Below are 56862 nucleotides of genomic sequence, written 5' to 3'. Positions count from 1 at the left end.
ACATCTAATGCTACTTATTTGCACCTGTGTATTTAACGCATTCCTACACGTGCAGCGGGAGATTTCCCACAACGGGCAAAGAATTGTTACAGCAGGTCCGTTCCTCCTTTCCCTGACCAACGGTTAGGCTTCCTTCTGTGACGCCGGGCCCCTCTGACGGCTTGCCAGCCGCCATGTCGGAGTCACGTTTTATCAACGACAGAAGGAGGGGCTCATGGCAGCTCTACATGCATTTCTCACCGCCGACTTCCTCGGCACCGCCACCTGGTTGTGGCTTGCCTTCCTCACAATCGTCCTCGCCCTGCTGATCTTCGACCTCGGCGTGCTGCACCGTGACCAGCACGAAATCGAGATGCGTGAAAGCCTGCTGCTCTACGGCGGCTACTTCAGCGTCGGCGTGCTGTTCGGCGTCTGGGTGTGGTTCGAGCTGGGTGCGCAGAGCGCCCTGGAGTTCTACACCGGCTTCCTGGTCGAGCAGTCGTTGTCCATGGACAACGTCTTCGTCATGGCCATGATCTTCGGCTTCTTCGCCATCCCCCGCCGCTACCAGCACCGCGTGCTGTTCTGGGGCATCCTCGGCGTGGTGGTGCTGCGCGCCATCATGATCGGCCTGGGCAGCGCCCTGGTGAAGGAATTCGACTGGATCCTCTATGTGTTCGGCGCCTTCCTGCTGTTCACCGGTGTGAAGATGCTCTTCTCGAAACAGGAAGCTCACCCGGACCTGGCCAACAACCCGGTGCTGAAGTTCGTCCGCCGCCACATCCGCGTGACCGACGACCTGCACGGCTCGCACTTCTTCGTGCGCCTGAAGCAGGCCGGCGAGAGCAAGGCCCTGCTCTACGCCACCCCGCTGTTCCTGGCTCTGGTACTGATCGAGCTGGCTGACCTGGTGTTCGCGGTGGACAGCGTTCCGGCGATCTTCGCCATCACCCAGGACCCGTTCATCGTCTACACCTCGAACATCTTCGCCATCCTCGGCCTGCGTGCCCTGTACTTCGCCCTGGCGGCGCTGATGCACCGCTTCGTCTACCTGAAGTACGCCCTGGCCCTGGTGCTGATCTTCATCGGCGGCAAGATTTTCCTGCATGGCTTCATCGGCAAGATTCCCCCGCTGCTGTCCCTTGGCGTAACCTTCGGTCTACTTGCCGGTGGTGTGCTGCTGTCGCTGCTGAAGACCCGCGACCGTCCGGCCCAACGTACGGGAGACCTGGAGAAACATGGATGAAGTCCTTATCGAGCCTTTCGAGAAGAGCGGCCGGACCTACTGGCGGGTACGCCTGGGGCATCGCACCCTGACCTTTCAGGAAGAGCTGGCCGCCCGCGCCTTCGCCGCCCAGCTGCACCTGCGGATGGGCTGGTGGAAGGCCAGGAACCCGGTGCCCGAGAAGGACTAGGCGGCCATTGCGCAGGTGGGAGCGAATTCACTCGCGATTGAAATCGCTCCCACAGCAAGGCGAAACAAAAAAGGCCCGCAATGCGGGCCTTTTTCATGGGTGGCGATCACTGACCGCTGCGCAGCATCTCCTTCGGAACGTATTTGCCGATCTCGTACTTGCCGATGGCTGCGCGGTGCACTTCGTCCGGGCCGTCGGCCAGGCGCAGGGTGCGCTGCATGGCGTACATGTAGGCCAGCGGGAAGTCGTTGGAAACGCCAGCGCCGCCGTGGATCTGGATGGCACGGTCGATCACCCGCAGGGCGACGTTGGGTGCCACGACCTTGATCTGGGCGATTTCGCTCTTGGCCACCTTGTTGCCGACGGTGTCCATCATGTAGGCCGCCTTCAGGGTCAGCAGGCGTGCCATGTCGATCTCCATGCGCGAGTCGGCGATCTTGTCGACGTTACCACCCAGACGAGCCAGCGGACGACCAAAGGCGGTACGGCTGACGGCGCGCTTGCACATCAGTTCCAGGGCGCGCTCGGCCATGCCGATGGAGCGCATGCAGTGGTGGATACGGCCCGGGCCGAGGCGACCCTGGGCGATCTCGAAGCCACGGCCCTCGCCGAGCAGCACGTTCTCGTAGGGCACACGCACGTTCTCGAACACCACTTCGGCGTGGCCGTGGGGGGCGTCGTCATAGCCGAATACCGGCAGCGGACGCAGGATCTTCACGCCGGGTGCGTCGGTGGGCACCAGGATCATCGAGTGCTGCTGGTGGCGCGGCGCGTCCGGGTTGGACAGGCCCATGAAGATCATCACCTTGCAGCGCGGGTCGCAGGCGCCGGAGGTCCACCACTTGCGGCCGTTGATGACCCACTCGTCACCCTGGCGCACGGCGCGGGCTTCCATGTTGGTGGCATCGGAAGACGCCACGCCCGGCTCGGTCATGGCGAAGGCCGAGCGGATCTCGCCGCGCAGCAGCGGTTCCAGCCACTGGCGCTTCTGCTCTTCGTTGCCATAGCGCACCAGTACTTCCATGTTGCCGGTGTCCGGCGCGGAGCAGTTGAACGGCTCCGGACCCAGCAGGGAACGGCCCATGATCTCGGCCAGCGGCGCGTATTCCATGTTGGTCAGGCCGGCGCCCAGCTCGGATTCCGGCAGGAACAGGTTCCACAGCCCTTCCGCCTTCGCCTTGGCCTTCAGCTCTTCCATGATCGCGGTGGGCTGCCAGCGGTCGCCCTCGGCAACCTGCTGCTCGAATACCGGCTCGGCCGGGTAGACATAGGCGTCCATGAATGCGGTGACACGTTCACGCAGTTCCTGGACCTTCGGGGAATAGGCGAAATCCATGCGGGGCTACCTTTTTGCGGGGCTGTTAGTGAGGTCTGGTAAGGATGCTAGAACAGGGCGTAAGATTTCCCTAGTCTATTTTCGGCATCTATGAACATTCATCACCGATATATGATCCGCTGATAAAAACAACTTTCAGGAGCACGTCCGGCATGAATCTGAACAAGGTAGACCTCAACCTCTTCATCGTCTTCGACGCCATCTATACCGAGGCCAACCTGACCCGCGCCGGCCAGATCGTCGGCATTACCCAGCCTGCCGTCTCCAACGCCCTCGCCCGCCTGCGCGAGACCTTCAACGATCCGCTGTTCGTGCGTACCGCCCAGGGCATGGTGCCCACGCCCATGGCGCAGAACATCATCGGGCCGGTGCGCAACGCCCTGCAGCTGCTGCGGGTTTCGGTACAGGAAAGCCGCACCTTCAATCCGGCGCAGGCGAACAAGACCTACCGCATCAGCATGACCGACCTCACCGAAACGGTGATCCTGCCGCCGCTGTTCCAGCGCCTGCGCCGCCTGGCGCCGACCGTGCAGATCGAGAGTTTCCTGGCCAAGCGCCGCGAAACCACCAAGGAGCTGGCCGCCGGCCGCCTGGACTTCGCCGTGGATGCCCCGCTCAACACCGACCCGCAGGTGCGCCACGTCAAGCTGTTGGAAGACCGCTACGTCTGCGCCATGCGTCGTGGACACCCATTGGCCAAGGACAAGATCACCCTGGACGAATACCTGTCGCTGTCCCACATCCACATCTCCAGCCGCCGCAGCGGCCTGGGCTATGTGGACCTGTCGCTGGGCAAGATGGGCATCCAGCGCAAGGTGACCCTGCGCTCGCAGCACTATCTGATGGCATCCACCGTATTGCACGGCACCGACCTCGCCATCACCGTTCCAGAACGCTTCGCCCGCCGCCAGGACCTGCATTACGTGGACCTGCCGGTGCACGACGTTCCTGCCCTGGAAACCCACCTTTACTGGCACGAAAGCACCGACCAGGACCCGGCCAACCGCTGGATGCGCGAGCAGATCATCGAGATCTGCCAGCAAGTGATGGCGCAGGAGCAGAAGGAGCGGGCGTGATTTCTACGGAATGATCGCCATCCCGATGTTGTGGGAACGATTTCAATCGCGATTGCAGTCCGAAGGGCTAGCTTGCCACCCATCAAGGGCCGCTACTCAGCCCACTCGCGAATGAATTCGCTCCCACAGTGAATCTGCATCCACAGACTACATTCCGACTACCGCCCGAACACCGGCTTCCTCTTCTCGATGAAGGCCCCCATGCCTTCCTTCTGATCCGGCGTGGCGAACACCGCCTGGAACATCCGCCGCTCAAAGCGCAGCCCCTCGCCCAGCGATCCGTCATCCACCCGATTCACGCACTCCTTGAGCATCATCACCGCCGTGCGCGACTGCCCGGCGATGCGGCTGGCGCTGTCCATGGCTTCCTCCAGCAATTCGGCGGCGGGCACTACCCGCGCCACCACACCGCAACGCTCGGCCTCGGTGGCATCCATGCTGCGTCCGCTCAGGAGCATTTCCATGGCCTTGGCGCGGCCGACAAGCCGGGTCAGGCGCTGGACGCCGCCCGCACCCGGAATCACCCCCAGCTTCACTTCCGGCAGGCCGAAGCGTGCCGTGTCGGCAGCGATGATGAAGTCGCACATCAGCGCCAGTTCGAAACCGCCGCCCAGGGCGTGGCCGGCCACGGCGGCTATGATCGGCTTGCGCCGCTGCGCCACGCGGTCCCAGCGGCCGAGGAAGTCGTCCAGATAGGTGCCGGGGAAGCACAGCGGCGCCATTTCCTTCACATCGGCGCCGGCGGCGAAGGCCTTGGCGGAGCCAGTGATCAGCACGCAGCCGATGGCAGCGTCCCGCTCGAATCCGTCGAGTACCTGGTTCAGCTCATCGATGAGCTGGGTGTTGATGGCGTTCAGGGCTTCGGGGCGATTGAGGGTGACCAGGCCGACAGCGCCGGCCTGCTCCACCAGCAGGGTCTGGTAGGTCATGGAGAATTCCTTCAAATGGGATGGGCAGGCCTGCGGCCTGCAATCGCGATTGAAATCGCTCCCACGAGGGTCGCCATTACCTCGGCTGTGGGAGCGAATTCATTCGCGAAAAATCAGAGGCTGCGGGCAATCACCATCCGCTGCACATCCGAGGTGCCTTCATAGATCTGGCACACCCGCACGTCACGGTAGATGCGCTCCACCGGGAAGTCCTTCAGGTAGCCGTAGCCGCCGAGGGTCTGGATGGCCGCCGAACAGACCTTCTCGGCCATTTCCGAGGCGAACAGCTTGGCCATGGACGCCTCGGTCAGGCAGGGCATGCCGGCCTCGCGCAGGCTGGCGGCGTGGTGAACCATCTGCCGCGCCACGGCGATCCGGGTCGCCATGTCGGCCAGGCGGAAAGACACTGCCTGGTGCTCGATGATCGGCTTGCCGAAGGTCTTGCGCTCGTGGGCGTAGTCCCGCGCCGCCTCGAAGGCCGCGCGGGCCATGCCGACGGACTGCGCGGCGATGCCGATGCGCCCGCCCTCCAGGTTGGACAGGGCGATGCGGTAGCCATCGCCCTCCTCACCCAGACGCAGGGACGCCGAGATACGCACATCATCCAGTTGGATCTGGCAGGTATCGGAGGCGTGCTGGCCGAGCTTGTCCTCCACCCGCACCACCTGATAGCCGGGGGTATCGGTGGGCACGATGAAGGCGCTGATGCCCTTCTTGCCGGCCTGCGGATCAGTCACGGCGAAGACGATCACCATTCCCGCATGGCTGCCCGAGGTGATGAACTGCTTGGCACCGTTCAATACGTAGTGGTCGCCGTCGCGGCGGGCGCGGGTGCGCAGGTCGCTGGCATCCGATCCGGCCTGGGGTTCAGTGAGGGCGAAGGCGCCGATCATCTCACCCGTGGCCAGCGGACGCAGGAAGCGCTCCTTCTGCTCCTGGCTGCCGTACTTGAGGATGGGCATGCAGCCCACCGAATTGTGCACGCTCATGATGGTGGAGCAGGCGCCGTCGCCGGCGGCGATCTCTTCCAGCGCCATGGCATAGGCCAGGTGGCCGGTGGCCGCACCGCCCCATTCTTCCGGCACCAGCATGCCGAGGAAGCCCAGCTGCGCCATCTCGCGGATGGCCTCGGCGGGGAAGCGATGTTCGCGGTCCCAGTCAGCGGCGAAAGGCTTCAGGCGCTCCTGGGCGAACTGCCGCGCCATGTCGCGGATCTGGATTTCGTCTTCGTTCGGGATCATCGCCCAGCCCTCACTTGATGAGTTCGATAGCGACAGCAGTGGCCTCGCCGCCACCGATGCACACCGACGCCACGCCACGCTTCAGGTCGTACTGGGACAGCGCATTGAGCAGGGTCACCAGCACCCGCGCGCCGGAGGCGCCGATGGGGTGGCCCAGGGCGCAGGCGCCGCCGTGGACGTTGATCCTGTCGTGGGAGATGTCCAGGTCACGCATGGCGACCATGGGCACCACAGCGAAGGCTTCGTTCACTTCGAACAGGTCCACCTCGCCCAGGCTCCAGCCGGTGCGGGCCAGCAGGCGCTGGATGGAACCCACCGGTGCAGTGGTGAAGAGGTTCGGCGCCTGGGCGAAGGAGGCATGGCCGGCAATCTGGGCCAGCGGCTTCAGGCCGCGCTTTTCCGCTTCCTCCAGACGCATCAGTAGCAGGGATGCCGCGCCGTCGGAAATGGAACTGGAGTTGGCCGCGGTGACGGTGCCGCCCTCGCGGAACGCCGGCTTGAGGGTGGGAATCTTCTCCAGGCGCGCCTTCGGTGGCTGCTCGTCCTGGCTGATGGTCACCACCTCGCGGCCGGATTTCGCCTCCACGGGAACGATCTCGGCAGCGAAGCGGCCGTCGGCCATGGCTTTCTGCGCGCGGGTCAGGGAGGCAATGGCGAAAGCGTCCTGCTGCTCGCGGGTGAAGCCATAGGCCTGGGCACAATCCTCGGCGAAGGTGCCCATCAGGCGGCCCTTGTCGTAGGCGTCTTCCAGGCCGTCGAGGAACATGTGGTCCAGCACCTTGCCGTGGCCCATGCGGTAGCCGGAACGGGCGCGCTCCAGCAGGTAGGGCGCGTTGGACATGCTCTCCATGCCCCCGGCCAGGACCACATCGGCACTGCCGGCACGCAGCAGGTCATGGGCGAGCATTACGGTCTTCATGCCCGAGCCGCACATCTTGTTCACCGTGGAGCAGACCACGCCCTGGGGCAGGCCCGCGCCGAGTGCGGACTGGCGCGCCGGAGCCTGGCCCTGGCCGGCCTGCAGCACGCAGCCCATGATGACCTCGTCCACGGCGTCGCCCGGAACGCCCGCGCGTTCCAGCACGGCACGGTTGGCGGCCGCACCCAGTTGCGCGGCGGTCATGTCCTTGAAGTCGCCGAGGAAGCCGCCCATGGCGGTACGGGCAGCACTGACGATAACGATGGAATCCTTGTTCATGGCGTCCTCCTTACTTTGCGGCCATACGGATAGCGCCATCGAGGCGAATCACTTCGCCATTGAGCATGGCGTTCTCGACGATGTGGCGGACCAGAGCGGCGTACTCGGCCGGACGGCCAAGGCGCGGCGGGAAGGGCACGGCAGCACCGAGGGAGTCACGCACTTCCTGGGGCATGCCGGCCATCATCGGGGTTTCGAAGATGCCGGGGGCAATGCACATCACGCGGATGCCGTGGCGTGCCAGTTCGCGGGCAACAGGCAGGGTCATGCCAACCACACCGCTCTTGGAAGCGGAATAAGCGGCTTGGCCGATCTGGCCGTCGAAGGCCGCGACCGAGGCGGTGTTGATGATCACCCCGCGCTCGCCCTCTTCGTTGGGCTGCCCCTGGGACATGGCCTCGGCGGCCAGTCGCAGCATGTTGAAGCTGCCGACCAGGTTGATGCTGATGGTGCGGGCGAAGCTGTCCAGGCCGTGGGCGCCGTTGCGGCCGATGACCTTCTCGGCCGGCGCGACGCCAGCGCAATTGACCAGCCCGTGCAGGCCGCCAAAGATTTCTACTGCGGCGGACACGGCAGCGCGGGCGTCTTCTTCACGGGTGATGTCGGCTTTCACGAAGCGGGCATTGGCGCCCAGTTCTTCGGCGCGGGCGTTGCCGGCTTCGGCGTTGATGTCCACCAGCACCACCTTGCCGCCCTGCCCCACCAGTTCGCGGGCCGTGGCCAGGCCAAGGCCGGAACTGCCGCCGGTCACCAGGAAAACGGAATTCTCGATACGCACGGTTGTACTCCTTCGGATCAGTGAGCGGCGGCCGCCTGGGCCTTGGCGATCTCCTGGTTACGCAGGAGGAAACGCTGGATCTTGCCGCTCGGGGTCTTGGGCAATTCCGCGACGAACTCGATTTCGCGCGGATAGGAATGGGCGGAAAGGCGCTTGCGCACGTACTGCTGCAGTGCTTCGGCCAGTTCGGGGTTGGCGCTGTGGCCGCCATGCAGCACCACGAAGGCCTTGACCAGTTCGGTACGCTCCGGGTCGGGCTTGCCGATCACTGCGGCTTCGATTACCGCCGGATGCTCGATCAGCGCGCTCTCCACATCGAAGGGGCCGACGCGGTAGCCGGAGGTGGTGATCACATCGTCGGCGCGACCGACGAAGCTGATGCTGCCGTCCTCGTTCAGTTCCACGGTGTCACCACTCAGATAGTAGTCACCGACGAAGGCCTTGGTGGCCATGCCCTGATAACCGGGGAACCAGAACAGCGGCGAGCGCGGCATGTCCAGGGCGAGGATGCCGGGCTGGCCGGCGGGCAGCTCGCGGTGCTGTTCGTCCAGCACCACCACGCGATGGCCGGGCATGGCGAAGCCGGCAGCGCCCAGGCGCACCGGGTGCTCCAGCGCATGGTGGTTGCACAGCACCATGCCCAGTTCGGTCTGCCCGTAGTGGTCGTGGATGGTGCAGCCAAGGCCCTCGCCGAACCAGCGGATGACCTCCGGGGTCAGGGGCTCGCCGGCACTACTGACGGCGCGCAGGTTGCCCTTGATGGCGGCCTCCACCTCGTCCCGGGCGGCCAGTAGCAGGCGGTAGGCGGTGGGCGAGCCGGCCAGGTTGGTGATGCCGTATTCGCGGATGATGCGGCAGGTGCTCTCCACCGTGAAACCGCCCTCGTAGAAGGTGGTGGCATGGCCCATGGCGAGCGGACCGGTCACGGCGTAGTACAGGCCGTAGGCCCAGCCCGGATCAGCCAGGTTCCAGAACTTGTCGTCCGGGCGCAGGTCGACCGCGTCACGCATGTAGCTGACGAAGGCGACTATGGCCTTCAGCGGCACGGCCAGCGGCTTGGCAAGACCCGTGGTGCCCGAGGTGAACATCAGCAGGAAGGGATCGGAGGCCTTGCGCAGCACCGGCTCGAATCGGTCCGGCTGGCGCTCCAGCTCGGCCCAGAAGTCATCACCCACCGTCAGCACCGGCGGCACCCCTTCCACTTCATCCAGCTTGCTGCGGTTGGTGAGGTCGGTGACTACCAGTTTCGAACCGGCGCCCTGCACCCGGTGCTCAATGGCCTTGGGCCCGAAGGCGGTGAACAGCGGCTGGTAGACGGCACCGGCACGCCAGGTGCCGAGGATGGTGATCAACAGTTCCGGGGTACGCGGGAGCATGCCCGAGACGCAATCGCCGGGCTTGACGCCACGGGCTTGCAGCAGGTTGGCAAAGCGCGCCGACGCGTCCTTGAGCTGGGCGAAGGTCCAGGTGGCCTGCTCGCCATTGCGCCCCTCCCAGACCAGCGCGACGCGGCCTGGCTCGACATGGCGGTCGCAGCATTCGACACAGGCGTTCAGGGCATCGAGATTGCCCGCCAGGGTGGTGGACGCGGCGCTGGCGTAGTCGAACTCGTGGGCAGCGGTGAAGTAGTCGCGCATCGGGTGGACTCCCAGGTTGTTTTTGTTGGAGTACCGGGATGGTCGCGCCAGGGGCCCGTGGCGGCAATGTCGAAAGGCATCAACCTGGGTGAGCGGAATTGACAGGGGGATTGGGAGCGCAGGACGGTGCCCTGCTTTCGCGAATGAACTGGCTCCCACGCCGGGCTCTGCCGCGCTGGTGGATGCAAAGCGCGACATTCACCCTACGCGCGGAACTGATCCATCAGCCCCTGCTGGTGGTTGGCCAGGCGGTTCAGCGCCTGGCTGACCTGGGCCGACTCCTCGGCCTGGCCGGAAAGGGATTCGGTGACGTCGCGGATCGCCGCCACGTTGCGGTTGATCTCCTCGGCCACCGCGCTCTGTTCCTCGGCGGCAGACGCGATCTGCAGGTTCATGTCGGTGATCACCGTCACCGCCTCGCCGATGCGCTGCAGCGCCGCCACCGCCTGTTCCACCTGCTCGACGCTGCCCTGCGCCTGGCGGTGGCTGCTGTGCATCGAGCCGACCACTTCGCGGGTGCCGTGCTGCAGGCCCTCGATCACCTGGCGGATTTCCTCCACCGAATCCTGGGTGCGCTTGGCCAGGTTGCGCACCTCGTCGGCCACCACCGCGAAGCCGCGCCCGGCCTCGCCGGCCCGCGCGGCCTCGATGGCGGCATTGAGCGCCAGCAGGTTGGTCTGTTCGGCGATGGCGCGGATCACTTCCAGCACCGAGCCGATCTGCTCGCTGCTGTTGGCCAGGGCCTGCACTTCTTCCATGGCCGCGCTCATTTCGCTGGCCAGTTGCTCGATGGCGCTGGTGGTCTTGCCGATCACGCCGAGGCCTTCCCGGGTGGCATGGTCGGCGCCGCGGGCGGCTTCGGCGGCCTGGGCGGCGCTGCGGGCGACGTCCTGGGCGGTGGCGCTCATCTCGTTGGAGGCGGTGGCCACCTGGTCGACTTCGCGGTACTGCTGCTGCATGCCGGCGCTGGTCTGGCTGGCGATGGCGGCGGACTGGTCGGCGGTGCCGCGGGCGTCCTGCACCGAGCGCTTCACGTCGGCGATGATCGGCTGCAGCTTGTCGAGGAAACGGTTGAACCAGCCGGCCAGCTCGCCCAGCTCGTCCTGGCGGGCGTAGTCCAGGCGCCGGGTGAGGTCGCCCTCGCCGCTGGCGATGTCACGGAGCATGTGCGCCACGCCCTGGATCGGCCGGGTCACGCCGCGGGCGGTGAGCCACACCAGCAGCAGGCCGGCGATGGCGGCGGCAACGCCGAACAGCAGCTCCAGCCAGGTGCCCTGGGCGTTGCGCGCATCCAGGTCCTGTTGCAGTTCAAGGGCCGGAGCCAGCAGAGTCTGCATGGGCACGTCGAGGAGCACGGCCCAGGGCTTGGATTCCGGAATCGGCTGCAGCGGCGCGAGCACCTGCAAGTGGTCATCGGCCTGCTGCTCGTGGGCCTTGCCCTCGCGTTGCAGGCCGAGCAGCGTATTGGCTTCATTCGGGTAGGCCTTGGCCAATCCCTGGCCCAGCAGACCGGCGTCTTCGCTATGGCCGGCGAGCAGGCCCGCCGGGCTGAGGATGCTGATGGCGCCCTGGCCGTCATACAACCCCTGGCTGCCGGCACTGGCCAGCTGCTGCAGATTGCTCAGGCTGATATCCATGCCGACCACCGCGAGCATCCTGCCGTCCTCGATCACCGGGAAGGTCAGCGTGGTGATCAGGGTCTTCTGGCCCGAGGCGTCGTCGAAGTACGGGTCAAGCAGGCAGGGCTTCAGGGTCTGTTTCGGGCAGTTGAACCAGGTGTTGAACGGGCTGCCGTCGAGCATGGGCGTGGCGTCGCTGATCATCGCTTCGGTGGGCGCCAGGCTGCTGAGCTGGCCACCACGCTGCGCCCAGTAGGCAGAGAAGCGGCCCGCCTCGTTGCTGCCAAGTTCAGTGCGATTGGCGTAGAGCGCGTCGTTGCCGTCCAATGCGTTCGGCTCGAACACCAGGTAGAGGCTGAGCAGCTGCGGGTTGGCCTGCAGGGCTTCCTTCACCTGCTGATTCAGGTCGTCGCGCAGCGCCTGGCTGTCCAGTTGCAGTTTCTGCGCCTGGCGCTTCTGCAGCAGCACCTGGCGGGAGAAGTTGAGGCCGTCCTGGTAGGACGAGAGGAAGTAGCGCTGGATGGTCAGCGCCTGCACCTTGCCCTCCCCTTCCATGCGCTCGCGAGCCGAGGTCTCCAGCATCTGAGCACTGTTCGCCTTGACCAGTTCGGTGCCGGCGCCCATGCGGTAGAGCGAAATACCGATCAGCACGGCGACGATGGCCAGCAGGCAGAGGCCCGCCAGCAAGGTGATCTTCCACTGGATGGAAAGTCGGTTGAGGGGCATGGAAAGGGTCCTGTGTGTTTCTGGTCGGCAATTGGGTGCAGGCATCGGCCGCCCTGTCATACAGCGGCGGAAAGGCGCCTCAACTTGAATCCGGATGAATCAAGGCGCGGTATTGCCCGGGCGTTGAGCCGGTCCATTTCTTGAATGCCTTGTAGAAGGCGCTGGTGTCTGCAAAGCCCAGCTCGAAGGCCAGCTCGGTGAAGTTGCCTTCCCCGTTGTCCAGTCGGGCGATGGCCAGGTCGCGCCGGACCTGGTCCTTCAGCCCCTGGTAGGACTGCCCTTCCAGGGACAGCTTGCGGCGCAGGGTGGACGGCGCCATGTAGAAGTGGCTGGACAGCGCTTCCACGTCGGGCCAGCGCTCGGGGCGGATGCTGCGCAGGTAGGCGCGGATGCGCGCCGCGAGGCTTTGCGGATCGCGATAACGTACCAGGATGTTCGCCGGCAAGCCGGCGAGGAAACGCTTGAGGTCACGCGGCGTGCGCCGAACCGGCAGCTCCAGGCAGTCGGCATTGAACAGCAGTCGGCTCTGGGGACGGGAGAAGCGCAGATTGGTGCTGAACATCACCCGGTAGTCCTCGATGTAGTCCGGCACTGCGCAGCGCAGGTCGACGCCGAGGATGGGAATGCGCCGCCCGGCCAGCCAGCACATCAGGCCGTGGATCATCAGCCACAGGGTGAAGTAGCTGAAGGCCCTGCATTGCTGCTCCTCGGGTTCATCCAACGTAATTTCAGCAAGACCGCCCCGACGCTCCAGGCGCGGCGAAAGGCCGTCGAAGACCAGTTCGAGGAATCGCAGGGACAGCTCCAGGGCCGCCCCCACGGTGGGCTCCTTCGCCGCCGCGCGAGTCATGTAGGCGAAGCTGCCGGACTTCATCCGCCGCGGGTTCATGCCGAAGAACTCGTCGTCCATGGTCCGCGCGATGAGCAGCCACAGCTGCCCGTAGAGCTGCGACGACACGCGTCCATAGGGCTTGGCCAGCAGCTCGACGGGAATGCCGCTCTGGCTCAGCAGGTCGGAATCGTCAAAGCCCCGCTGGCGGAGTTCCAGCAGGGCTTCGTGGACCAGGCGGACGGAGATGGTGCCTTTCTCGGCGGACGTGCCTGTCATGGGCTCCCTTGGGGCAGGTGCGAAGAAGCGAACATTGTAGGGGGCTATACCTGTGGGGGCGAAGAATGCCCCTGTCTTCCGGCCCTACCGAATCGCCGTCACCTTGTCGTCCTTCGGCGGGGTCAGCTCCTCGATGCTGATCTCGCGCATGCGGAACTTCTGGATCTTGCCGGTCACCGTCATCGGGAAGGCATCCACGAAGCGGAAGAAACGCGGCACCTTGAAGTGGGCAATGCGTTCCTTGGCCCAGGCGCGCAGTTCCTCTTCAGAGGCGGTGTGGCCGGGGTGGAACTTGATCCAGGCGACGATCTCCTCGCCGTACTTGCTGCAGGGAATGCCGATCACCTGCACGTCGGCCACTGCCGGATGGGTGAAGAAGAACTCTTCCAGCTCGCGCGGATAAATGTTCTCGCCGCCGCGAATGATCATGTCCTTGCTGCGACCCACGATGCAGACGTAGCCGTTCTCGTCCATGGACGCGAGGTCGCCGGTGTGCATCCAGCGGCCGGGGTCGATGGAGTCGGTGGTCGCCTGCGGGTTGTTCCAGTAGCCCAGCATCACGCTGTAGCCACGGGTACAGAGTTCGCCGATGGTACCGCGCGGGACGATCCTGCCCTCGGCGTCGACGATCTTGCTCTCCAGGTGCGGCTGGGTGCGGCCGACCGTGGTCACGCGCAGTTCCAGCTCATCGTCCGGGCCGGTCTGCAGGGACACCGGGCTGGTCTCGGTCATGCCGTAGGCGATCTGCACCTCGCTCATGTGCATCTCGTTGATCACCCGGCGCATCACTTCGATCGGGCAGGTGGCGCCGGCCATGATGCCGGTGCGCAGGCTCGACAGGTCGAACTCGCCGCGCTGCGGGTGATCCAGTTCGGCAATGAACATGGTGGGCACGCCGTAGAGGGCGGTGGCCTTCTCCTCGGACACGGCACGCAGGGTGGTCAGCGGGTCGAAGGCGTCGCCCGGGTAGATCATGGTGGCGCCGTGGGTCACGCAGCCCAGGTTGCCCATCACCATGCCGAAGCAGTGGTACAGCGGCACCGGGATCACCAGGCGATCCTGCTCGGTCAGGCCCAGGCTCTCGCCGACCATGTAGCCGTTGTTGAGGATGTTGTAGTGACTGAGGGTGGCGCCCTTGGGGAAGCCGGTGGTGCCGGAGGTGTACTGGATGTTGATCGGATCGTCGAACTGCAGGCTGGCCTGGCGCTCGGCCAGGGCTTCGACGCTCACTTCCCCTGCCCGCTGCTGCAATTCGGCCCAGGGCAGGAACGCCGCCGGCGGGTTGGTGGCCAGGCTGACCACGCCACGCAGTTCCGGCAGGCGCTCGCAGTTCAGTCTGCCCGGTTCCGCTGCGGCCAGCTCAGGCACCAGGCCGAGGAACATGGCGTGGTAGTCGGAGGTCTTGAAAGCGTCGGCGCAGATCACCCAGCGGCAGCCGGATTGCTTGAGCGCATATTCCAGTTCGCTGCTGCGGTAGGCCGGATTGATGTTGACCAGGATGGCGCCGATCTTGGCGCTGGCGAACTGGGTGATGCACCACTCGGCGCAGTTGGGCGCCCAGATACCCAGTCGGTCGCCGCTGTTCAGGCCCAGGGCGAGCAAGGCACGGGCGTGACGCTCCACCGCTTCGGCCAGTTCCTTCCAGCTGTAGCGCAGGCCCTGGTGCCTGACTACCAGCGCCTCGCGCTCGGGAAACTTGGCAACCGTGGCATCGAATGCCGCGCCTATGGTCATGGCGAGCAGGTCCTTGTCCTGCCGCCCCCGGGTGTAGCTCTGGTGATTCATGGCTTTCCCTTCTTGTCTTTGTGCTGGGATCGACGCTGATCAACTGGCCTCGACTACGGCAGAGAGGCCTGGTACGTAATTGGGCTTTATTTACCTTTACGTAAACGGAAAGGTAAATAAAGCCTGTTTTCCTGTCTAGTGACCCATTGGTCGGATATGGGTTCGCCCCATCGGCGGCAATCCCGATCTGTGGGAGCGAATTCATTCGCGAATGAATTCGCTCCCACACGTTTTGTGCCCTTACCGGATGAACACCTGCGTCGTGGTAATCGCCATATCGCCACCCGGCAGTTTGATGTTCTTCACCTTCTCCAGGCTGTCCGGATCGAACACCGCGATGTCGTTGAAGGTGCCGGCCAGGTAGAGCTTGCTGCCCTTGGTGTTGAAGGCGACGCAGTAGTAGGTGTGCTCCAGGTTCGCGGCCTTGATCAGCTTCTGCTCCCTGATGTCGTACTTCGCCAGACGGTTGAGCACGCCGAACATCTGGTTCGGGTCCTTCGGCGAGCGCAGGCCGGTGAAGTACAGCTCGGTCAGCGGCGCGAAGTCCTGGACCGTGGGTTTGCCGGTCTTCAGGTCGATGCTGACATAGCCATAGATGAAGTCGGCGGTGGCCAGGTCCTGCTTCTCATCCTTGAACTTGGCCGTCGTATAAAGCATCGAGAACTCGTGGTTCGGCGTCTGGTGCGGCCAGAAATACAACACGTCCGGGGCACTGTAGTTCGGGCGCTGCCAGTTGCGGCCGGGTACCGCCACCTCGTACTTGCCGGTCTGCACGTCCATCTTGTAGATGTCCGGCCCGGCGACGAACAGGCTGCCGTCATCGGCGGCGCGCATCAGGTAGACCTGGCGCGGCATCGGGAAGCTGCGCACCGGCTTGGCGTCAAGGCCATCGCTGGTGCGGAACACTTCCAGGCGCGGCTGCTTGACCACGTAATGGTCGCTCATCACCTGGGTCGGATTGACCGTGGTGTAGAGCTCCTTGCCGTCCGGGCTCAGGGCGAAGGAGAACATCGAACGCACCTTCTCCCCCGGATTGCGCGACAGCTTGGCGTGGAACACCGTCTTGCAGTCGTCCAGGTCGACGCCGTAGAGGTCGCCGAAGTGGTTGTTGAGGATGAAGGCAGTCTTGTTGTCCGGCGCCATCATCGCGGTGCCGGGACCGAAGGCGTCTGGCAGGCGACAGGTCTTGTACAGGCTGTCGCTGGCCAGATCGACCACGTGCAGGTTGTTCGGATAGTTGGTTGCGATCATGTATTCATGACCGGCCTTCAGCGCCGGACCGGCTGCATCAGCGGCCCAGGCATTGGTGCCCAGTGCGAAGCCGGCGACGGCGGTCGCCAGGCTGGCGATGGCTTTGAGTTTCATGCGGTGTCCCCTCTTGTTCTTGTCGCCGGTCATTTGTCTTTCGGGAATACGGTGCCGAGGTTGCGCCAGTCTTCTGCGGAGTTGGACGCCTGGGCGTTCCAGTCCTGGTAAGTGCTCATCATGTCGGGCACCTGGGCCGGCCACCAGCAAGGGTCGGAGCAGCCATAGAGGTCGGCTTCCATCGGCTGGCACAGCGAGCTCACCCCGCCGAAGGCATCCACTTCCCAGCCCGGGTCGGTGGTGGCGGTGCATCCGGCCACCGCACTCATGGCCATGACTTCCTCGATGCGATCTTCGGCTGCGGCTTTTTCGAGCATTTGCGCTTTGTTGTTGAGCGGCTTCAGATGTTTCATGTCAGTGCGCCTTCCGCGGAGAGATGTAGCTGCTGATGAAAGCCGGGTTGACGGCCATGATGCGGCTGTAGACTTCGATGCCGAAGTCCACCCAGTCGCGCATCAGCTCGCAGTAGTGATAGGTCGGGTGAGTGGGGTCGCCGTAGCGGGCGTAGCTCTCGTGGTAGCAGCCGCCGGAGCACAGGTTGCGGATGCGGCAGGTGTCGCAGCCGGTGCCGGAGCGATCCAGGCGCTGGGAGAGGAAGTCGTTCAGTTCGACCTGTTTCACCCCGCTGTGCACGTTGCCGAAGGTCGGCATGCTGGAACCGGTGAAACGGTGGCAGAGGTTCAGCTCGCCCTTGTGATCCACCGCCAGCATCTTCAGGCCGGCCCCGCAGGGCAGCGCCTTCTTGTGGCCTTCATGGATATCGGTGATCAGCTGGTGAAGGTTGGAGAAACCGATGTTGCGGTGCTCCAGGGCCGCCTCCAGGTAGCGACGGCCGAGCGCCTTCATGTTGGCGAAGACTTCCACCAACTCTTCGCTGGTGAGGTTGTAGTTCGCCATGTCGCCCGAGGTGACCGGGGCGAAGCCCACCTCGGCGAAACCCAGCTCGTTGAACAGGTGGTTCCAGATGGTCTCGACATCGGTGATGCCACGGGTCAGGGTCACCCGCGCGCCCACCGGGCGGCTGCGGTAGCGCGACAGCAGCAGGTCCACCTTGCGCCGGACCACGTCATAGGTGCCCTGCCCGCCCACGGTGATGCGATTGCGGTCGTGCACCGTCTTCGGCCCGTCGATGCTGATCGACAGCCCGAAGCGATGCTTGTTGAGGTAGTCGATGATCTCTTCGGTGAGCAGCGTTGCGTTGGTGGTCATGATGAACTCCACCTGCTTGCCAGCATCACTGAAGCGACGCTCGCAATAGTCCACCATGTGCTCGATCAGCGGACGGTTGGACAGCGGCTCGCCACCGAAGAACACCACGCTGTAGCGCTCTTCATCGGGCGATTCGCGCAGCAGCATCTCCACCGAGGCTTCGGCGGTTTCCGCGCCCATCTTCTTGCCGGCCGAAGGCTTGTCCAGGTCTTCCTTGTAGCAGTAGGTGCAGCTCAGGTTGCAGCCGGTGTTGACGTTCAGCACCACGGTGTTGAGCGCCGTGCGCTCCACCTTGCTGATGCCGATTTCCGGTGTCAGCGGCGAACCGTCGCTGACCACTTCCAGCGCGATCAGCTCGCGCAAGGTTTCATTGATGTCCTGCCCGGCGAAACGCCCGGCCAGGCGCTGCACCAGGTCTTCGGACGAGCAGCTCTGCTGACGCAGGGCGTCGATGATGCCGCCGGTAACCTCATCGGCGGCGAACAGAGAACTGCTCGGGATATGGAACAGCATGCGGTCGGCATCCACTCGCACTTCGTGCAGGTTGCGTTCGACCAGATTCAAGATTGCGCCCATGGCGACCTCCCGGAATTCATCCCAATCGTCGTTGCGAATCCGGGCGGGGCAGCCCCGCCCGAGCCGATACCGCTTACGGGATCGGCGGGTTGTTCCAGCGTTGCACGGTGACGATCAGGTGCCCTTCGCCCTTCTGACCGCCCTCTTCCAGCTGGGCGATCACCTTCAGGTTGCCGGCGTTGTTGGTCATCATCTTGCGTTCCGGGTTGGGGCCGGCGTCACCAGGGATGAACACGCCATCCTTCTGCATCACACCGGCGAACTTCACGTCCTCATCGTCCTTGGCACGCTCGTCGAAAGGCTCCACCGACCACTTCGCCGGCAGGTAGCCAATGCGATAGGGCTGGCCGTCGGCACCCTTGCCCCAGGCTTCCGCTTCGAAGCGGCCCTGCACCTTGGGTGTGGAGCCGCCGTTATCGCCGACACGGGCGATGGAGAACGCGGGCACTACCCTCACCTCGGCAATGTCCTTGTACACCGCGAGGTCGACACCCTTGAGTTCGCCAAGCGCGACGCTGCGCACACCGGGTGCGGCATCGGCGGCAGCCTTGACCTTGACGCGAACCAGCTTGGGAGTGACTTCCAGCACTTTCACCACCTCGACGCCGGCGCCGAGGTCAGGAGTGCCCTTCAGACCGCTGCCGACCAGGGTCAACTCGGTTTCGCTACCCGCCTTGATGAAGGCGGGCTGTATGGCCAGCAACTTGGCGTTGCCGTCTTTGGCGGCGCTGAAGTCCAGGCCACGCTCGTCATGCTCGGCCTCGAACATGCGGCCCTTCATCTCGCCGTTCAGGGCAGCGAACACCTGGCGCAGGTTGGTCTCGCCGACCTTCACATTGCCGCGCCATTCGTAGCCGTTGTAGAGAATGGCCGAGCCGCTGCCGTTGAACGGCGTGCCGTCGGCGTACTGGCCCTTCACCTCGACCTTGAAGGTGTCACCGGCATCGGCGGTTACGGTCATCACGCCGCGCACATCACCCTTGGCGAGCATGTGGCCGCTGAAGCTCCACTGCCCCGGCAAGGCATCGGCCTTGGGTCTGGCCTTCTGCCAGTCGGCCCAGGCCTGGTTCTCCAGCGGGAAGCGCTTGGCCAGCTCCGGCACCATTTCCTTGAGGGCGAGTTCCAGCCAGTCGCGGTCGCGGGACTGGGCCTGGTATTCGAGAGACGGCCACTGGCCGAGGTGGAAGTTGACCAGGTGTTCCCACTCCTTGGCGGGACGGCGCTGCAGGGCGACGCGGGCGCCGGAGTGGCAACGGCCGCACATCTGGCTGAGCTGGTCGTCGAACTGCTCGACGGTATTCAGGCGACGCTCCATGGCATAGCGCACGCCATCGGTCTCGCCAGGGGCCAGGCCCTGCTTGTCGGCCAGGTATTTGACCAGGGTGCGGCGGTCGTCGTCGCTGATCTGGAGGCCATGCATCACCTGCATGCGCGCAATGCTCATCAGCCAGCCTTCAGGCGTCTTGCGCTGATGGCTGATGCGGCTATAGGAATCGTTGCCCTCGGGGATGTGGCAACCCATGCATTTGGACTTGAGGAGGGCTGGACCCTCCTCGGCTGCATGGGCCTGGGCGAACATCAGGGACGCCATGGCCAGTGCCAGGGTGCCCGCGTGCTGCCGGAGTCGAGTCGTCTTCAAGGTCAGACCTCCACGGTGTTGTTCTTATGATTTGCACCCCACGGCGGAGCGGGTGCAGTTGTCACGGCAAATACATAATGTGTGCCATGCCAATGAAAGTCCTTTTATAACAACGCTTTAGCCGCAAAACACTGGCTTGGCGGGGATGCTGATGGCGGGGCCCGGCGTCTAATTTCGCGACAGACTGTTCCACGCTGAGACTGCGCCCTGCAGCATCCGGTAAAGGTAGACAGTGCGACTGTTCCAGGCTCGTCTCAGCGAGTCTCAAAGTGCAACAGCGAGCAGTTCGACGGCGACCTGAAACAACCTGAGTAATTCTTTTAAATCAATGCCTTAACAGACTTTTACGGCCTTGGCATGGGGGTTGCGAAAGCCGGGTACAACTTCAATGAACAGAGGCTTCCCCCATGCTCGCTGACCTGCCCGTCCTCCCTCAGACCAACGCCTTCCTCAACCGCAAGCTGAAGATGCTGATCGGCGCCGAATGGCAGGACGCCGCCAGCGGCAACACCATGAGCTTCCGCAATCCGGCCAGCGGCGAGATCCTCGGCGAGGTGCCCTCCGCCAGTGCCGAAGACGTCGACCGCGCGGTGCAGGCCGCCCGCCGGACCTTCGACGATTCCGCCTGGAGCCGCATGCGTCCGCGCGAACGGCAGAACCTGCTGTGGCGCCTGGCTGACCTGATGGAGCGCGATGCCCGGGAACTGGCCGAGCTCGAATGCCTGAACAACGGCAAGAGCGCCGCCGTGGCCCAGGTCATGGACGTGCAGTTGGCCATCGACTTCCTCCGCTACATGGCCGGCTGGGCCACCAAGATCGAAGGGAGCACCGTCGACCCGTCGCTGCCGCTGATGCCCAACGACCAGTTCCACGGCTACATCCGCCGCGAAGCCGTCGGCGTGGTGGGCGCCATCGTCGCCTGGAACTTCCCGCTGCTGCTGGCCTGCTGGAAGCTCGGCCCGGCGCTCGCCACCGGCTGCACCGTGGTGCTCAAACCCGCCGACGAAACCCCGCTGACCGCCCTCAAGCTGGCCGAACTGGTGCTGGAAGCCGGCTACCCGGCCGGAGTCTTCAACGTGGTCACCGGCACCGGCCTCAACGCCGGCGTCGCCCTCACCCGCCACCCGGGTGTCGACAAGCTGACCTTCACCGGCTCCACCGAAGTCGGCAAGCAGATCGGCAAGGCGGCCATGGACAACATGACCCGCGTGACCCTGGAACTCGGCGGCAAGTCGCCGACCATCGTCCTGCCCGACGCCAACCTGCAGGAGGCCGCCGCCGGCGCCGCCACCGCGATCTTCTTCAACCAGGGCCAGGTCTGCTGCGCCGGCTCGCGCCTCTACGTGCACCGCAAGCACTTCGACAACGTGATCGCCGACATCGCCGGCATCGCCAACGGCATGAAGCTCGGCAACGGCCTCGACCCGAGCGTGCAGATGGGCCCGCTGATCTCCGCCAAGCAGCAGGACCGCGTCACCGGCTACATCAACCTCGGCCGCGAACTGGGCGCCACCATCGCCTGTGGCGGCGAAGGCTTCGGCCCCGGCTACTTCGTCAAGCCGACGGTGATCGTCGACGTCGACCAGCAGCACCGCCTGGTGCAGGAAGAAATCTTCGGCCCGGTGCTGGTGGCGATGCCCTTCGACGATGTCGACGAGGTGGTGCGCATGGCCAACGACAACCCCTATGGCCTGGGCGCCAGCATCTGGTCCAACGACCTTGCGGCGGTGCACCGCATGGTGCCGCGCATCAAGTCCGGCTCGGTCTGGGTCAACTGCCACAGCGCCCTCGACCCGGCCCTGCCCTTCGGCGGCTACAAGCTCTCCGGCGTCGGCCGCGAGATGGGCGCGGCGGCCATCGAGCACTACACCGAGCTGAAGTCGGTGCTGATCAAGCTCTGAGGCCCGGCCCTGCGGGTGGATGGGAAGAGCGCCATCCACCCTTGAGCCGGAGCATATGCAGGGTGGGCTTCAGCCCACCATCGCTACACCCTTGACCCTCAAGTAGCTACAGGGTGTTCACTCCCACGCATTCCCCTTGCATGGATGAACGCCCCGTGAAACCCGCCCTTCGCAGCGCCATCGACCAGGCCTTCCTGCAGGCCGACCAGGCCCTTGCCATCCGCGATCCACAACTGGCCTGGCCCTGGCTGGAGCGCGCCCACATCCTCACCCAGCGCATGCCCTTGCTTCACACCCGCAGCCATTGGCTGATGCTGCTGGCCGGTTGGCAACAAGGGGATTACCGGGAAGTACTCGGCCAGGCAATGCGCATGCCGGCCGCCCTGCTCTTCTCGCGCATCTGGGTGCCGCTGGGCAACAGCGGCCGCGCCAGGATCAGCGCCTTCCAGCCAATGCCCCTGTCCGAGGAAATGCGCCAGCTCCTCGACTGAAACCTCAGGCCGAATCGTTCACCCCCCTGCTTCGAAACCTGCCTGCCGAGGATTGCTGCGAGGTCCATCCGAAGTCCCCCACCTGGAGCCGTCCAGACTCATGGCCGCCGCTGCGCTGCCGGGCTGATGCGCCCAGCCCCCACCAAGGGCACGGAACAGATCGACCAGGGCGATCTGCCGCTCGGTGCTGGTCTCGATGAGCGCCAGTTCGTTGAGGAAGTCGCTGCGCTGGGCATCCAGGTACCGCAGATGGCTGTCCACGCCGCCCTCATAGCGGGCCTTGGCCAGCTTCAGGGTTTCCGCGCTGGTGTTGGCCAGGGCACGCCGCGCGACCTCTTCACGACGCAGCGTGTCGGTGGCCGCCAGAGCGTCGGCCACCTCGCGGAACGCTGTCTGGATGCTGCCTTCATATTCAGCCACGGCGGCGTCCTTGCGAACTTCGGCCAGGTCCAGGTTGGCGCTGTTGCGTCCGGCATCGAACAGCGGCAGCGACAAGTTCGGCACGAAGCTCCAGGACCGCGAACCGCCACCGAACAGACCGGACATTTCCGCGCTGGAGGTGCCGAAGCTGCCGGTCAGGCTGATGCGCGGGAAGAACGCCGCGCGCGCCGCGCCAATATCGGCATTGCGCGCTTTCAGGCGGCGTTCGGCGGCGAGGATGTCCGGGCGCCGCTCGATCAGGTCGGATGAGGTGCCGGGGGCAATGTCCTGGATCAGCCGCAGTTCGTCCCGTGAGACCGCCGGAAGCTCTTTCGCGGCGTCCTGCGTACCGAGCAGCAGCACCAGGGCGTTGAACGCCTGCTGCTTCTGCCGCTGGTTCCGCTCCAGCTCGGCGCGGGACTGTTCCACCAGTCCCAGCGCCTCCTGGTAGTCCAGCGCGGTGGCAGCGCCAGCGGCTCGGCGCTGCTCGATCAGCACGAAAGAGTCCTCGCGGCTGGCCAGGGTGCGATGGGTCAGTTCCAGGCGCCGCTGGGCGCCGTCGTAGGTCAGGTAGGCCTGGCTGACTTCGGCGACCAGCGCGATCTGCGCACTTCGGCCCGCTTCCTCAGTGGCGAGGTACTGCTCCAGCGCCGAGTCGGTCAGGCTCTTCACCCGGCCGAACAGGTCCAGCTCGTACTCGGGCAGCGAAAGCCCGACCTGGTAGCTGCTGGTGACGTCCGAGACACCTTCGCTGGCCAGGTCCGCCGGCACCCGCTGGCGATTGCCCGAAGCGCCGGCGCTGAGCCCCGGCACCCGGTCGGCGCGCTGGATGCGGTACTGCGCGCGAGCCTGCTGGATATCCAGCAGCGTCTGGCGCAGGGAACGGTTGTTGTCGAGCGCGATCCCCACCAGACGGCGCAGCTCGGCGTCGGTGATGAAGGCCTGCCAGTCGAGGCCGCCGACCTCGGCGCCGGACTGACTGCTGTCGGTGCTCCAGGCCTGGGGAACGGGCGATGCGGGGCGCTCGTAGGTCGGGGCCATGGAACAGCCGCCGAGGGCCAGGGCAAACACCAGCGCCGAGACGGTAAAGACGGATTTGCGCATGGCGATCACTCCAGGGCCTGGGTCGGTTGTTCAACGGGAGTGGGTTTGCTCCGCAGCAGCGACAGCACCCAGACGAAGCAGATGGGCACGAAGATCACCCCCAGCAACGTGGCGCCGAGCATGCCGCCGATCACGCCGGTGCCGATGGCGCGCTGGCTGGCCGCGCCTGCGCCGGTGGCCAGGGCCAGCGGCACCACGCCGAGGATGAAGGCCAGGGAGGTCATCACGATGGGGCGGAAGCGCAGGCGCGCGGCCTCGATGGCAGCTTCGCGCAGGCCGCGTCCCTGCTCCCGGAGCTCCTTGGCGAACTCGACGATGAGGATCGCGTTCTTCGCCGCCAGGCCGATGATGGTGATCAGGCCGACCTTGAAGTACACGTCATTGGGCATGCCGGCGACGATCACCGCCAGCACCGCACCCAGCGCACCGATAGGCACGATCAGCATCACCGTCAGCGGGATCGACCAGCTCTCGTACAACGCCACCAGCACCAGGAACACCACCAGGATGGCCAGCGCGAACAGCTGCGATGCCTGGCCGCTGGCCACCTTCTCCTGATAGGACAGGCCGGTCCACTCGTAGCTGATGCCCGCCGGCAGCTGGGCGGCCAGGCGCTCCATCTCGGCCATGGCTTCACCCGTGCTCACGCCGTACATGGCATCACCGGAAATGCGGATGGAGGGGTAGCCGTTGTAACGCACGATCTGCACCGGCCCCTCTTCCCAGTGGGTGCTGACGAAGGCACTCAGCGGCACCAGTTCACCACCGGTGTTGGGCACATAGAGCTTGAGCACGCTGTCCGGGGTCATCCGTGCACCCTGCTCCGCCTGCACCACCACGCGCTGCTGGCGACCACCGTTGGTGAAGTCGTTGATCACCGCCGAACCGAAGGCGGTGGACAGCGCACTGTTGATCGACTCGAAGCTCACGCCGAGGGTGCGCGCCTTGTCGCGATCGATCTCAAGCCGCAGCTGCGGGGCTTCCGCCAGGCCTTCCATCATCGCGTAGAGGATCTTCGGGTTGCCGTTGGCCTGGCCAAGCAGTTGGTCGCGAGCGGCCAGCAAGGCTTCGCGTCCCAGCCCTCCGCGGTCCTGCAGGCGCAGGGCGAAGCCGCCAGAGTTACCCAGGCCGTCGATGGGCGGCGGCGTCACCGCCATGATGGAGCCGTCGCTGGGTACAGCGAAGTGCTCGTTCACTGCCATGGCCTCCGCCTCGGCGGACTGGTCCGCGCCACGCAGGGACCAATCCTTGAAGGTTGGGAAGGCCAGTGCGGCGTTCTCGCCCATGCCGGAGAAGCTGAAGCCCGTCACCAGGAACGAGTTCTGGATCGCCTCGCGAGATTGCAGGAAGGCCTCCAGCTCCCGGGCGGTGGCGTCGGTGCGCGCGCGGGTCGCGCCGGGCGGCAGCTGGACGTCGACGATGTTGTAACCCTGGTCTTCCACCGGCACGAACGACTCCGGCAGACGCAGGTAGAAGTAGCCCAGCAGCGCAACGATACCGACGTACACCAGCATGAAGCGCCCGGCACGCTGCACCAGGCCGTTGTTCAGCACCGTGTAGCGTTCGGTCAGGCGGTCGAAGGCGCGGTTGAAGGCGCCGAAGAATCCGCGCTTCTCGTGGTGACCATGGGGAATCGGCTTGAGCAGCGTGGCGCACAGCGCCGGGGTGAAGGTCAGCGCGAGGAAGCCGGAGAACAGGATCGACACCGCCAGCGACAGCGAGAACTGCTGGTAGATCACCCCCACGGAACCGGCCATGAAGGCCAGCGGCAGGAACACCGCCGAGAGCACCAGGGTGATACCGATGATGGCGCCGGAGACCTGGCCCATGGCCTTGACCGTGGCGGCCGCCGGGGGCAGCCCCTCCTCGGCCATGATCCGCTCGACGTTCTCCACCACCACGATGGCGTCGTCCACCAGGATGCCGATGGCCAGCACCATGCCGAACATGGTCATCATGTTCACCGAAAAGCCCAGCAGGTACATCACCGCCAGCGTACCCAGCAGGCACACCGGCACCACGATGGACGGAATCAGCGTATAGCGGACGTTCTGCAGGAACAGGAACATCACCAGGAACACCAGCACCATGGCTTCGAGCAGCGTGTGGATCACCTTCTCGATGGCCACGTCGACGAAGCGCGAAGTGTCGTAGGGCACCGAGTACTCGACGTCCGCGGGGAAGTTCACCGACAGCTCGGCCAGGCGCTGCTTGACCGCTTCGGCGGTCTGGATGGCGTTGGCACCGGGGGAAAGCTGGATGGCTCCCGCCACCGCTGGCTTGCCGTTCAGGCGCGAGGTGAAGTTGTAGCTTTCGCTGCCGATTTCCAGTCGCGCGACGTCGGCGAGCTTCACCGTGGAGCCGTCGGCATTGGCACGCAGCACGATGCGGCCGAACTCCTCCGGGCTGTCCAGGGTGCCTTTCACTGCCAGGGTCGCGGTCAGTTCCTGCTCGGTGCTGCCCGGCGAGCTGCCGAAGCTGCCGGCTGGCACCTGGACGTTCTGCCCGGCGATGGCGGCGCTTACGTCATCGATGGACAGCCCGTAGCCGACCAGCTTCTGCGGGTCGATCCACACGCGCATGGCGGCTTCGGACGAGAAGAACTGCAGCTTGCCGACGCCGGGCACGCGGCGCAGCTCGTTGTTGATGTTGCGCGCGGCAAAGTCGCCCAGCGCCGTGGTGTCGGCGTGCTCGGCGCCTTCCTTGTAGTTCAGCGCATAGATCAGCAGGAAGCCGGCGCTGGTCTGCTCCACCTGGAGCCCCTGGCTGAGCACGGCCTGCGGCATGCGCGCCTCGGCTTTCTTCAGGCGGTTCTGCACGTCCACCTGGGCCAGCTGCGGGTCGGTGCCAGGCTGGAAGGTGACCACCACTTCGGCGATGCCGTTGGAGTTGTTGGTGGACTCGAAATAGAGCAGGCCCTTGGCGCCGTTGAGCGACTCCTCGATGACGCTGGTGACCGATTCCACCAGGACCTTCGCCGAGGCGCCCGGATAGGTGGCGGTGACCGAGATCTGCGGCGGTGCCACGTTGGGATACTGCGCCACCGGCAGCAGCGGGATGACCAGCAGGCCGGCCAGGGAAATGAACAGCGCCACCACCCAGGCAAAGTTGGGGCGTTTGATGAAGAACAGAGACATTGTGAATTCCTCGCGGCGAAGCCGACCTTATTGGCGCGACACCTGCTGGTCCTGCGCCTGCTGCGGCGCGACCCTGGCACCGGGCTGCAGTCCGGCGAGGCCTCCGACTATGACCTGGTCGCCCCCCTTCAGCCCTTCACTGATCTGCCAGCGCGCGCCCTGCATGACGCCGGTTTTCACGGCGCGCACTTCGGCACGGCTGTCCTCGCCGACCACCAGCACCAGGGCACCGCCGTCGGCGGTACGCTGCACAGCGCGCTGCGGTACCAGGGTGGCCCGATCGTCCATGCCCTGGGGGGCCTGCACGCGCACATACATGCCCGGAAGCAGGACGCCGTCCGGGTTGGCGAACTTGCCGCGCAGGGAAACCTGGCCCGTGCCCGGGTCCACCGCCACGTCGGTGAACATCAGCGAACCCTTGCTCTCGTATTCGGTGCCCTCGACGCGAATGGAAAGCGCGCTGCTGTCGCCCGCGGAAAGATTTCCGGCTTTCAGCGCTTCACGCAGGCGCAAGGCGTCCGTCGCCGACTGAGTGAAATCGACATACACGGGGTCCAGTTGCTGGATGCGCGCCATCAGGGTGGCGTCGCCCTGCCCCACCAGCGCGCCCTCGGTCACCAGCGCGCGACCGATGCGCCCGGAAATCGGTGCCTTGACCGAGGCATAACCCAGATTCAGACGCGCGGTTTCGAGGTCAGCCTGGGCCGTGCGGGTCGTCGCCTGCGCGGCACTGAGGTCAGCCATGGCGCTGTCGAAATCCTGGCGGCTCACCGCCTCGATCTCCACCAGCGGCGCGTATCGCTTCACGCGTGCCTGGGCTTCATACAGCGCGGCCTTGGCGCGGGCCAGTTCGCCCTCTGCGCGGGAAACGGCCGCCTTGAGCGGGGCCGGGTCGATCTGGAACAGCAGGTCGCCGGCCTTGACGTCCGCGCCTTCTTCGAAGCGCTTTTCCAGGACGATGCCAGCCACCCGCGCACGCACCTCGGCGACACGCACGGGCTCGATCCTGCCCGGTAACTCCGAGGTCAGCACCAGCGGCTCGGTGGCCACGGTCAACACGGCAACCGGTCGCGCTACTTCTGCCTGGGCCTCCTGCTCCTCCGCAGGGCCGCACCCCGCCAGCGTCATCAACGTCATCAGCGCCACCAGGGCGCAGACCATCCCAACTTCACGTACACGACCCATGATTCACCCACGGCAGATTGAAAACGGCGCAGATGATCTCCTCAAGATTTGAATGAGTCACTATTGTCTCATTTGATTCATTTGTGTTTGGATGTGTCATTGCCTTTTGGACGCGCTGGACTTTTTCTGCACAATGCGCGCAACCCGAAACCGAGCCGAGACCCGCTGATGCCCCTGACTGCCCACGACGAACGACTCCTGAAAGCACTGGCCATGGCCATCGTCGATCGCCCGCGTGCGACGTTGAAGGAATTGGCGGAATCGGCCGGAGTGAGCAAGGCGACGCTGCACCGCTTCTGCGGCACGCGCGACAATCTCGTGGACATGCTGGAGAGCCACGGCGAGGAGCTGCTCAACCAGATAATCGCCACCGCCGACCTGGAGCAGGCCGAACCGCTGGACGCGCTGCGCCAGTTGATCGATGAGCACCTGACCCACCGCGAGATGCTGGTTTTCCTGATGTTCCAGTACAGCCCCGAGTTCCTCACTCCGGAGGCAGGTGGCGCGCGCTGGCTGTCTTACATCCACGCCCTGGACGCCTTTTTCCTGCGCGGCCAGCAACAAGGCGTGTTTCGCATCGACATCAGCGCGGCGGTCTTCACCGAACTGTTCACCACCATGGTCTACGGTATGGTCGATGCCGAGCGCCGTGGGCGGGCGGCCAGTTCCAGTTCAGCCAATGTGCTGGAGCAGATGTTCCTGCACGGCGCGGGTGTCTGAGTTCGCTTGATCCTCATCGCCCGCACTGCGTGCAATGCTCAATCCTCGGTGCGCCCCGTGCCTTCGCGATCACGCTCATACCGCCGCGTGAATGGGAACGGCGGTAACCAGGACTCGCGACGGATGCTCCAGAGCTCGTAGGTCGGCTTCAGCTGGTCAGGAGCATCCAGGGAGCCGAGGTTCACTTCGATTTCGTCAGCGGTGCGCGAATAAACGGATGAGCCGCAACGGGGACAGAAAAACCGCCCGGCGTAGTCGCGCGTTTCGCCCTCGATCGTCACGGCCTCCTGGGGGAACACCGCGGACGCATGAAACAGTGCTCCATGATGCTTGCGACAGTCCAGGCAATGGCAAATGCCGACGCGGTACGGGCGCCCCGTCGCCGCAAGGCGAACATTGCCGCACAGGCAACCGCCGGTGAATCGGTCCATATCACGTCTCCTCTTCCCGTGTGACGTGCCGGCACCGAGGACGATCCTCGAACGCGCCGGACCCTCACTCCAGAGTTGGAACCTGCAACCTGTGTTCCTCCCCCATCAGCCATCCACGGTTGAGATCGGCACAACGATGGAGGTATTCGGCGACGAGGGTTATGCGCTTGAGGCGCCGCAGATCCTCGCTGTAGTAGATCCAGAATTGCCGGGTAACTTCCACCTCGTCCGGCAGCACCGCCTGCAATCGGGAATCACCTGCGACCAGGAAGCACGGCAGGATGGCCAGCGCCCGTCCCTGCAATGCCGCCTGGTACTGGGCGATGACACTGGTGCTGCGCAACTGGCTCATGGCCCCCGGCAGCAGGTCGTTCAGATAGAGCAGCTTGGGGCTGAACGCCAGGTCTTCGACGTAGGTGATGAAGGGGTGTCCCGCCAGATCCTCGCGGGTCTCGATCGGCGCATGCGCGGCCAGGTATTCAGGCGTGGCGTAGAGGCGCAGGCGATAGTCGGCCAGTTTCGAACAGACGTAGGGACCGCGTTCGGGCCGCTCCAGGGTGATCGCGATATCCGCTTCGCGCCGTGACAGGCTGACGAAGTGCGGCACCGGCAGGATGTCGGCGGAGATGTGCGGATAGCGCTCGAGGAAACGACTCATCTGTGCCGTCACGAAGTAGGAACCAAAGCCTTCGGTACAGCCGATGCGCACATGGCCGGAGAGCCCCAGGCGCGTACCCGACACCTGCTCGCAAGCAGCCTGCAGCGTGCTTTCCAGGGTTTCGGCATGGCCCAGCAGGCGCTGCCCTTCCACCGTAAGAACGAAGCCGGCGGCACGCGATTTTTCGAACAGCAGCGCACCCAGTGCCTGCTCCAGGGCGCGCACCCGCCGCGATACGGTGGTGTAGTCGACGCCCAGGCGTCGCGCGGCCCCGGTGGCGGTACGCGTACGGGCGACCTCAAGGAAGAAGCGCAGGTCATCCCACTTCACCTGTTCGAGGCTGGCACTTTTTTGCATGTCCATCAGGATTTTTTGTCTGTTCATTGGTGGATGGATGCCTACATATACTCACAGCCATCGCCCCACGGCCAAGTGATTTTTTCGCGGCCGGGCCAGCCCCTCAGCCAACAAGAACACAGGGCTACGAGCATGAGCGCATGCCTGATCTCCGGCCTCCGTGCCGGGCACATGCCTTGCCAGCGCATCGCCGGATACGCGATGCCCCGATCATGGAGGACCGACGCCGGCACGACTGCGCCCTGCCCTCCGGTTGCCCCTGGGCTGCCGCACATACCGGCTGCCAGACGCCACAGCGCAACCCATCACCTGCTGGCCCCTGGAGGGGCCGGCGGTCGCTGACACCCCTCCCCACTCGAACAGCGACGGCGAACTTGGCGACGTCCCACGGGACGCCGCCGGGAGTGCTGCACGCCCGGAAAAGGCGGCAGCCAAAGGCACGACAACAACAACTAAAGCGGAGCCCGAAATGAACCCTCACCACACCACCCACTCCCCGGCCTATGAGCGCATCAAGGCCAACCCCAAGTTCCAGCGCCTGGCCCGCCAACGGGCGATCCTCGCCTGGTCCCTCAGCGCCCTGGTACTGGCGATCTATTACCTGTTCATCATGCTGGTGGCCTTCGTACCCGGCTGGCTGCACCTGCCGCTGTACGAGGGCAGCAACCTCAGCCGGGGCATTCCGCTGGGCGCCGCCATCATCATCTTCTCCTGGCTGCTGACCGCCTGGTACGTGCGCCACGCCAACACCCGCTTCGACGCCCTGAGCGCGGAAATCCTCGAGGAGAACCTCGCATGAAAGCGCTCATCGCCCTGCTCGCCCTCGCACCGCTGACCAGCTTCGCCGGCCCGATCACAGCGGAGAAGCAGCCGCTCAATCTCCACGCCATCGGCATGTTCTTCGTCTTCGTCCTCGCCACCCTGGCCATCACCTGGTGGGCCGCCCGGCGCACCCGCTCCACCGCGGACTTCTACACCGCAGGCGGCGGCATCTCCGGCTTCCAGAACGGCCTGGCGATCGCCGGCGACTACATGTCGGCGGCGACCTTGCTGGGGCTCTCCAGCCTGGTATTCGCCAAGGGTTATGACGGCTTCGTCTACATCATCGGCTTCTTCGTCGGCTGGCCCATCGTCACCTTCCTGATGGCCGAGCGCCTGCGCAACCTGGGGCGCTACACCTTTGCCGACATCGTTTCCTATCGCCTCGACCAGACCTCCGTGCGCAGCTTCGCCGCCCTCGGTTCGCTCACCGTCGTCTGCTGCTATCTGGTGGTGCAGATGGTCGGCGCTGGCCAGTTGATCAAGCTGTTGTTCGGACTGGACTACCAGCTGGCGGTGGTGGTGGTCGGCGTGCTGATGCTGATCTACGTGATCTTCGGCGGCATGATCGCCACCACCTGGGTGCAGATCACCAAGGCGGTGCTGCTGCTCGCCGGTGGTACCACGCTGGTCCTGATGGCGATGAGCGAGTTCGGCTTCAGCTTCGAAGAACTGGCCGGGCGCGCCGTTGCCGTACACGCCAGCGGCACCAGGATCATGGGCCCCGGCACCCTGCTGGCAGACCCGATCAGCGCGGTGTCCCTGTCGCTTGGCCTGGTGTTCGGCATCGCCGGCCTGCCGCATATCCTGATGCGCTTCTTCACCGTGCCCAACGCCAAGGAAGCACGTCGCTCGGTGCTGTTCGCCACCTTGTTCATCGGCTTCTTCTTCCTTGTGGTCTGCGTGCTGGGCTACACCGCCATCGTCATTGTCGGCACCGATCCGCAGTTCTTCGTCGACGGCAAGCTCGGCGGCGCCCTGGTCGGCGGCGGCAACATGGTGGCCATGCACCTGGCCCAGGCGGTGGGCGGCAACCTGTTCCTCGGCTTCCTCTCCGCCGTGGCCTTCGCCACCATCCTCGCGGTGGTCGCCGGACTCGCCCTGGCGGGTGCCTCGGCCATCTCCCACGACCTCTACGCCACCGTGCTGAAGAAAGGCCGGGCCAGCGAGAAGGATGAAATGCGCGTATCGCGCATCGCCACCGTGGCCATCGGCGTGATAGCCATTGGACTGGGCATTCTCTTCGAGCAGATGAACATCGCCTTCCTGGTGGGCCTGACCTTCGGCGTGGCCGCTTCGGCCAACTTCCCGGTGCTGATCATGGCCATGTACTGGAAGGGCCTGACCACCCGCGGCGCGCTCTGGGGCGGGATGACCGGCCTGATCAGCGCACTGGCCCTGGTGATCTGCGGACCTGCGGTGTGGGTCGGGGTGCTGGGTCACGCCCAGGCGATTTTCCCCTACGACCAGCCGGCGCTGTTCTCCATGCCCCTGGCCTTCGTCGTGATCGTGCTGGTGTCCAGCCTCGACCGCAGCGCCCGCGCCAGCCGTGAGCGCGCCGCCTACGCCGACCAGTTCGTGCGTGCGCAGACCGGCCTGGGAGCGGCAGCCGCCAGCAGCCACTGACCACCGCGTTATCCGGCACGCCGGTCGCTCCTTTGCGGCGTGCCTTTTTTCCTTTGCCATTCCGCTACCGGCCCACCAGGCCGGTACGTCTCCGTTCGTCCACTACAACTACAAGAGGCCTCCATGCAACGCTCCCTCCTCACCTCCAGCCTGCTACTGAGCAGCAGCGCAGTGCTGCTTTCGTCCCCAGCCAGCGCCGAGTTCATCAAGGACTCCAAGGCCAGCCTGGAACTGCGCAACTTCTACTTCAACCGCGATTTCCGCCAACACGCCGCGCCGCAGAGCAAAGCCGAGGAATGGGCCCAGGGCTTCCTCCTGCGCTACGAGTCGGGTTTCACCGAAGGCAGCATCGGCGTCGGCCTGGACGCTATCGGCCTGCTGGGCGTGAAGCTGGACTCCAGCCCGGACCGCAGCGGCTCCGGCCTGCTCAAGCGTGATCGCGAAGCGCCCAAGCGCGCCCAGGACGAGTACGGTGAACTGGGTCTGACCGCCAAGCTGCGTGCCTCGAAGAGCACCCTCAAGCTCGGCACCCTGATGCCCAAGCTACCGGTGCTGCTGGCCAACGACTCGCGCCTGCTGCCGCAGACCTTCGAGGGTGGCCAGCTCAACTCCCTGGAGATCGACGGCCTGACCTTCGACGCCGGACGCCTGCGCCAGGTGAACCAGCGCGACTCCTCCGATTACGAAGACATGGGTGTCACCAGCGTCGGCGTGAAGAACATCCGTGCCCGCCAGACCACCAGCGACGCCTTCGACTTCGCCAACCTCAGCTACAAATGGAACGATGCCCTGACGACCGGCTACGGCTTCGGCCGCCTGGACGACTTCTACCGCCAGCACATGCTGACCTTGAACCACCTGCTTCCCCTGGGTGATGGCCAGAGCCTGAAGAGCGACCTGCGCTTCGCCCGCTCCACTGACGAGGGCGGCAGCAATGTCGACAACAAGGCCTTCGGCGCCATGTTCACCTACGGTATCGGCGGCCACGCACTGGGCCTGGGCTACCAGCGCATGAGCGGCGACACCGGCTTCGCCTACGTCAACGGCAGCGATGCCTACCTGGTGAACTTCGTGCAGATCAGCGATTTCGCCAACCGTGAGGAACGCTCCTGGCAGGCGCGCTATGACTACAACTTCGCCGCCGTGGGGATTCCGGGCCTGACCTTCATGACCCGCTACCTCAGCGGCGACGGCGTGGAACTGGGCACCGGCCGCGAGGACGGCAAGGAATGGGAACGCGACACCGACATCGCCTACGTGGTGCAAAGCGGTCCGCTGAAGAACCTCGGGCTCAAGTGGCGTAACGCCACGGTGCGCTCGACCAATTTCGGCAACGACCTGGACGAGAACCGCCTGATCCTCAGCTACACCCTGCCGCTCTGGTAACGACGAGGATCTGTGGGAGCGAATTCATTCGCGAAAGCGGACCGCAGGTTCGCCCTGGATGTCCCAGGGGGCAGGTACGCTGCCATCGCGAATGAATTCGCTCCCACAAGCAAGGCCTCAGCGCTTGTAGGTTGGCGCAGAGCGCAGCCAGGCCCAACAAGACGAACCCCAACCCCGCCCCAAAGGTCGGTACGCAGCATTCTTGGGAGCGAGCGCTGCTCGCGAACCTTCCGAGCCAAACCTTTCGCGAGCAAGCTCGCTCCTACACAAAAGCTGTGCTGCGTAACTCAATCGACCTGCCGCAGTCGCTTCAGAAAGAGCAACCAGCACCTATGATTTTTTTGCACATCGTACCGGTTTTTCTGCGCGTTCTTATTTGATTTGCGCCCACCTATACTCAACCCACCAACCCGGCCACAGGCCGAAAGACCCGACAAAAACAATCAAGGGCACGCACCATGAACCACAACAGCCTTCCCTTCCTGGCCGCCCGTGACTTCCTGCTGGCCAACCGCACCGACTACGACACCGCCGTACGTGACTTCCGCTGGCCGCAACTGGTCGAGTTCAACTGGGCCCTTGATTACTTCGACGGCATGGCCAAGGGCAACCAGGCCACCGCACTCTGGATAGTCGAAGAAGACGGCAGCGAGCGCCGCTACAGCTTCGAGGAACTGTCCGCACGCTCCAACCGCGTCGCCAACCACTTGCGTGCCCAAGGCGTTCAGCGCGGCGAGCGCATCCTGATGATGCTGGGCAACGACATCGCCCTGTGGGAGACCATGCTGGCCGCCTTCAAGCTGGGCGCCGTGGTGATTCCCGCCACCGCCCTGCTCACCCCCGAAGACCTGCGCGACCGCATCGAGCGCGGCCGTGTCCGCCATCTGGTGGTCGGCAGCGCCAACCTGGACAAATTCAAGGGCCTGGCCGAAGGCTGCACCCGCATCAGCGTCGGCCAGGGCGCACCGGGATGGACGCCGCACAACGCCGCCCTGGAATACTCCGCCGAGTTCGAGGCCGACGGCGTGACCCTGGCCACCGACCCGATGCTGCTCTACTTCACCTCCGGCACCACCTCCAAGCCGAAGATGGTGCTGCACAGCCACCAGAGCTACCCGGTCGGCCACCTCTCCACCATGTACTGGATCGGCCTGCAGCCCGGCGACCTGCACCTGAACATCTCCTCCCCCGGCTGGGCCAAGCATGCCTGGAGCTGCTTCTTCGCCCCGTGGAACGCCGGCGCCTGCATCTTCATCCACAACACCTCGCGCTTCAGCGCCCCGGCCCTGCTGGGCGTGCTGGAACGCTACGGCATCACCAGCCTCTGCGCGCCGCCCACCGTGTGGCGCATGCTGATCCAGGAAGACCTGGCCAGCTACCGCGACCGCCTGCGCCTGCGTGAGCTGGTGGGTGCCGGTGAACCGCTGAACCCGGAAATCATCGAGCAGGTCCATCACGCCTGGGGCCTGTGGCTGCGTGACGGTTTCGGCCAGTCGGAAACCACCGCGCTGGTCGGCAACACCCCCGGCCAGAAGCTCAAGCCCGGCTCCATGGGACGCCCGCTGCCCGGCTACCGGGTGACCATGCTCGACCCCGACGGCCAGCCCGGCAACGAAGGCGAAGTGGCCCTGCCCCTTGATGTACGCCCCCTGGGCCTGATGCTCTGCTACGAGGACAGCCCGGAAAAAACTGCCGAAGTGATGCGCGACGGTTACTACCGCACCGGTGATACCGCGCAGATCTGCGAAGACGGCTACATCACCTTCGTCGGCCGCGCCGATGACGTGTTCAAGGCCTCCGACTACCGCATCAGCCCCTTCGAACTGGAAAGCGCCCTGATCGAGCACCCCGCCGTGATGGAAGTGGCCATCGTGCCCAGCCCGGACCCGGTGCGCCTGGCGGTGCCCAAGGCCTTCCTGATCCTCGCCCATGACGAGCCCGGCAGCGCCGAACTCGCCTGCAACATCCTCGCCTTCGCCCGCGAACACCTGGCGCCCTACAAACGGGTACGCCGTATCGAGTTCGTCCGCGAACTGCCCAAGACCATCTCCGGGAAGATCCGCCGGGTGGAACTGCGGCAGATGGAAGTGCAGCGCCGCCAAAGCGATGCACGGGGTGAGCAGGAGTACTTCGAAGAAGACTTCCCGCAACTCAAGGGCTGACCACCGGCCGGCACCGACGCCGGCCTCCCGACCGAAAACCCGACCGCTCGGCGCCTGGCACCGAGGGGACTCACTCGACCCAACGAAAGCAGGCAGGACCCGTAAATGACTTCTTCCAGCGTTCCCAGCGTCAAGCTGCTCATCAATGGCGAATTCGTCGAATCCAGGACCCAGCAATGGCGCGACGTGGTCAACCCGGCCACCCAGGAAGTGCTCGCTCGCGTGCCCTTCGCCACCCAGGACGAAATGAATGCCGCCGTCGCTGCCGCCCAGGAAGCCTTCAAGACCTGGCGCAAGACCCCCATCGGCGCCCGCGCCCGCATCTTCCTCAAGTACCAGCAGCTGATCCGCGAAAACATGAAGGAGCTGGCTGCCCTGCTCACCGCTGAACAGGGCAAGACCCTGCCGGACGCCGAGGGCGATGTTTTCCGTGGCCTGGAAGTGGTGGAGCACGCCGCCAATATCGGCACCCTGCAGATGGGTGAGCTGGCCAATAACGTGGCCAATGGCGTAGACACCTACACCCTGCTGCAACCGATCGGCGTGTGCGCCGGCATCACCCCGTTCAACTTCCCGGCGATGATCCCGCTGTGGATGTTCCCCATGGCCATCGCCTGCGGTAACACCTTCGTCCTCAAGCCCTCCGAGCAGGACCCGCTGGTGACCATGCGCCTGGTTGAACTGGCGCTGGAAGCCGGTATCCCCAAAGGCGTGCTGAACGTGATCCATGGCGGCGTCGATGCCGTGAACCTCATCTGCGACCACCCGGACATCAAGGCCGTATCCTTCGTCGGCTCCACCAAGGTGGGCACCCACGTCTACAACCGCGCCTCCCTGAACGGCAAGCGCGCGCAATGCATGATGGGCGCCAAGAACCACGCCATCGTCCTGCCCGACGCCAACAAGCAGCAGACCCTGAACAACCTGCTGGGCGCCTCCTTCGGCGCCGCCGGCCAGCGCTGCATGGCCCTGCCGGTGGTGATCCTGGTAGGCGAGGCGCAGAACTGGCTGCCGGACCTGGTGGAAAAGGCCAAGACCCTCAAGGTCAATGCCGGTATCGAGCCGGGTACCGACATCGGCCCGGTGGTGTCCTGCTCCGCGCTGGACCGTATCAGCGGCCTGATCGCCACCGGTATCGAGGAAGGCGCCAAGCTGGTGCTCGATGGCCGCAACCCGAAAGTACCCGGCTACGAGGACGGCAACTTCGTCGGCCCGACCATCTTCTCCGGCGTGACCACGGAAATGACCATCTACCGCGAAGAAATCTTCGGGCCGGTGCTCTGCGTGGTGAATGCCGCCAGCCTGGATGAGGCCATCGCCTTCATCAACGCCAACCCGAACGGTAACGGCACCGCCCTCTTCACCCGTTCCGGCGCCGCTGCGCGTCACTTCCAGGAAGAGATCGACGTTGGCCAGGTCGGCATCAACGTACCGATCCCGGTGCCGGTCCCGCTGTTCTCCTTCAGCGGCTCCCGCGCCTCCAAGCTGGGTGACCTCGGCCCCTACGGCAAGCAGGTGGTGCTGTTCTACACCCAGACCAAGACCATTACCCAGCGCTGGTTCGACGAGGACGATGTCGGCGGCGCGGTGAACACCACCATCACCCTGAAATGACCCCACCGGGCCGGCGCCAGGCGCGCCGGCCCGCCTGGAGAAACACCATGGAATACGAAACCCTGCTGGTCTCGGTACAGGATCGTGTCGGCCTGATCACCCTGAACCGCCCCAAGGCGCTGAATGCCCTCAACTCGCAGCTGGTCGCCGAGCTTAACCAGGCGCTCGACCAACTGGAGGCCGACGCCGGAGTCGGCTGCATCGTGATCACCGGCTCGGCCAAGGCCTTCGCCGCCGGCGCCGACATCAAGGAGATGTCCGCCTTCGGCTTCCCGCAGATCTACCTGGATGACTTCTTCGCCGCCGCCGACCGCATCGGTGCACGGCGCAAGCCGCTGATCGCCGCGGTCGCCGGCTACGCCCTTGGCGGTGGCTGCGAACTGGCGCTGATGTGCGACTTCATCTACGCCGCCGAAAACGCCCGATTCGGCCTGCCGGAACTGACCCTGGGGGTCATTCCGGGCATCGGCGGCACCCAGCGCCTGACCCATGCCCTGGGCAAGTCCAAGGCCATGGAGCTGTGCCTGACCGGCCGCCAGCTGACCGCCGAGGAAGCCGAACGTGCAGGCCTGGTAGCCCGCGTGCTGCCGGCCGAATCCCTGCTGGACGAAACCCTCTCCGTGGCGCGCGGCATCGCCGGCAAATCGCTGCCCGCCGCCATGATGACCAAGGAATGCGTCAACCGCGCCTTCGAGCTGGGGCTCAATGAAGGCGTGCGCTTCGAGCGGCGCTTGTTCCACTCGCTGTTCGCCAGCGCCGACCAGAAGGAAGGCATGAACGCCTTCGTTGAAAAGCGCGCCCCGAACTTCACTCACCGCTGACCGAATTTCCCGGCCCCATATCTGGAGGACGCCAACATGCATATCGGATTCCTTGGCCTCGGCAACATGGGCGGCCCCATGGCCCGCAACCTGCTCAAAGCCGGTCACACCCTCACCGTGTTCGATCCCTCGCCGCTGGCCACCGCCGCCCTCGTGGAGCTCGGCGCCCGCACCACCAACGGCCCGGCGGAACTGGCCCGTGACGGCGTCGCGGCGATCATCACCATGCTGCCCACCGCAGCCCACGTGAAGGATGTCTACCTCGGCGCCGAGGGCCTCCTGGCCAACGTCAACCGGGGCGTACTGCTGATCGACAGCTCCACCATCGACCCGCTGAGTGCCCGCGAAGTGGCCAAGGCGGCTGCCGCCCAGGGCAATCCGATGCTCGATGCACCGGTCTCCGGCGGCACCGGCGGCGCCGCAGCGGGCACCCTGACCTTCATGGTCGGCGGCACCGACAGCGCCTTCGACCACGCCCAGCCCCTGCTCGCCGCCATGGGCAAGAACATCGTCCACTGCGGTGCCAGCGGTAATGGTCAGGTGGCCAAGATCGCCAACAACATGCTGCTGGGCATCTCCATGGTCGGCGTCGCCGAAGCCATGGCCCTGGGCGTTTCCCTCGGGATGGATGCGAAGGTGCTAGCCGGCATCATCAACACCTCCAGCGGCCGCTGCTGGAGTTCGGAAATCAACAACCCCTTCCCCGGTGTGCTGGAGAACGCCCCGGCCTCGCGCGGCTACAGTGGCGGCTTCGGCACCGACCTGATGCTCAAGGACCTGGGCCTGGCCACCGAGGCCGCGCGCCACGCCAAACAACCGGTCGTGCTCGGCGCTGCGGCCCAGCAGCTCTACCAGACCTTCAGCCTGCAGGGCTACGGCGGCCTGGACTTCTCCGCAATCATCAACCTGTTCCGCCGGGAAGCCTGAGCATGAGCGAGCACGAGGCACCGGTCCTGGCCGCTGTGCGCAACCGCGTCGGCCACCTGACCCTCAACCGGCCGGAGGGACTGAACGCCCTGAACCTGCCCATGGTGCGCCTGCTCTGCCGCCACCTCTGGGCCTGGGAGGAGGACTCGGAAATCGTCGCCGTGGTCATTCGCGGGGCGGGCGAGAAGGCGTTCTGCGCCGGTGGTGATATCCGCATGCTCTACGAGAGCCATGCGGCCGGCGACAACCAGCACGAACTGTTCCTCGAAGAGGAATACGCGCTGGACGAATACCTGCACGGCTACTCCAAGCCCGTACTGGCGCTGATGGACGGCTTCGTCCTCGGTGGCGGCATGGGCCTGGCCCAGGCAGCCTCGTTGCGCATCATCACCGAGCGCACGCGGATGGGCATGCCGGAAGTCGGCATCGGCTTCTTCCCGGATGTCGGCGGCAGCTACTTCCTGCCGCGCCTGCCCGGCGAGCTGGGTACCTACCTGGGACTCACAGGCCGCCATGTACGTGCTGCCGACGCGCTCTATGCCGGGCTTGCCGACTACTGCCTGCCCAGCGAACGCATCGCCGAGCTGGACCAGGCGCTGGACAACCTCAACTGGAGCTACGCCCCACGGGAAAACCTCCACCAGTTGCTGGCAGGCCTCGCCACCGAGCGCATTCCCGGCTCGGAGCTGAAGGCCTTCCGCCAGGCCATCGACTGGCACTTCGTCCAGCCCGATATCACCGCCATCCGCCAGTCGTTGCTGGCCGAGGACTGCCCCGAGTTCCGCGACTGGGCCGAGGAGACCGTGCGCCTGCTGGACAGCCGCTCGCCCCTGGCGATGGCCGTGACCCTGGAGCTGTTGCGCCGGGGACGTCACCTGTCCCTGGCCGACTGCTTCGCCCTGGAACTGCACCTGGACTACCAGTGGTTCGACAAGGGTGACCTGATGGAGGGTGTTCGCGCCCTGATCATCGACAAGGACAAGAACCCGCGCTGGAACCCACCGACCCTTGCGGAACTGACACAAGAGCGGGTGCTGTCCTTCTTCAGCGGTTTCAAGGCCGCCCCCGCCAAACCCCTTCGCACCGCCTGACGGCACCAGCCTGCGGGAGAAACGCACGATGCACGATATCGAACTCACCGAAGAACAACGCATGATCCGCGACATGGCGCGGGAATTCGCCCGAGCCGAGGTGGCGCCAAAGGCCCAGGCCTGGGAAAAGGCTGGCTGGATCGACGACGAACTGGTGCAGCAGATGGGCGAGCTGGGCCTGCTCGGCATGGTGGTGCCCGAGGAATGGGGCGGCACCTATATCGACTACGTCGCCTATGCCCTGGCGGTGGAGGAAATCTCCGCCGGCGATGGCGCCCTCGGCGCGCTGATGAGCATCCACAACTCCGTTGGCTGTGGCCCCATCCTCAAGTACGGGAGTGAAGCCCAGAAAGACCGCTGGCTGGCGGACCTGGCCAGTGGCGCCGCCATCGGCTGCTTCTGCCTCACCGAACCCCAGGCCGGCTCGGAAGCGCACAACCTGCGTACCCGCGCCGAGCTCAAGGACGGCCAGTGGGTGCTCAATGGCGCCAAGCAATTCGTCAGCAACGGACGGCGCGCCAAGCTCGCCATCGTCTTCGCGGTGACCGACCCGGAGCTGGGCAAGAAAGGCCTGTCGGCCTTCCTGGTACCGACCGACACGCCCGGCTTCGCCGTCGACCGCAGCGAGCACAAGATGGGCATCAAGGCCTCGGACACCTGCGCCGTGACCCTGAGCGATTGCCGCATCCCGGAAGAGCACCTGCTGGGGCAGCGCGGCAAGGGCCTGGCCATCGCCCTGTCCAACCTGGAAGGCGGCCGCATCGGCATCGCCGCCCAGGCGCTCGGCATCGCCCGTGCAGCCTTCGAGGCGGCGCTTGTGTATGCACGGGAACGGGTGCAGTTCGGCAAGCCGATCATCGAGCACCAGAGCATCGGTAACCTGCTGGCGGACATGCACACCCGCCTCAACGCCGCGCGCCTGATGATCCTTCACGCAGCGCGCCTGAAGAGCGCCGGCCTGCCCTGCCTGTCCGAGGCCTCCCAGGCCAAGCTGTTCGCCTCCGAGATCGCCGAGCAGGTGTGCTCCAGCGCCATCCAGATCCACGGCGGCTATGGCTACCTGGAGGACTACCCGGTGGAGAAGTACTACCGGGACGCGCGCATCACCCAGATCTACGAAGGCTCAAGTGAAGTGCAGCGACTGCTGATCGCACGCGAACTGGCCAATCTGCAACTCTGAGTCACCCACGTTTTCCGGGCGCTCCCTTTCCCGAGGGACGCCCGGTTTTTTTTGCTGGACTGCGCAACATGCCGAATTGGCTCAGGGAGCCAGCGTGGTTGTCAGTCCCAGACCGGGGCCAGGCCCTCGGGGCTGACACCGCCGCCGTTGCGCGCCAGTGCGGCGATCTGCGCCATGTCCTCGGCGTCCAGGCGCAGCTCGCTGGCGAGCAGGGTGCCTCAGGCCATCAGCGCTCGATGGCTCGCTTCAGCGCTGCCAGGCCATCCTCATAGATGGTGGTGAAGAGCGCGGTGGCTTCCGCGTCGCTGATGCCCTCGGGGATGAAGGAACCGAACCACTCCACGCGGGAACCCTGGCCATCGTCTCCGGGCAGGACACGCAGGGTCGCTTCATAGTCGCGAACCGGTGCGGGCCCACTGAGGATGGTGTAGCTGTAGCGACGCTCGGCGTCGTTGAAGTCCAGCAGGCGCTCGATGATGGTGTCGCCGGCGATGCTCTTCAGGGTGCGCACGCGGCCGCCCTCGCTGAGCGCGCTCTGCGGAATGAACGGCAGCCAGTCGGGCAGCGAGTCGAAGCCGCCGATCAGTTGCCAGACCTGGTCGATTTCGGTGTTGAGGTCGATGAAAGCAGTGGCCTTGGCCATGATGTTTCTCCCGGGGCATCGGCCCCAAATGAATCGATGACGGGTTGTGATGCGCCGGGCCGCGAAGCCCGGCGACTGAGGGTTCAAACAGTCGGGACAGGTGCTACGGCGCTGATCAGGCCCTGGGCGCGCAGGTCGCTCCAGAACACGGCCGGGATGACGGCGCTGAGTGCTGCATGGTCTTGGTTGGCGTGCAGCGGGCGGGTCGAACCGGGAATCGCGGCGACCACGGCCGGGTGGGCCAGGGCGAACTGCAGGGCGGCGGCTTTCACGTCGACACCGTGGTCGCGGGCCACGGAACGGATGCGCTCCAGCTTCGCCAGCACGGCCGGGCTGGCCTTCTGGTACTCGAAGTGTTCACCTCCGGCAGTCACGCCCGAGCTGTAAGGGCCGCCGACGACGATGCCGACACCCTGCTCCACCGCCTGCGGCATCACCCGTTGCAACGCGCGCTCATGGTCCAGCAGCGAGTAGCGGCCGGCGAGCAGGAAGCCGTCGGGGCGCGGCTCGTCCAGGTCCAGGGTCAGCTCGATGGGCTCGACGCGGTTCACGCCCAGGCCCCAGGCCTTGATCACGCCTTCTTCACGCAGGCGGGTGAGCACGCGGAAGGCGCCGGTGCGGGCGATCTCGAACTGGGTCAGCCATTGGTCACCGTAGAAGTCCTGGGCGATGTCGTGGATCCAGACGATATCCAGGCGGTCGGTGCCCAGGCGCTTCAGGCTGTCCTCGATGGAACGCAGGGTGGCGTCGGCGCTGTAGTCGTTGACGATGCGGTTGCGGTTGCCGTGCTCGAACAGGCCGCTCTTCTCGCCCAGCTCGCGGGCGACCGGGTCTTCCAGTTCGTCGAGGATGATGCGGCCGACCTTGGTGCTCAGTACATATTCGTCACGCGGGCGGTTGGCCAGGGCGGCGCCCAGGCGGGTTTCGGACAGGCCGGCGCCGTAGAAGGGAGCCGTGTCGAAGTAACGCACGCCGTTGTTCCAGGCGGCATCGACGGTGGCCTGCACTTCCTCGGCGGACACGGCGCGGAACATGTTGCCCAGCGGCGCGGTGCCGAAACCAAGGCGGGTGGGGATCAGGGACTTCAGACTCATGGGGGTTCTCCGGGTTGGGGGGAGTCGCTTGTGAACTCCAGTGGCGGCAATCCTATGCCCGCCCAACCAAGACCGTCCAAGTCATAATTCGACAGACTTGAGACCTAACGCATCATCAAATCCCTTCCACCTGTTAGTCAGACCTTGGCGCCCGCCAGCACCATTTCACGGAAGTCGCCCACTATCGGCCGCAGGTCGACGCGGTGCCAGGCGGCCCACAGGCCAGTGCTCTGGCCCAGCCAGGGCAGTTCGCGCAGCACCACGTTGGGGTTGCGCTCGCCACCGATGCTCTGCTGGATCAGCGCCAGCCCAAGGCCCGCCGAAACCAGGCCGATGGCACTCAGCGGCTCGGCGGCTTCCAGGCGGATCTGCGGGGTGAAACCGGCGGCCACGCAACTGGCCAGGAAACGCTCGCGGCCATTCGGCTGCAACTGGCCTTCCACCATGATCCAGTCCTGCTCGTGCAGGTCGGCTGGCAGGATCACCGGCTTATCCGCAAGCGGGTGATCCAGCGGCAAGGCGAGGTGCAGTGGGTCGTCGAATACGGGAGCGGCGAGCAGATCCGGGTCGTCCTCCGCCGGCGGTTCGCACACCAGGGCGATATCCAGGCTGCGCTGGCGCAGGCCCTCGAACTGCTCCCGGGCCGAGAGGTTGTAGAGCGCGATGTGGATGCCCGGACGCTCCTCGCGCACATGGCGCAGCGCCTCGGGCAGCACGCCGGCATGGATGGCATGGCTGACGTAGCCGATGCACAGCCCGCCCGTCTCGCCCCGGCCCAGGCGGCGGCCGAGGGACTCCAGGCGCTCGGCGTGCTTGAGCAGCGCCTTGGCCTCATGCAGGAAGGTGCGCCCGTCGGAGGTCAGGCGAAGGCGCTGCTGGCTGCGTTCGAACAGCTGCAGGCCGAGGCGCTCCTCCAGCTGGGCGATCTGCCGGCTCAGCGGCGACTGGGAAATGTGCAGCTGCTCCGCCGCCTTTCCGACGTGCTCGACTTCGGCCACGGCGACGAAATAACGGAGTTGTCTGAGATCGAGCATAGACCCTCAAGGACTCAAGTGTGTCGAATTAAGTCATGTACGATCTTACAAGCCGCTCCTAGCATGGCGCCAGATCCAGACGATTACCGGCACATCCCGTGCCCCCTGGATGAGGATCAACGACATGCAGATCGATCTCGGCGGCAAGACCGCCATCATCAGTGGTTCCACCGGCGGCATCGGCCTGGGCATCGCCCGCCAGCTGGCCGCTTCCGGTGCCGACGTGGTCATAGTCGGGCGCAATGCCGCCTCCGTTGACGAAGCCGTGGCCGGCATCCGTGCCGCCAACGGCAAGGCCCGTGGCGTGGTCGCCGATCTCGGCAACGCCGAAGGCGCACAGGCGCTGTTCGACGCCGAGCCCCACGCCGACATCCTGGTGAACAACCTGGGCATCTATAACGACGTCGATTTCTATGAGACCCACGACCAGGAGTGGCTGGACTTCTACGAGATCAACGTGCTCTCCGGCGTGCGCCTGGCCCGCCACTACACCCCCGGCATGGTCCAGCGCGGCTGGGGCCGGGTGATTTTCCTGTCCTCGGAATCGGGCGTCGCCATTCCCGCACAGATGATCAACTACGGCGTCACCAAGGCCGCCAACCTCGCTGTCTCCCACGGCCTGGCCAAGCGCCTGGCGGGCACCGGCGTCACCGTCAACGCCATCCTCCCCGGCCCGACCTTCACCGAAGGCGTGGCGAATCTCGTGGCCGACGCCGTACGCCAGTCCGGCCGCACCGCGCGCGAGGAAGCGGATGAATTCGTGCGCCGCGAGCGCCCCAGCTCCATCATCCAGCGGGTGGCCGAGGTGGACGAAGTCGCCGCACTGGTGACCTACGTCGCCTCGCCCTACTCTTCCGCGACCACCGGAGCCGCCTTGCGCGTAGATGGTGGCGTGGTGGACAGCATGGCCATCTGATGCCGGCAAACAGAAGGCCCCGGGAGTTCTCCTCCCGGGGCCTCTTGCCATTCCGTCAGCAACCAGGTTCAGTCACACAGCGTCGCAGGATTGCTCGGCCAGATCGACCTCGGCGACCTTGCCAGCCCGCCCCAGCCACACCAGCAACAGCCCCAGCGCAGCCAGCAGGCCCCCGGCCACCGGCACGGCGACGTAGCCGAGACCCAGGCCAATGACGCCGCCGCCAAGTGCCGCACCGAGCGCATTGCCAAGATTGAAGGCGCCGACGTTGATGGACGAGGCCAGTCCGGGCGCTTCGGCGGCAGCCTCCATCACCCGCATCTGCAGGGGCGGCACCAGGCCGAAGGTCGCGACACCCCAGACCAGCAAGCCCAGCGCCGCCGCCACGTGATGGGTCAGCGCCAGCGGCAAGAGCAGCATGATGACGGTCAGCCCTGCGAGGAAAATCCGCGTCGAACCGTCGAGTGACCAGTCCGCGAGACGCCCCCCCAGGCTATTGCCGAGGGTGAAACCAACGCCGATCAGCACCAGCGCCAGGGTGACGAAAGCGTCCGAAGCGCCGGTCAGTTCGGCGAGCACCGGTGCCACGTAGGTGTACAGCGTGAACATCGCGCCAGCTCCCAGCACCGTCGTAGCCATCGCCAGCAACACGTTCGGGCGAACGATCACGGCCAGCTCACGACGCACATTGGGTACGCTGCCCCGCTCGCCTCTGGGCAGGGCGAACCAGAGCGCGGCCATTGCGATCAGCCCCAACCCTGCGGTGCCGGCGAATGCCACGCGCCAGCCGACCTGCTGGCCCACCCAGGTCGCCGCCGGCACGCCCCCGATATTGGCGATGGTCAGGCCCATGAACATGGTCGCCACTGCGCTGGCCTGCTTCTCCTTCGGCACGACGCTCGCCGCGACCACCGCCCCGAGGCCGAAGAAAGCGCCATGGTTGAGGCTGGTGACCAGGCGCGAGGCAAGCAGCGTGGCGTAGTCGGGCGCCATCGCCGAAAGCAGGTTGCCAAGGGTGAAGATGGCCATCAGCGAGATCAGCGCACCGCGCCGGCCGAAGCGGCTGAACAGCAGCGTCATCACCGGCGCACCGAGCATCACGCCGATGGCATAGGCGGTGACCAGCATCCCCGCACTGGGAATGCTGACGTCCACCCCCTCGGCGATGACCGGCAACAGCCCCATCGGCGTGAACTCTGTAGTGCCTATGCCGAACGCACCGATGGCCAGCGCGAGCAGTACGTGACCGGACTTCATTGCTCGCCCTCCTCCGTGTCGATCTCTGTCAACGTCCCCTGCATCCGGTGGAAGCTCAGGTCGGTTGCGGTGAAGAACGCTTGCGAACGCCCGTTGGCGAAGTCGTCGACGTGCACCACGGTGGCGCCGTCGGCTTCCTGCCAGGAGATCACATGGATGCCCTCGGCAATTTCCCGCCACTGGCACTCAGCCTCGCCCTGGGCCCCGGCGCAGGGACCGGAGACGATGGCGTAGCGGAGGCGGGAGCCGTCCGCCGAATAGAGGTTGTGCGCGGACAGGCCGTCGTAGTCGACGCGGAAGCTGCGGCCGGCGAAGGCCGGCCGCGAAATGGAAGTCGTCATTTGATCGCTACCGGGTTGATGTTGACCTGGGTGGAGCCGACGTACAGCGGCTGGCCGAGGACGAAAAGGAACTCCCAGGCCTGGTCACGCACCAGCGCGCGGCTGTCGATCAGTTCCAGGTTGTAGATGCCGCGTTTGGCCAGCATGTACTGGTTCACCGGGAACTCATCCTTGCCGTGGGGATTGGGGTAGACCTCCGAGGCCCAGGTATCGCCGCCGAAGGCGACGATGCCCTGGTCGGCCAGCCACTTCGCCGCTTCCATGCCGATGCCCGGCTCGACTTCGAGGAACTGCTTGTTGTCCTTGCCGATCAGCTCCAGCCAGCCGGTGTTGAACAGCACCACATCGCCCTTGCGCAGGGTCAGGCCCTGCTTCTTCAGCACCGCCTGGATGTCGGCGACGCTGAATTCGGTGCCGCCGGGAACGATGGCCTTGCCGTAGTGCGCGGTCATGTCCAGCACCACGCCACGGGTCACGAACGGCGGGACTTTCTCGATGCCGAGCTTCTTCACGCCTTCGACGGTGACGAAGTCGGCCGCCTGGTTACCGTTGTAGTAACGGTTGTCGATGCCGATATGGCCGATACCGTTGAGCTGGGTGCCGACGCCGGTCCAGGCGTTCACCATCTCGTCGTTGAAGGTGAACTTGTTCGGGCCGAGGGACTGGCCGGCCTGTTCGCCCGGCTGGATGTTGTAGAGGTGGAAGCTGCGGTGGCGGAAGGCCGGCAGGTTCTTGTCCACCGGCACCGCCAGCGGATAGGTCTTGCCAGTCCTGACCAGCCCCACCGCCTGTTTCACCACGTCTGGGGTCAGCAGGTTGGCGGCGCCTATCTCATCGTTCGCGCCATAGGCCGACGGATACCAGTCGGCGGCGGAAGCGACCTGCATGGCCAGCGGTAATGCGGTGGCCAGGGCGAGTCTGGTGAAGGTGTTCATCATGACGTTCCTGTATTCGTTCAGGCCGTCGGCGGGACGCAAGGCGCCCTCGCCTGACGGCATTCGGTGATCATCGGGAATCAGCGGCGCGCCGGAGTCAGTCGCGCCAGGGGAGCTGGCGTGGCCGTCAGTCCCAGACCGGGGCCAGGCCCTCGGGGCTGACTTCGCGGCCATTGCGCTCCAGTGCGGCGATCTGTGCCATGTCCTCGGCGTCCAGGCGCAGATCGCTGGCGAGCAGGTTGCTGGCCAGGTTTTCGCGACGGGTCGAGGACGGAATCACCGCATAGCCAAGCTGCAACGCCCAGGCCAGTGCGACCTGCGCAACGGTGGCCTGGTGCTTGGCGGCAATCTCGGCCAGCACCGGGTCCTTCAGCACCTTGCCGTAGGCCAGGGTCATGTACGAGGTGACCGGGATGCCCTGCTCCTTCAGGAAGGCGGTCAGCGCCGCGTTCTGCAGGTAGGGGCTGAGCTCGATCTGGTTGGTGGCTATCTCGTCCTTGCCGACCGCCGCAATGGCCTGCCGGGTCAGCTCGATGTTGAAGTTGGAGATGCCGATGCGGCGCGTCAGGCCCTGGGCCTTGGCCTCCGCCAGCGCCTCCATGTATTCGGGCAGCTCGACGCCGTTACCCGGCGCCGGCCAGTGGATCAGCGTCAGGTCCACCTGATCGGTGCGCAGCTTCTCGAGGCTCTCGCGCAGGCTGGAAACCAGCTTGCCGCTGGCGTAGTTCTCCACCCAGATCTTGGTGGTGAGGAACAGCTCGGAACGGGCGACACCACTCTCGGCGATGGCCTGGCCGATATCGGCTTCATTGCCGTAGATCTGCGCGGTGTCGATGGCGCGGTAACCCAGTTCCAGTGCGCTGCGCACCGAATCGATGACGGGCTGGCCGGTCAGGCGGAAGGTCCCGAGGCCGAAGGAAGGGATGGAGGAGGTGGAAGACATGGCTGCGCTCCGGGCGGTCAATGACTGGAATGGCGCGCAGTGTGTCGACTTTACCTTTATCGATTAAGCCGCTAATCGACCAAAGTTATTTGATTTGAAATCAAGAATCAGCCTGTGGTGCGGCAATTACCAATTCTGCACGAGCAGCTGGATACCGGTGACCAGCAGCCCGGCCCAGGCGACGCGGTAGAACCAGGTGTGGTTGACCCGACTCTGCAGCCAGATACCCAGCCACACCCCGGCGACCACCACGGGAGCCAGCGCCAGGCTGGCGGTCAGGCTGGTGCGGGTGAACTGCCCCAGCAAGGCATAGGGCACCAGCTTGATGGCGTTGGTCAGCAGGAAGAAGCAGTTCACGGTCGCGACGTAGCGCACCTTGTCCATCCGCTGCGGCAGCAGGTACATCAGGACTGGCGGCCCACCGGCATGGGCAACGAAGCTGGTGAAGCCGGCGATGCCGGACAGCAGGCTGCCCTTGAACACCTTCGGCTCGCCGGGTGCCTGGGAAGCGGCGGCATTCAACACGTTGAGCAGGAAGAAGGCGATGGCGATGCCGCCGATCATCAGGCCGATCAGTCGTTCGCTGAGCAGGCCGAAGCTCAGGGTGCCGATCAGCACCCCCACCAGTGCACCCGGCAGCATGATCTTCAGGTTGTGTGGGTCCCACTTGCCGTAGAAGCGGCGCAACCCGGTGATGTCCGCCATGCAGAGGATCGGCAGCATGATGGCCGCCGCCTGGGTCGGCGGCATCATCAGCGCCAGCAACGGCACCGCGATGCCACCCAGGGCGCCGCCGAAGCCGCCTTTGGAAATGCCCGTCAGCAGGACGGCGGGAATGCCCAGGAGAAAGAGCTCGGCGAATGACATCGGAAGATCGGCCTGTTCAGGTGGGGAGCGAACGAGGCGCCATTATGCGGGCTTTTCCCCTGGTCCCCCTGTCCTGTTCGAGTGATTCGGGCGATCAGCGAACGCCCAGCCCTTGCACCGCTATCAGCTACCCGCTTACCTCCGGCAGGAGCAGGACGCGCGCGATAGAGCGCGCGCGAACAGATCGCGCACGCCATTTAAGCAAACACTCGCCAACCGTCCGTCCGGAAGAGTAACGGAGCGCTATTGACGTCGCGTCGTCCCTGCGTGAGTATCTTCACATCGCATACGATTTGTTCGTATCCGACACAATGTAAACAACCACTTCTGTTGCCTTTTCAAACGAACGAATCCACGAGGAACACACCATGAGCCAGATCGAAAAAGTACTGTTCACCGGCAAGACCCACACCACCGTAACCCACCGCGAAGGCGCCTCGCGCAACGACCACGGCCGTCTCGACATCCAGCTTTCCGCTCCCCATGGCGCGAGTGGGAACCAGGACCTGCGGTTCGACGCCACCCTGCCCCACCCGACCGCCGAGCAACTCTTCGCCGGCGCCTGGTCGGCCTGCTACATCAGCGCCATCGGGCTGGTGGCCCAGCAACGGAAAGTCGCGCTGCCGAAGGATCTGGCCGTGGAAATCGAGGTGGACCTGGGCATGACCGGCAACGCCTATTTCCTCCAGGCGCGCTTCCACGTCAGCGTTCCGGGTGTAGAGCTGGAAGTCGCCGAAGCCATTGCACGGGAAGCCCATGAAGTCTGCCCGTACTCGAAGGCCACCCACGGCAACATCGACATCGCCACGACAGTGACCGCGGGCTGATGCAACAGGAAGCCGGTTCGACCGCAAGGGTCGGGCCGGTTCTGCCGAACGATCGAAAAGCAGATGCAGTGCCAGGGAGGCACTGTCCGAGATGAGGGCGGCGCAAGCCCGCCCGATGAAAGCGCCGGGGCCTTACACGCCCTCGGCTACCCGCCCTTCCGCCGCTTCGAAAATCGACAGGAAATCGCGCAGCGTGCTTTCCAGGTAGCGACCCGCCCGATAGTCGGGCTTCACCGCGTCGCCACCGGCAATCACGTCCTGCGGCCGTTCGATGAAGCGACCGACCAGCTGGAAATCCGCATCCAGCACCAGTACGAGCGGAATCGGGATCCGCTCCAGCTCCAGGCGTTCACGCAGGTCGTCCTCGGCACGCCCCTTGGTGATGACCGCCACCTGGACACGCGGCTGGGTGCTCTGCAGGTGGTCGAGCATCGTGACGTTGATCTGGCAGTCCGGGCACCACATTTCGCCGGCCACCAGCAGGTGGTAGCGACCTTCGATCGCCTGCACGCGTTGCCGCGTGGCTTCGCTGATCGCGCCCGGTTCGGCCAATTGGCGCTGCACGGACTTCACCGCGGCGATTTCCGCCGGCAGGCCGTGGCTGACGAAGGCGTCGAAGCCCTCGCCTATGGCGAAGAGTGCTTCGTAAGAAGCCATTGGCATTCCTCCATTGCAGGGCCGGGAATGGCAATCCCGGCGGAAATAATCATCCACGCTCCTGGAACATCGATTCGCTTGTGGGCGAGGGGCCTGGAGCAAGCTTCGCGCCCTTTCGCAGGGTGCGCCATGCGCACCGGTTCGACGTCAGGTGAGCGATAGGCGCCGCCCGAATCCGGACAGCTGCCGTCTTCGATGCCAGCGCCCCAGGACTCGGCCGTGATACCGAGCGCCCGCAGTGCTTCTGCGCAGAATGCGTTCTCCCGCGTGCGGCCGCGTATCTCGATGCCCCGGGCCGCGTCGCCGGGAATGGCCCTGCGATAGGTTCTGTCCGTCATCTGTCTGACCTGTTCATCCACTGAAACTGGCCGCACAGCCTACAGTAGTCACACTGCGAACGCCGATCCCGAACCAGGACGGCAAGCCTCCAGGGATGCAGCTGACAGCCGGGACAACCACTGTAGCGATTCCCCCGGGCACCAGCTTGGTGCAAAAATTGGCCGCCTGAGAACCTGGCCAGCCCAGGTCGTGACGTACAGACCCTGCCGCACGACGCAGGGAAACGAGGACCGATATGAGAGCCGATTCGAAGATGAGTGATTTCCTTGAGTCCAAGGTGCAGCGTGATGCAGACAGTCGCGGTATCACCCAACAACAGCCGGCGGTGACAGCATGATCGAAGTAACCGAGGTTTCCATCGCCGAACTGCGCGATGCACTGGAGTCCGGCCGCACCACGTCGGTCGAACTGGTCAAGGCCTACCTCGCACGTATCGATGCCTACGACGGCCCCGACACCGCTACCCGGCTCAACGCAGTGGTCGTGCGCAACCCCGACGCGCTCAAGGAAGCCGAAGCTTCCGACGCCCGCCGCGCCCGCGGCGAAACCCTCGGCCCGCTGGATGGCATCCCCTATACCGCCAAGGACAGCTACCTGGTGAAAGGCCTCACCGCCGCCTCCGGCAGCCCCGCCTTCAAGGACCTGGTCGCCTACCGCGACGCCTTCACCATCGAACGCCTGCGCGCCGCCGGCGCCGTGTGCCTGGGCAAGACCAACATGCCGCCCATGGCCAACGGCGGCATGCAGCGCGGCGTGTACGGCCGCGCGGAAAGCCCCTACAACGCCAACTACCTCACTGCCCCCTTCGCCTCCGGCTCGTCCAACGGCGCGGGCACGGCGACCGCCGCCAGCTTCTCGGCCTTCGGCCTGGCGGAGGAAACCTGGTCCAGCGGTCGTGGCCCGGCCTCGAACAACGGCCTGTGCGCCTACACCCCGTCGCGCGGCGTGATCTCGGTGCGCGGCAACTGGCCGCTGACCCCGACCATGGACGTCGTGGTGCCCTATGCCCGCACCATGGCCGACCTGCTGGAAATCCTGGACGTGATAGTGGCCGAGGACGAGGACAAGCGCGGCGACTTGTGGCGCCTGCAACCCTGGGTGCCGATCCCCAGCGTCGCCTCGGTGCGCCCGGCCTCCTACCTGGACCTGGCCGCCAAGGCCGATGCCCTGAAGGGCAAGCGCTTCGGTGTGCCGCGCATGTTCATCAACAAGGATGAAGAAGCCGGCACCAGCGAGAACCCCGGCATCGGCGGCCCAACCGGCCAGCGCATCAACACCCGCGCCTCGGTGATCGCGCTCTGGGAAGCAGCCCGCGAGGCCCTGGAAGCGGCCGGCGCCGAGGTCATCGAAACCGACTTCCCGCTGGTTTCCAACTGCGAGGGCGACCGTCCCGGTGCGCCGACCGTGTTCAACCGCGGCATCGTCTCCAAGGAATTCCTCCACGACGAACTGTGGGAGCTGTCGGGCTGGGGCTTCGACGATTTCCTGCGAGCCAACGGCGATCCCAAGCTGAACAAGCTGGCCGATGTCGACGGCCCGCAGATCTTCCCCCACGACCCCGGCACCCTGCCGAACCGCGAGGGCGACCTCGTCGCTGGCATGGACGAGTACGTCAACATGGCCAAGCGCGGCCTGAAGACCTGGGACCAGATCGAGACGCTGCCGGAAGGCCTGCGCGGCCTGGAAAAGACGCGCAAGCTCGACCTGGAAGACTGGATGGACAAGCTCGGCCTCGACGCCGTGCTGTTCCCCACCGTGGCCGACGTCGCCCCGGCGGATGCGGACATCAATCCGGAGTCGGCGGACATCGCCTGGAGCAACGGCATCTGGGTCGCCAACGGCAACCTCGCCATCCGCCACCTGGGCGTCCCCACGGTCACCGTGCCGATGGGCGTGATGGCGGACATCGGCATGCCGATCGGCCTGACCTTCGCCGGTCGCGCCTACGACGACTCGGCCCTGCTGCGTTTCGCCTCGGCCTATGAGTCGACCGGCTCGAAGCGCATGATCCCCCCGCGCACCCCGCCGCTACCGCGCGGCTGACGGCGAACTGGCTGCAGGCATCAAGAAAATCGGAGCCCCGGTCGGCTAATCACCAACCGGGAACTCCGAGAGACACGACTCTTCACACTACTGACCCGTTATGGAGCCGGACCTGCGACCACCGGGGCGCCAGGGGCGTCCTCGGCTGCTTCCCGGGCTGCATCAGCGGCGTTTTCGGCTGCCTCACGAGCTGCATCGGCGGCGTCTTCAGCAGCTTCCCTGGCTGCATCCGCGGCGTCGTCGTTATCCGGATTCGCAGCCTTTGCAGCGTCCCTGGCTGCATCGGCCTCAGCCCTTGCGGCGTCTCTGGCCGCATCCGCAGCTGCCCTGGCAGCGTCTCTGGCCGCATCCGCTTCAGCTTTCGGCACGCCAGCCGCTCTGGCGGCATCTCGGGCCGCATCCGCTTCGGCTCTTGCAGCATCCCGGGCTGCATCCGCTTCAGCTCTTGCAGCGTCTCTGGCTGCATCGGCCTCATTCCTGGCAGCGTCCCTGGCGTCGTTGTCGTTATCGTCGGCGTCATGGTCGTTGTCGTTGTCGTGGCCCCGGCCCGGTCCCTGGTTACCGGCCATGCCGCCGTTGTCGGCGTCACCGTGTCCCGGACCGCCATGGCCATTGCCGGCATGACCGCCGCCATCACCACCATGTCCGGGACCACCATGACCGCCGCCATCACCACCATGTCCGGGACCACCATGGCCGCCGCCATCGCCGTCACCACCATGGCCACCGCCATGGCCACCGCCGCCGCCATCACCACCGTGGCCGCCGCCACCGCCGTGGCCACCGCCTCCACCTCCACTACCGCTGCCGCCGCCACCGTGGCCGCCTCCACCACTACCACTGCCGCCGCCACCGCCGTGGCCACCGCCTCCACCACCACTACCACTGCCGCCACCGCCGTGGCCGCCGCCTCCACCACCACTGCCACCGCCTCCGTCTTGGGCATGGGCATTGGATGAAATCGAAATGTAATCAGGTACCAGCACGCTGGATGCCGAGAGAACGCCACCAATCGCTAGCGCGAGTAGGCATTTTTTGAAAGACATAATCAGGCCTCCGTCTCAGTTCTCTTGGGTCCCCTCCCCTACGAAACTCATTCTGTTTGAGCTCCCAGTAAGCCCCTTTGCATGGCTGGCCACAGTGTTTTGGACAGACGGGGGCCTTGCGGCAGCATGGCTGCAAGGATTTTCTTGGTGCGTTGGGCAATAACGGGGATGCCCGCTTAACGCAGGCCTTTTTAACGGAGAGCGAATTCGCGGGAAAATTTCCCACATTGATTCACCGGGGAAACAGACGGGGATTTTTCACGGCGGGTTTCGAAGCACGAACGGCGTTTTACATGCAGGTATGCAGGTGACGAACGGTAGGCGGCGGACCTGAAAAATAGCCACTCGCCATGTCGCTGATGCCGTCGAGTTCGCGCCAGGGAATCCGCCACCGCGTCGTACTCAGCCTGAGGGTCTTGATGTGGGAGCGAATCCATTCACGAATGAATTCGCTCCCACAGGCAGTGCAAACACCAACCTACCCGCCAGAGAGACGGGATTGATAACCTGTCCCGCCCCGGCGCCTCCACAACCTTCCCCATGCAGCAGCTCGCCCAGTTAAAGACCCTCATCGCCTCCGACGACGCACGCATGCGCATCCTTCGCCTGGCGAGGGACCTTGATTTGCCGGATTGCTGGGTAGCTGCGGGCTTCGTTCGCAGCGCCGTGTGGGACCACCTGCACCAACGCACCAACTCCCCCTTGCCACCGGATATCGATGTCATCTGGTTCGATGCCAAGCGAACCGGTGTGGAGGTGGACGGCGCCATCGAAGCATCGCTGCGCAGCAGGGACGATTCGCTCAATTGGTCGGTGAAAAACCAGGCGCGCATGCATCTGCGCAACGCCGACCTGCCCTACACCTCGGCCGCCGATGCCATGACCCGCTGGCCGGAGACGGCGACCGCGGTCGCGGTAAGGCTTGACGCAGAGGATGAACTCGAAGTCGCGGCGCCCTTTGGCCTGGACGATCTCTTCAACCTGGTTGTCCGGCCCACCGCGAGATTCGAGACCGAAAAACATCACATCTATCTCGACCGTCTGCGCTCGAAGAACTGGCTCGCCAAGTGGCCGGACCTGAAGGTTCTCGCGGCGGAATGAAGCATTCAGCCGTTCGCGCCGACACAGAAAACCTTGCGCCTCGTGCGCCGTCTACTAAGGTTGGAGGCCGTCGGGGCAGCGCTCTCGGACGAGTCGGAATCAAGGTAGAAAATCCAAGGGAGATTGCAGCGTGGACGCAAAGCAACGCGAGGCATTGCTGGGCACATTGAAGTCCCGTTTCGAAACGAACATGGGGCGGCACAAGGACGTCGATTGGTCGAAGGTGCAGGCAAGGCTGGAATCCTCGCCGGAGAAGCTGCGTTCCCTGGCCGAGATGGAGAGCACCGGCGGCGAACCGGATGTGGTGCTTCATGACCGGGAAAGCGGCGAGTTCATCTTTGTCGACTGCTCAGCCGAAAGCCCTGTCGGCCGCAGGAGCCTGTGCTTCGACCGGGAGAGTCTGGATTCGAGAAAGGAAAACAAACCCACTGGCTGCGCCACGGAACTGGCCGCGGCCATGGGCGTCGAGATCCTCACCGAGCAGCAGTACCGCGCGCTGCAGGAACTCGGGACCTTCGACACCAAGACCTCCAGCTGGGTGCAAACGCCTCCCGCCATCAGGAAACTCGGCGGCGCGCTCTTTTGCGACCGTCGCTACGACTGCGTTTTCCTCTATCACAACGGCGCGCAGTCCTACTATGCCGCGCGCGGATTCCGCGGCGCGCTGAGGGTCTAGCGTTACAGCTGCGAGCGAAGCCCGCCCCGGCTTCCAGCCAGGGCGGGCTTCTTCATGACGCGGTCCCGCCTCAGGTCCCGCTGCGAACTTTGCTCCATACCCGCGTCCTCACCCGCTCCAGCTTCAGCGGCAGCGGCTCGAGGGGGAACAGGGTCGCCATGGTTTCCTTCGATGGGTAGGCACCGGGGTTGCTGCGCAGCTTCTCCTCGACATGGGCAGTGGCGTCCTTGTTGGCGTTGGGGTACCCGAGGTAGTTGGAGCTACGGGCGACCACTTCCGGGCGCAGCATGTAGTCGATGAAGTCCATGGCCGCTTTCGGGTGCGGGGCGTCCTTGAGCAGGACGAAGCTTTCCACCCACACCGGCGCGCCCTCGCGGGGAATCTGATAGGCAATGTGGCGGCCATTGTTGGCGCGCTCGGAGTTGACCTGGGCGTCGTACACGCCGCCGGCCCAACCGACCACGGCGCAGATGTTGCCGTTGGCCAGGTCAGTGATG

Annotated in this window: 49 protein-coding genes and 2 pseudogenes (1 of these 51 cut by a window edge); 21 read left to right on the top strand and 30 right to left on the bottom strand. The window is 65.3% G+C overall.

Going from position 1 to position 56862, the window contains the following annotated elements; all coding sequences use genetic code 11:
- Positions 1-214 precede the first annotated feature (214 nt).
- Both FXN65_RS11855 and FXN65_RS27875 read left to right on the top strand, forming a co-directional pair.
- Entirely contained in the window at positions 215-1225 is a 1011-nt protein-coding gene (locus tag FXN65_RS11855) for a TerC family protein (protein ID WP_151133390.1), read from the top strand.
- Positions 1218-1394 carry a hypothetical protein gene (locus tag FXN65_RS27875; RefSeq protein ID WP_178119312.1) on the top strand — a complete coding sequence of 59 codons (177 nt, stop codon included), beginning with the start codon at positions 1218-1220 and terminating at the stop codon, positions 1392-1394. Before FXN65_RS11855 ends, FXN65_RS27875 begins: the two co-directional genes overlap by 8 nt.
- 106 nt (positions 1395-1500) lie before the next feature.
- On the opposite strand, the gene FXN65_RS11850 is transcribed toward FXN65_RS27875, so the two are convergent.
- Positions 1501-2730 (bottom strand): acyl-CoA dehydrogenase, encoded by a 1230-nt coding sequence (locus tag FXN65_RS11850; RefSeq protein WP_151133389.1) that lies wholly within the window; start codon positions 2728-2730, stop codon positions 1501-1503.
- 152 nt (positions 2731-2882) lie between these two features.
- Between FXN65_RS11850 and FXN65_RS11845 the strand changes: the two genes are divergently transcribed.
- On the top strand, positions 2883-3806 hold the full coding sequence (locus tag FXN65_RS11845) for a LysR family transcriptional regulator (RefSeq protein WP_151133388.1): 924 nt from the start codon (positions 2883-2885) through the stop codon (positions 3804-3806).
- Positions 3807-3964: 158 nt separating this feature from the next.
- Here FXN65_RS11845 and FXN65_RS11840 read toward each other — a convergent pair whose 3' ends face one another.
- From FXN65_RS11840 to peaA, 12 genes are all read right to left on the bottom strand, one after another.
- A complete protein-coding gene (locus tag FXN65_RS11840) occupies positions 3965-4735 on the bottom strand; it encodes an enoyl-CoA hydratase-related protein (protein WP_151133387.1) in 771 nt (256 codons plus the stop codon).
- A 113-nt stretch (positions 4736-4848) separates the two neighbouring features.
- A complete protein-coding gene (locus tag FXN65_RS11835) occupies positions 4849-5976 on the bottom strand; it encodes an acyl-CoA dehydrogenase family protein (protein WP_151133386.1) in 1128 nt (375 codons plus the stop codon).
- 10 nt (positions 5977-5986) lie between these two features.
- Positions 5987-7174 (bottom strand): acetyl-CoA C-acyltransferase, encoded by a 1188-nt coding sequence (locus FXN65_RS11830; RefSeq protein ID WP_151133385.1) that lies wholly within the window; start codon positions 7172-7174, stop codon positions 5987-5989.
- 10 nt (positions 7175-7184) lie between these two features.
- Positions 7185-7952: a 3-hydroxyacyl-CoA dehydrogenase gene (locus tag FXN65_RS11825; protein WP_151133384.1), complete on the bottom strand. Its 768-nt coding sequence runs from the start codon at positions 7950-7952 to the stop codon at positions 7185-7187.
- Positions 7953-7969: 17 nt separating this feature from the next.
- Positions 7970-9589 carry an acyl-CoA synthetase gene (locus FXN65_RS11820; protein WP_151133383.1) on the bottom strand — a complete coding sequence of 540 codons (1620 nt, stop codon included), beginning with the start codon at positions 9587-9589 and terminating at the stop codon, positions 7970-7972.
- A gap of 203 nt (positions 9590-9792) precedes the next feature.
- Positions 9793-11934, bottom strand: coding sequence for a methyl-accepting chemotaxis protein (locus FXN65_RS11815; RefSeq protein ID WP_151133382.1), 2142 nt, complete (start codon positions 11932-11934; stop codon positions 9793-9795).
- A gap of 79 nt (positions 11935-12013) precedes the next feature.
- Complete coding sequence (locus FXN65_RS11810; protein ID WP_151133381.1) at positions 12014-13042, bottom strand: AraC family transcriptional regulator; 1029 nt, start codon at positions 13040-13042, stop codon at positions 12014-12016.
- An 84-nt stretch (positions 13043-13126) separates the two neighbouring features.
- The gene (locus FXN65_RS11805; RefSeq protein ID WP_151133380.1) at positions 13127-14827 is read right to left on the bottom strand and encodes an AMP-binding protein; all 1701 of its coding nucleotides are present in this window, start codon (positions 14825-14827) and stop codon (positions 13127-13129) included.
- 240 nt (positions 14828-15067) lie between these two features.
- The gene (gene peaD / locus FXN65_RS11800; RefSeq protein ID WP_151133379.1) at positions 15068-16192 is read right to left on the bottom strand and encodes a quinohemoprotein amine dehydrogenase subunit beta; all 1125 of its coding nucleotides are present in this window, start codon (positions 16190-16192) and stop codon (positions 15068-15070) included.
- 29 nt (positions 16193-16221) lie between these two features.
- A complete protein-coding gene (qhpC, locus tag FXN65_RS11795; RefSeq protein ID WP_151133378.1) occupies positions 16222-16545 on the bottom strand; it encodes a quinohemoprotein amine dehydrogenase subunit gamma in 324 nt (107 codons plus the stop codon).
- Position 16546: 1 nt separating this feature from the next.
- Positions 16547-17977, bottom strand: a complete 1431-nt coding sequence (peaB, locus tag FXN65_RS11790) for a quinohemoprotein amine dehydrogenase maturation protein (RefSeq protein WP_151133377.1) — start codon at positions 17975-17977, stop codon at positions 16547-16549.
- 73 nt (positions 17978-18050) lie between these two features.
- Positions 18051-19568, bottom strand: a complete 1518-nt coding sequence (gene peaA, locus FXN65_RS11785; protein ID WP_226284414.1) for a quinohemoprotein amine dehydrogenase subunit alpha — start codon at positions 19566-19568, stop codon at positions 18051-18053.
- Between the two features lie 455 nt (positions 19569-20023).
- Here peaA and FXN65_RS11780 point away from each other — a divergent pair, with 455 nt between their 5' ends.
- Positions 20024-21517, top strand: a complete 1494-nt coding sequence (locus FXN65_RS11780) for an aldehyde dehydrogenase family protein (RefSeq protein WP_151133375.1) — start codon at positions 20024-20026, stop codon at positions 21515-21517.
- Between the two features lie 155 nt (positions 21518-21672).
- The gene (locus FXN65_RS11775) at positions 21673-22008 is read left to right on the top strand and encodes a DUF3703 domain-containing protein (protein ID WP_151133374.1); all 336 of its coding nucleotides are present in this window, start codon (positions 21673-21675) and stop codon (positions 22006-22008) included.
- Positions 22009-22140: 132 nt separating this feature from the next.
- Here FXN65_RS11775 and FXN65_RS11770 read toward each other — a convergent pair.
- From FXN65_RS11770 to FXN65_RS11760, 3 genes and pseudogenes are all read right to left on the bottom strand, one after another.
- Positions 22141-23532: pseudogene (locus FXN65_RS11770) on the bottom strand (efflux transporter outer membrane subunit); the annotation flags it as partial.
- A gap of 5 nt (positions 23533-23537) precedes the next feature.
- Entirely contained in the window at positions 23538-26669 is a 3132-nt protein-coding gene (locus FXN65_RS11765; RefSeq protein ID WP_151133372.1) for an efflux RND transporter permease subunit, read from the bottom strand.
- 27 nt (positions 26670-26696) lie between these two features.
- A complete protein-coding gene (locus tag FXN65_RS11760) occupies positions 26697-27854 on the bottom strand; it encodes a MexC family multidrug efflux RND transporter periplasmic adaptor subunit (protein WP_151133371.1) in 1158 nt (385 codons plus the stop codon).
- A 168-nt stretch (positions 27855-28022) separates the two neighbouring features.
- On the opposite strand from FXN65_RS11760, the gene FXN65_RS11755 reads away from it, so the two are divergent.
- Complete coding sequence (locus FXN65_RS11755; RefSeq protein ID WP_151133370.1) at positions 28023-28574, top strand: TetR/AcrR family transcriptional regulator; 552 nt, start codon at positions 28023-28025, stop codon at positions 28572-28574.
- 38 nt (positions 28575-28612) lie between these two features.
- Here the strand turns inward: FXN65_RS11755 and FXN65_RS11750 are convergent, their stop codons facing one another.
- Both FXN65_RS11750 and FXN65_RS11745 read right to left on the bottom strand, forming a co-directional pair.
- Positions 28613-29005: a GFA family protein gene (locus tag FXN65_RS11750; protein WP_151133369.1), complete on the bottom strand. Its 393-nt coding sequence runs from the start codon at positions 29003-29005 to the stop codon at positions 28613-28615.
- Positions 29006-29069: 64 nt separating this feature from the next.
- On the bottom strand, positions 29070-30020 hold the full coding sequence (locus FXN65_RS11745; protein WP_151138758.1) for a LysR family transcriptional regulator: 951 nt from the start codon (positions 30018-30020) through the stop codon (positions 29070-29072).
- 469 nt (positions 30021-30489) lie between these two features.
- Here FXN65_RS11745 and FXN65_RS11740 point away from each other — a divergent pair, with 469 nt between their 5' ends.
- The 9 genes from FXN65_RS11740 to FXN65_RS11700 all read left to right on the top strand — a co-directional run bounded on the left by FXN65_RS11740 (position 30490) and on the right by FXN65_RS11700 (position 41646).
- Positions 30490-30819, top strand: a complete 330-nt coding sequence (locus FXN65_RS11740; RefSeq protein WP_151133368.1) for a DUF485 domain-containing protein — start codon at positions 30490-30492, stop codon at positions 30817-30819.
- Positions 30816-32465 carry a cation acetate symporter gene (locus FXN65_RS11735; RefSeq protein ID WP_151133367.1) on the top strand — a complete coding sequence of 550 codons (1650 nt, stop codon included), beginning with the start codon at positions 30816-30818 and terminating at the stop codon, positions 32463-32465. The genes FXN65_RS11740 and FXN65_RS11735 overlap by 4 nt, the downstream gene beginning before the upstream one ends.
- Before the next feature lie 123 nt (positions 32466-32588).
- Entirely contained in the window at positions 32589-33851 is a 1263-nt protein-coding gene (locus FXN65_RS11730; protein ID WP_151133366.1) for an OprD family porin, read from the top strand.
- A gap of 458 nt (positions 33852-34309) precedes the next feature.
- Complete coding sequence (locus FXN65_RS11725; RefSeq protein ID WP_151133365.1) at positions 34310-36013, top strand: AMP-binding protein; 1704 nt, start codon at positions 34310-34312, stop codon at positions 36011-36013.
- A gap of 105 nt (positions 36014-36118) precedes the next feature.
- Positions 36119-37627 carry a CoA-acylating methylmalonate-semialdehyde dehydrogenase gene (locus tag FXN65_RS11720; protein ID WP_151133364.1) on the top strand — a complete coding sequence of 503 codons (1509 nt, stop codon included), beginning with the start codon at positions 36119-36121 and terminating at the stop codon, positions 37625-37627.
- Between the two features lie 47 nt (positions 37628-37674).
- Positions 37675-38448: an enoyl-CoA hydratase gene (locus FXN65_RS11715; RefSeq protein WP_151133363.1), complete on the top strand. Its 774-nt coding sequence runs from the start codon at positions 37675-37677 to the stop codon at positions 38446-38448.
- Positions 38449-38484: 36 nt separating this feature from the next.
- Positions 38485-39375: a 3-hydroxyisobutyrate dehydrogenase gene (gene mmsB, locus FXN65_RS11710; protein WP_151133362.1), complete on the top strand. Its 891-nt coding sequence runs from the start codon at positions 38485-38487 to the stop codon at positions 39373-39375.
- A gap of 2 nt (positions 39376-39377) precedes the next feature.
- Positions 39378-40466, top strand: a complete 1089-nt coding sequence (locus FXN65_RS11705) for an enoyl-CoA hydratase/isomerase family protein (protein ID WP_151133361.1) — start codon at positions 39378-39380, stop codon at positions 40464-40466.
- Between the two features lie 28 nt (positions 40467-40494).
- Positions 40495-41646, top strand: coding sequence for an acyl-CoA dehydrogenase family protein (locus FXN65_RS11700; protein WP_151133360.1), 1152 nt, complete (start codon positions 40495-40497; stop codon positions 41644-41646).
- A 101-nt stretch (positions 41647-41747) separates the two neighbouring features.
- Here the strand turns inward: FXN65_RS11700 and dkgB (FXN65_RS11695) are convergent.
- The 4 genes and pseudogenes from dkgB (FXN65_RS11695) to FXN65_RS11680 form a co-directional block, all read right to left on the bottom strand.
- Positions 41748-41858, bottom strand: a pseudogene (dkgB, locus tag FXN65_RS11695) (2,5-didehydrogluconate reductase DkgB); the annotation flags it as partial.
- A gap of 14 nt (positions 41859-41872) precedes the next feature.
- On the bottom strand, positions 41873-42289 hold the full coding sequence (locus FXN65_RS11690) for an SRPBCC family protein (protein ID WP_151133359.1): 417 nt from the start codon (positions 42287-42289) through the stop codon (positions 41873-41875).
- 83 nt (positions 42290-42372) lie between these two features.
- Positions 42373-43383, bottom strand: coding sequence for an aldo/keto reductase (locus FXN65_RS11685; RefSeq protein ID WP_151133358.1), 1011 nt, complete (start codon positions 43381-43383; stop codon positions 42373-42375).
- 137 nt (positions 43384-43520) lie between these two features.
- Complete coding sequence (locus tag FXN65_RS11680; protein WP_151133357.1) at positions 43521-44417, bottom strand: LysR substrate-binding domain-containing protein; 897 nt, start codon at positions 44415-44417, stop codon at positions 43521-43523.
- Positions 44418-44541: 124 nt separating this feature from the next.
- Here FXN65_RS11680 and FXN65_RS11675 point away from each other — a divergent pair, with 124 nt between their 5' ends.
- Entirely contained in the window at positions 44542-45333 is a 792-nt protein-coding gene (locus FXN65_RS11675; RefSeq protein WP_151133356.1) for an SDR family NAD(P)-dependent oxidoreductase, read from the top strand.
- Between the two features lie 72 nt (positions 45334-45405).
- Here the strand turns inward: FXN65_RS11675 and FXN65_RS11670 are convergent, their stop codons facing one another.
- From FXN65_RS11670 to FXN65_RS11650, 5 genes are all read right to left on the bottom strand, one after another.
- Entirely contained in the window at positions 45406-46590 is a 1185-nt protein-coding gene (locus FXN65_RS11670) for an MFS transporter (RefSeq protein ID WP_151133355.1), read from the bottom strand.
- Positions 46587-46931: a MoaF-related domain-containing protein gene (locus tag FXN65_RS11665; protein WP_151133354.1), complete on the bottom strand. Its 345-nt coding sequence runs from the start codon at positions 46929-46931 to the stop codon at positions 46587-46589. The genes FXN65_RS11670 and FXN65_RS11665 overlap by 4 nt, the downstream gene beginning before the upstream one ends.
- Positions 46928-47866: a cyclase family protein gene (locus FXN65_RS11660; protein WP_212632333.1), complete on the bottom strand. Its 939-nt coding sequence runs from the start codon at positions 47864-47866 to the stop codon at positions 46928-46930. The genes FXN65_RS11665 and FXN65_RS11660 overlap by 4 nt, the downstream gene beginning before the upstream one ends.
- Before the next feature lie 127 nt (positions 47867-47993).
- A complete protein-coding gene (dkgB, locus tag FXN65_RS11655; protein ID WP_151133353.1) occupies positions 47994-48809 on the bottom strand; it encodes a 2,5-didehydrogluconate reductase DkgB in 816 nt (271 codons plus the stop codon).
- Between the two features lie 126 nt (positions 48810-48935).
- Complete coding sequence (locus tag FXN65_RS11650; protein WP_151133352.1) at positions 48936-49676, bottom strand: sulfite exporter TauE/SafE family protein; 741 nt, start codon at positions 49674-49676, stop codon at positions 48936-48938.
- Positions 49677-50044: 368 nt separating this feature from the next.
- Between FXN65_RS11650 and FXN65_RS11645 the strand changes: the two genes are divergently transcribed.
- Positions 50045-50503 (top strand): Ohr family peroxiredoxin, encoded by a 459-nt coding sequence (locus FXN65_RS11645; protein WP_151133351.1) that lies wholly within the window; start codon positions 50045-50047, stop codon positions 50501-50503.
- 132 nt (positions 50504-50635) lie between these two features.
- Here FXN65_RS11645 and FXN65_RS11640 read toward each other — a convergent pair whose 3' ends face one another.
- The gene (locus tag FXN65_RS11640) at positions 50636-51160 is read right to left on the bottom strand and encodes a thioredoxin family protein (RefSeq protein WP_151133350.1); all 525 of its coding nucleotides are present in this window, start codon (positions 51158-51160) and stop codon (positions 50636-50638) included.
- 672 nt (positions 51161-51832) lie between these two features.
- Between FXN65_RS11640 and FXN65_RS11630 the strand changes: the two genes are divergently transcribed.
- Positions 51833-53542, top strand: a complete 1710-nt coding sequence (locus FXN65_RS11630; protein WP_151133349.1) for an amidase — start codon at positions 51833-51835, stop codon at positions 53540-53542.
- An 82-nt stretch (positions 53543-53624) separates the two neighbouring features.
- On the opposite strand, the gene FXN65_RS11625 is transcribed toward FXN65_RS11630, so the two are convergent.
- Positions 53625-54008, bottom strand: a complete 384-nt coding sequence (locus FXN65_RS11625) for a hypothetical protein (RefSeq protein ID WP_151133348.1) — start codon at positions 54006-54008, stop codon at positions 53625-53627.
- Between the two features lie 52 nt (positions 54009-54060).
- Between FXN65_RS11625 and FXN65_RS27870 the strand changes: the two genes are divergently transcribed.
- The 3 genes from FXN65_RS27870 (at position 54061) to FXN65_RS11610 (ending at position 56365) form a co-directional block, all read left to right on the top strand.
- Positions 54061-54501: a hypothetical protein gene (locus tag FXN65_RS27870; RefSeq protein ID WP_178119310.1), complete on the top strand. Its 441-nt coding sequence runs from the start codon at positions 54061-54063 to the stop codon at positions 54499-54501.
- A 627-nt stretch (positions 54502-55128) separates the two neighbouring features.
- A complete protein-coding gene (locus FXN65_RS11615; protein WP_151133347.1) occupies positions 55129-55689 on the top strand; it encodes a nucleotidyltransferase family protein in 561 nt (186 codons plus the stop codon).
- A gap of 130 nt (positions 55690-55819) precedes the next feature.
- Positions 55820-56365, top strand: coding sequence for a DUF4256 domain-containing protein (locus FXN65_RS11610; RefSeq protein WP_151133346.1), 546 nt, complete (start codon positions 55820-55822; stop codon positions 56363-56365).
- Positions 56366-56435: 70 nt separating this feature from the next.
- On the opposite strand, the gene FXN65_RS11605 is transcribed toward FXN65_RS11610, so the two are convergent.
- Positions 56436-56862: the final stretch of a polyamine ABC transporter substrate-binding protein gene (locus tag FXN65_RS11605; protein ID WP_151133345.1), read on the bottom strand. Its footprint extends 671 nt past the window's final position; only the last 427 of its 1098 coding nucleotides appear in the window; its start codon lies off the right edge, out of view — the gene reads right to left on this strand; the stop codon is at positions 56436-56438.

The organism is Pseudomonas lalkuanensis, assembly GCF_008807375.1.
Lineage (GTDB): Bacteria > Pseudomonadota > Gammaproteobacteria > Pseudomonadales > Pseudomonadaceae > Metapseudomonas > Metapseudomonas lalkuanensis.
Note: the sequence above shows the minus strand (reverse complement) of the source record. Positions and strands in the feature narration are given on the sequence as shown.

Bases quoted from the DNA above. Each gene is read 5' to 3' on its own strand.
- FXN65_RS11855 (WP_151133390.1), top strand. From the start codon at position 215: ATGGCAGCTCTACATGCATTTCTCACCGCCGACTTCCTCGGCACCGCC.
- FXN65_RS27875 (WP_178119312.1), top strand. From the start codon at position 1,218: ATGGATGAAGTCCTTATCGAGCCTTTCGAGAAGAGCGGCCGGACCTAC.
- FXN65_RS11850 (WP_151133389.1), bottom strand. From the start codon at position 2,730: ATGGATTTCGCCTATTCCCCGAAGGTCCAGGAACTGCGTGAACGTGTC.
- FXN65_RS11845 (WP_151133388.1), top strand. From the start codon at position 2,883: ATGAATCTGAACAAGGTAGACCTCAACCTCTTCATCGTCTTCGACGCC.
- FXN65_RS11840 (WP_151133387.1), bottom strand. From the start codon at position 4,735: ATGACCTACCAGACCCTGCTGGTGGAGCAGGCCGGCGCTGTCGGCCTG.
- FXN65_RS11835 (WP_151133386.1), bottom strand. From the start codon at position 5,976: ATGATCCCGAACGAAGACGAAATCCAGATCCGCGACATGGCGCGGCAG.
- FXN65_RS11830 (WP_151133385.1), bottom strand. From the start codon at position 7,174: ATGAACAAGGATTCCATCGTTATCGTCAGTGCTGCCCGTACCGCCATG.
- FXN65_RS11820 (WP_151133383.1), bottom strand. From the start codon at position 9,589: ATGCGCGACTACTTCACCGCTGCCCACGAGTTCGACTACGCCAGCGCC.
- FXN65_RS11815 (WP_151133382.1), bottom strand. From the start codon at position 11,934: ATGCCCCTCAACCGACTTTCCATCCAGTGGAAGATCACCTTGCTGGCG.
- FXN65_RS11810 (WP_151133381.1), bottom strand. From the start codon at position 13,042: ATGACAGGCACGTCCGCCGAGAAAGGCACCATCTCCGTCCGCCTGGTC.
- FXN65_RS11805 (WP_151133380.1), bottom strand. From the start codon at position 14,827: ATGAATCACCAGAGCTACACCCGGGGGCGGCAGGACAAGGACCTGCTC.
- peaD (WP_151133379.1), bottom strand. From the start codon at position 16,192: ATGAAACTCAAAGCCATCGCCAGCCTGGCGACCGCCGTCGCCGGCTTC.
- qhpC (WP_151133378.1), bottom strand. From the start codon at position 16,545: ATGAAACATCTGAAGCCGCTCAACAACAAAGCGCAAATGCTCGAAAAA.
- peaB (WP_151133377.1), bottom strand. From the start codon at position 17,977: ATGGGCGCAATCTTGAATCTGGTCGAACGCAACCTGCACGAAGTGCGA.
- peaA (WP_226284414.1), bottom strand. From the start codon at position 19,568: ATGGCGTCCCTGATGTTCGCCCAGGCCCATGCAGCCGAGGAGGGTCCA.
- FXN65_RS11780 (WP_151133375.1), top strand. From the start codon at position 20,024: ATGCTCGCTGACCTGCCCGTCCTCCCTCAGACCAACGCCTTCCTCAAC.
- FXN65_RS11765 (WP_151133372.1), bottom strand. From the start codon at position 26,669: ATGTCTCTGTTCTTCATCAAACGCCCCAACTTTGCCTGGGTGGTGGCG.
- FXN65_RS11760 (WP_151133371.1), bottom strand. From the start codon at position 27,854: ATGGGTCGTGTACGTGAAGTTGGGATGGTCTGCGCCCTGGTGGCGCTG.
- FXN65_RS11755 (WP_151133370.1), top strand. From the start codon at position 28,023: ATGCCCCTGACTGCCCACGACGAACGACTCCTGAAAGCACTGGCCATG.
- FXN65_RS11750 (WP_151133369.1), bottom strand. From the start codon at position 29,005: ATGGACCGATTCACCGGCGGTTGCCTGTGCGGCAATGTTCGCCTTGCG.
- FXN65_RS11745 (WP_151138758.1), bottom strand. From the start codon at position 30,020: ATGCAAAAAAGTGCCAGCCTCGAACAGGTGAAGTGGGATGACCTGCGC.
- FXN65_RS11740 (WP_151133368.1), top strand. From the start codon at position 30,490: ATGAACCCTCACCACACCACCCACTCCCCGGCCTATGAGCGCATCAAG.
- FXN65_RS11735 (WP_151133367.1), top strand. From the start codon at position 30,816: ATGAAAGCGCTCATCGCCCTGCTCGCCCTCGCACCGCTGACCAGCTTC.
- FXN65_RS11730 (WP_151133366.1), top strand. From the start codon at position 32,589: ATGCAACGCTCCCTCCTCACCTCCAGCCTGCTACTGAGCAGCAGCGCA.
- FXN65_RS11725 (WP_151133365.1), top strand. From the start codon at position 34,310: ATGAACCACAACAGCCTTCCCTTCCTGGCCGCCCGTGACTTCCTGCTG.
- FXN65_RS11720 (WP_151133364.1), top strand. From the start codon at position 36,119: ATGACTTCTTCCAGCGTTCCCAGCGTCAAGCTGCTCATCAATGGCGAA.
- FXN65_RS11715 (WP_151133363.1), top strand. From the start codon at position 37,675: ATGGAATACGAAACCCTGCTGGTCTCGGTACAGGATCGTGTCGGCCTG.
- mmsB (WP_151133362.1), top strand. From the start codon at position 38,485: ATGCATATCGGATTCCTTGGCCTCGGCAACATGGGCGGCCCCATGGCC.
- FXN65_RS11705 (WP_151133361.1), top strand. From the start codon at position 39,378: ATGAGCGAGCACGAGGCACCGGTCCTGGCCGCTGTGCGCAACCGCGTC.
- FXN65_RS11700 (WP_151133360.1), top strand. From the start codon at position 40,495: ATGCACGATATCGAACTCACCGAAGAACAACGCATGATCCGCGACATG.
- FXN65_RS11690 (WP_151133359.1), bottom strand. From the start codon at position 42,289: ATGGCCAAGGCCACTGCTTTCATCGACCTCAACACCGAAATCGACCAG.
- FXN65_RS11685 (WP_151133358.1), bottom strand. From the start codon at position 43,383: ATGAGTCTGAAGTCCCTGATCCCCACCCGCCTTGGTTTCGGCACCGCG.
- FXN65_RS11680 (WP_151133357.1), bottom strand. From the start codon at position 44,417: ATGCTCGATCTCAGACAACTCCGTTATTTCGTCGCCGTGGCCGAAGTC.
- FXN65_RS11675 (WP_151133356.1), top strand. From the start codon at position 44,542: ATGCAGATCGATCTCGGCGGCAAGACCGCCATCATCAGTGGTTCCACC.
- FXN65_RS11670 (WP_151133355.1), bottom strand. From the start codon at position 46,590: ATGAAGTCCGGTCACGTACTGCTCGCGCTGGCCATCGGTGCGTTCGGC.
- FXN65_RS11665 (WP_151133354.1), bottom strand. From the start codon at position 46,931: ATGACGACTTCCATTTCGCGGCCGGCCTTCGCCGGCCGCAGCTTCCGC.
- FXN65_RS11660 (WP_212632333.1), bottom strand. From the start codon at position 47,866: ATGAACACCTTCACCAGACTCGCCCTGGCCACCGCATTACCGCTGGCC.
- dkgB (WP_151133353.1), bottom strand. From the start codon at position 48,809: ATGTCTTCCACCTCCTCCATCCCTTCCTTCGGCCTCGGGACCTTCCGC.
- FXN65_RS11650 (WP_151133352.1), bottom strand. From the start codon at position 49,676: ATGTCATTCGCCGAGCTCTTTCTCCTGGGCATTCCCGCCGTCCTGCTG.
- FXN65_RS11645 (WP_151133351.1), top strand. From the start codon at position 50,045: ATGAGCCAGATCGAAAAAGTACTGTTCACCGGCAAGACCCACACCACC.
- FXN65_RS11640 (WP_151133350.1), bottom strand. From the start codon at position 51,160: ATGGCTTCTTACGAAGCACTCTTCGCCATAGGCGAGGGCTTCGACGCC.
- FXN65_RS11630 (WP_151133349.1), top strand. From the start codon at position 51,833: ATGATCGAAGTAACCGAGGTTTCCATCGCCGAACTGCGCGATGCACTG.
- FXN65_RS11625 (WP_151133348.1), bottom strand. From the start codon at position 54,008: ATGCAGCCAGAGACGCTGCAAGAGCTGAAGCGGATGCAGCCCGGGATG.
- FXN65_RS27870 (WP_178119310.1), top strand. From the start codon at position 54,061: ATGGTCGTTGTCGTTGTCGTGGCCCCGGCCCGGTCCCTGGTTACCGGC.
- FXN65_RS11615 (WP_151133347.1), top strand. From the start codon at position 55,129: ATGCAGCAGCTCGCCCAGTTAAAGACCCTCATCGCCTCCGACGACGCA.